The following is a 52,295-nucleotide window of genomic DNA, read 5'->3' as shown; positions in this document are numbered from 1 at the left end:
TCTGCGGCCTGCCTCCTCCGCGTTGCTGGACAGCCCGGCCGCCGCCGCGCTGGCCGCCGCCCATCGATCTCTGGCCGCGATTGGATTGGACTTTCGAGACCTTGCCGCGATCGACATTGCCCAGCCCGGAAGGCTTGTTTGGCCGGTTGCTGGCCTTGCCGCCGGCCTTCGGCTTGCCGGCAGGGCGATTGACGTTGGCCGGCCGCTTGGCGTCGGACCGAGCAGCATCGCGCCTGGCTCCATCAGGCCGCGCGGCCGGTCTCGGTAAATCGGAGCCGGCCCGTGCCCGGTCGCCCTGCGGCTTGTTCTTGAGGCCCTCGAGCGTCGACTTGCGGATGTCCTGGGCTTTTGCCGCGCGGGCCGGATTGTTGGTAGGCCTGTCACGCCGGATGTTGGCTGCCCGGTTGCCGATGTTGTTTCTGCCGTTCGCTTCGACCCGGTTCTTGATGTTGGTGCGGTCGAATTTGGCGAGCTGGTCCCGGTCGAAGTTGATCTTCGAGCGGTCGATGTTCTTCCAGTCGACGTCCTTAAGATTGAGCTTGCCGTCGAAGTCGATGTCGTTGAAACACTTGTTGCAGTCGATATCGATGTCGCCGCCGTCCCAGTTGCCGCCCCAAACCCCCCAGTCGTCCCAGTCGACCGCCGCCGCCCAGATCCCCCCGGTCACCGCCGCTGCGAAGAAGGTCGCGCCCGGATACCAGTAGCTCGGATAGGGTTCCGGATAGTAGGAGATCGGCTCGGGCGGATAGTCCTCCACATAAAGCATCTGCGGCTCGTAGCGCGGCACATAGACCTTCTCGGTGTTGACCGACTGGATGACGATGTTGTCGCCCTGCGTCTCGACCTTCATCTTGTCGTCGGTCTTGACGATGTCTTTCGCCACCGCTTCCTCGCGCAACTGCTGGATGGCGATCAGCACGTCCTTCTGCTGATAGGCAATGGCGTCGCCGAGCTGCTGCGTCCACTCCAGATCGTCGCTCATCATCTTGACGACCTCGGGATAGTTGAGCAGCGAGATCACGCTGCCGTCCCAGCTCTCCTTCGGCTTGAGGTTCTTGTCCTTGGCGTAGGCGTCGAGATAGCGCTGCGCCTCGATGATCTGCAGCGGGTAGAGCGACGCCGCGGTGATCACTGCGATCAGCTCGTCCGGATAGAGCGCAATGCGCGCCACCAGCACTTCAAGCTCGTCCGCGCTCAGCGGTTCGGGCGTCTCAGCCACAGGGGCGGAAGGGGCGGCCGCCGCCGTCTTTTGTTCCTGCGCGGCCGTCGGGTCGGCCGCAAATATCAGCAGGCCCATACACGCCGCAGCGCCGGCTGCCCTTAGAATGGCGTTGAAGGTCATGTTTCAACTCCCCTGTGTCTGTGCCGCAACCCCGGCCTAGTTTCGCTCGAAGCATTGGGGCAGGATGAAATCGTCGCAAACGCCCTCGATATCCTGGACCCTCATGTAGCCTTTCGATGTCAGGCACGCGGCAACAGCTTCGAAAGTGCGAGGATCACTTTCTGAAACGACGGCCCGGTTGACCGGGGCGCTGTTCGGATCGCCGGTCTCCGTCCGGCTGGCTTCGAGCTTGCACTGGTCGATATCCTGCCTGCTGGCATGCTCGCCGGCCGCTCCGGTGAGAACGAAAGCAGCCAAGCCCGCCACGACAATACGGGGTCTCATCAAACCGGCCCTCGTCGGTTCGAGCCATCGACTTCCATGCTTCGCGACACAACTTCCGATCAAAACGGGCAATTGCAAAACCTCGCATCCTGGGCCTCGCTGGTTCATGGGTGCCAGCTCATGCCCTGGAACTCCTTGCTGACCGGCGCTCCCTCCTCGCCACAAGAGGTTGCGCGGCGATTGTCTTTCGCTGAGAGGCCAGTTTCCTCCAATGCCAGGCAGTTGGCACAATCGAGCTCGGGCGTGCCAAGCCCGCCGAGCGCTACATTTCACCGGAGCAGGACCTATTGATAGGTCGCGGAGGGTTACTTACTAGGCTTTACGTGTGCCGATTTGCTCAGCACTCCCAACGGCATGAGACTGTCGGTCGGATATGGATCGACTGCTTGCTCAACTTAACGACGACCATGAAGACCATTGGCGTCAGTCGGCGCTTGCCCGAAGCACATGCTCGGAGGTCTGCCGTGGGCACGCTCGTTGAGTATATTACCGTATCTTCGGCCCAACTTCGGCGGCGAGCCGCAAAATTCCGCACATGTCGTGCTAACCTTTCAAATCGGCAACCTTTGACCGGACCCACCGACATGGCCGCAGACAAACCGACCGACCCGAAAGCGACGCCCATATCCGCCTCCGAGCTCCGCCAAAAGCTGCTCGAAAAGGAGATGGAGAAAATATCGCAATATCGAAAGGAACAAGACGCCAAGCAGAAGGAACTCACCAAATTCACGGACGAGTTCCTCGGCAAGCACGTGACCGAGGAAGAAATCGCAACGGTGCGACGCCTGGTCATGATCGCCGTCGAGGCCGGCAAGCTCGAGGCAATGGTCTACAGCTTCCCGTCGAACCTTTGCACCGATAGCGGCCGTGCCATCAACAGCAACGACCCGGACTGGCCGCAGACGCTGCAAGGCAAGGCCAAGGAGTTCTTCGAACGCTATCAGACGTTTGGGAAACCCCAAGGCTACAAGCTCAAGGCCATGATCATCAATTTCCCGGGCGGCATTCCGGGCGATGTCGGCTTCTTCCTGAGCTGGGCCCCCGAGGCAAAGTGAAAGGTCGAGCCCTCCTCGTGCGGGCTCCATCCCTTACATCATCACGTCGGGCACGAAATTGTGCGGGGAGGAATCCTCGACGTAGTCGTCCGGTCGTTTCTGCCGCTTGCCCAGCTTTGGTTCCTCGAATTTTGGCGGTTCGTAGGGCAGGGACTTCAAAAGGTGTGTGATGCAGTTGATCCGCGCCTTCTTCTTGTCGTTCGATTGCACGATCCACCACGGCGCTTGAGGCGTGTTGGTGAGGCGGAGCATTTCGTCGTAGGCCTTCGAATAGTCCCACCAGCGTCGATAGGATTCGAGGTCCATCGGGCTCAGCTTCCATTGCCGCAGCGGGTCTTCTATGCGGCGCCTGAAGCGCTTCTCCTGCTCTTCCTCACTGACGGTGAGAAAATACTTCAGCAGCGTGATGCCGGACTCGACGATCGCAGCTTCGAAAGCGGGGCATTGTTCCAGAAACCGGCGTGCCTGCTTGTCGGTGCAGAAGCCCATCACCCGTTCGACGCCGGGACGGTTGTACCAGCTGCGGTCGAAGATCACGACCTCGCCGGCGGCCGGCAGATGGCGGATATAGCGCTGCATGTAGATTTGCGATTTCTCGCGATCGGAGGGAGCGGGCAGCGCGACAATGCGGAAAACCCGCGGGCTGAGGCGCTCGGTTATGCGCCTTATAAGCCCGCCCTTGCCGGCGGCGTCTCGTCCTTCAAAGATGATCACCACGCGCGCGCCGGTCGACTTCACCCACGCCTGCAGGTGCGCAAGCTCGATCTGTAGCCGAGCGAGTTCCTTGGTGTATTTCCCGCCCTTGACTTCATCGGGAGGATTGGCGGCCTCGTCCGCCGCGGCTTGCAAGGTGTCCGCCTCGACAATCTCGGCAGCCGAAGTCTGGTCGGCCTTCTTATTTTTCTTCTTGCTCATGTTGTCCTCCCTTGGAATGAAGCCGCGTCAGGACGGCTCTTGCGTTTTCGGCTTGCTGTCGCCGCGGGCCTCGAAGGCGCGAAGAGCGTCTTCGAGATCATCGAAGACCATCGCGGGACCGATCGTCTCTAGGACACCGGCACGTTCGAGCAATGCGCGCGCGTCGGCGTGCAGTTCCGCCAGGCCAATGGCGATTCCTCGCTTGGCCAGGTCGTTGGCGAAATCGTCGAGCATGCCCGCGCCAGTGCTGTCGACCTGGGCGATCGCACTGGCATCGAGCACGAACCATTGCGTATCCGAGGGAAGCGTCTCGGCGATGGCGCGCAGCCGCGCCTCGACATAATCCGAATTGAAGAAGAGCAGGCTGCCCTGGACGATGGTGATGGCGAGTCCCGGAACGGCATGGGCGGAAGGCGTGCGATGCAGCTTATAGAAGCCGTCGCGTCCCGGTATCCGGCCGAGCATGGCTTCGCGCGGAAACATCATCTGGCGCAGCACGTAGAGCAGCGTGGCTCCGATTGCGATCACGACGCCGTAAAGGACGCCAAGACCGATCGGCCCGAACAGCGCGATCAGCGCGAACACGAATTCCATGGGACTGATGCGCCAGATCTGACGCAGGGCGTTTAGATCGATCAGGCTTATTGCGGCCGCGACCAGAATTGCCCCGAGCGCGGGTACCGGCAGGATCCTCAGCGCGTCGCTCAGGAAGAGCACCGTGGCGAGCAGGGTGGCGGCTGCGACGATGCTTGCGATTTGCGATCGCCCGCCGACACTCGTGTTGATCGCGGTCCGCGAGTCTGACGCCGTGACGGGAAAGGCGCCATAGAGACCGGCCGCGATGTTGGCGGCGCCGAAGCCGACCAGTTCGCGGTCGGCGTCGACATGATAGCCGCCGCGGGCGCCGAAGCTGCGCGCCGTGACGATGCCGGCACCGAAGCTGACCAGAAAGATCGCGGCAGACCCGGACAGAATGAGGTCGAACGGCAGGTTCGTGAACGCAGGCAGGTGCAGTCTGGGCAGCATGGTGGGAACATCGCCGACAACGGCGATGCCGTGCCCGCGAAAGTCGAACAACAGAGACAGCACCACCGAGATCACGACGACAAGTACAGGGCCGGGAATGGGAAGGCGCAGGGCTGTTGCCATCTGCAGAAGAGCAAACATGGCCAAGGCGAGGATCAGGGATGGCCAATGGATCAGGCCTGCTTTCCGGGCGAGCTCCAGCAAGGGAGAGATCAAACCGTCGGCGTCGATCGGCACGCCGGTCACTCTCTTGATCTGTCCGATCATGATCGATAGCGAGATGCCGGCGAAGAAGCCGATGAGGATCGGCCTCGACAGGAAGCTTGCTATGATGCCGAGGTGGAGCACCCGCGCCAGCAGGCAGAGCGTGCCCACGCACAGCGCCATCGCCGCCGCGATGGCGACGCGATCGGCCTCCGGGGCGGCTGCCAGCACAGCCGCCATGGCTGCCGCCAGCACCGTCATCGTGGCCGCGTCAGGCCCGACGATGAGTTGCCGGGACGGTCCAAACAAGGCGTAGGCAACCAGCGGCGTAATGCTGGCGTAGAGCCCTGTTTCCGGCGGCAAACCGGCGATCGCCGGGTATGCTATCGCGCTCGGCAAGCCGACGGCGGCGATCGCCAGCCCGGCCGAGATGTCATTGCGAAGCCAAGGCAGCCGATAACCCCGAAGCCCTTGGGCCAATGGCAAAGACTGGAGACTGAGTTTCATCTCCGGCACGCCGCTTGGTCAGTGACCGCTCAGAACGAGCGTCTGTATCGGGAGCAGAATGGCCTGCAGCCGCAACAGCAGGGCATGCACAAGCCCGACGGTGTCGATCAGATGCAGATAGAGCCAGCGTCCGGTGCTGATATCCGGCGATGCGAGCTCGTCGTGGTTGTTGGTATAGGCATTGGCAATGCAACTGCTGCCAAGCGGAATGTCGTCCACCAAACCGGGATAAAGAGGTTCGAGATAGACGGTAATTGTGCCTGGCCGGGCAATCTGCGCTATGTCGACCAGTTGATCGGTCGGCCGGACTTGCCCGGACGCGATCACGTGCTGGACTTCGGTTACGACCATCGGAATGATTGTAAATGGCTTGGCGGCGCAGGTCGCCTCCGCGATCATGCCAACCTTTATCACCTGTGCCTCGATCTGCAGAAAACCTCCGATGAAACCAATCCGCCTATCCGTGGTAGGCACCAGAATGCCGGCGGACCGGATCATCGGATTGACGACATCGCCGGCCCGCAGCGCGAACTGCTGGACCACGCCGGTTACGCCGGCGCGTACGACCGTCCTGTCCAGCTCCACCTGGGCTTGCGCCAGGGCCGCCTCGGCGCTTGCCTTCTGGGCCGGTAGCAGGCTTGATATCTGGGTCTGCAGAACCTCCTTGCTGGCCATTGCCTCTCTCACTGCACCTTCGCGCCCGTCGGCGGCAACCTTAAGCCGCTCCAACTCGCGCTTGGTGACGACGTCGGCGTTGCGCTTCATCAATTCGGTTTTGGTATTCAGCTCATCCTGCGCCTGCATATAGGCGGCTTCGGCCTGTGTGATCCTGCCGTCCGCGGCTGCGAGTTCCATCTTCGCGACCTGCAGTTGGGCGTCGATCTCCGCCGAGCGGCGGCGCGCCGTCTCCAGAGCGGCTTCCTCCTCACTGCTGTCGAGCCGGAACAATGGCGCGCCGGCCTTCACCTCTTCGTTGAGCTTGACGAAGACCTCGGCCACGCGCCCGTTCTTCTCTGGCAGGATTGTCACAGTACGGAAGGCGGCAATTACGTTGTTGCTCGCGGGATGGAAATAGAAGATGAGCGTGATCAGCGCGACGGTGAGGACAAGGCACGCGGTGATCCCGTACCGCAGTTCGTACCAGACCGTATAGATCGTGATCTCCCGACCGATCCTTTTGCCCTGCACGAACCGCCGAAACAGAAAATCAGGAAAGATCGTCAGCAGCGAGCATAGGAACAGTTCGACCATGCTTCACGCCTTTTCGTCGGAAACGCTTTGCGAGGTTTGCTGCGGTTGCGCAACAACCGGATTCTCTGGCGCCGCGGGGACGGCAGCTTGTTCCGGCGAGGGCGGCTGATCGTAACGGCTGGCGATGCGGCTGAGAGAGTCCGCGATCGAAACCGCCGGTGTCCTGAAGTCCGGGAACTGAACCATCGCCAGCAGCAGGCCGGCGATCCAGAACAGATGGTTGTGGGTAAAAAGCGAAATGAGGGCGAGCACGCCGATGATCTCGATCTGCGTCCGGTTCGCCCGGTGCGCCATGCGCTCGGGCAACGCGTGAAGCCGGAAATAGAAGGCGCCGAGAAGCAGGATCATTACGATCAGGACCACGACCATGACGTTGAAGAGGATGTCGGTCTGGCCTGGAGCCGTTATGAAGGGTGGGAGGTGATCGATCGCCACCGGGTGAATTTGATTGTCCATGCCACAACCGCCCGCAATCCAGGCTGGATTTGCCTGTTGAATATCCGGTCAAGGATAAAGGGAAGGCGACCCTGGAGGCGAGCGTCGCGGAGTAAGTTACAGTAAGCCTCGACCCGCTTTGGGGTTTTCGCTTCAAGGGCTGCGACGGCCGTCGCCGAAAGTCTTCGAGAGCGTCATTTTAGCCATGTCTCGGCCGGGTAATCCGGCTTTGCGCAAACCGTCGACGACCATCCTAGCGAGATCAGGATGCAAGCTCCGCTTTTCCATGTCGGCCACAACATGATCGCCGTAGCTGGGGTCGTGTGCCAAAATGTGCTTCACAGCTCGCGTCGCTTCCTCGGTTCGCCCAAGCTGAGCGGCTGCCATGGCCACTGCGACGGGACCATAGATTACGAGAGCACCCATTCTTCGCGCTTGCGTCAGCGCTTCTTCGTAGCGAGCGTGTGCATAGTGATAGAGGAAAAGACCTATTCGGTAGCTCCCTGGCTGGGCAGGATTGCGTGCATAGGATTCTTCCAGAAGCGGGACTGCCTTATCCCATCTGCCCAACATCGCGTATCTTTGGCCGAGGTCGGCCGTGATCGCTGTGTCATTGGGATTGAGCGCACGGGCGGCTTCCAGGGCCTCGATGCTGGATTCCAGATCATAGAGAAACCAATACGCCAAGGAGCGGGCGTAGTGGCTCCAGCTTGCGCCTGGAGCCAACTCGATCGCACGGTCAGCCAATGCAAGGGCGCGATCAAGCAAATCTGAATCCGGCGGAACGGTATCACCGTGAAAGCGGTAGATGTTGGAGTACAAGAGTGAGAGGCAGGCGAACGCATCGGCGTAGTCGGGCTCCCTTCTTATCGTGCGCTCCAGACAATTTCGAACCTCTGGCAAGAGCTTCGGGTCAAGCGTCCGCCAATACTGATGAAAATAGAGAACGCTGCCATAGCTGCTTAACTGATCGGGAGGTACTCCGTCTCTGTCCTTCGCGCGGTCGCTGCTGATTATCCCATAGGGCTGCGCCAGGGTCTGAACGATACGGTTCGCGACCTCATTGCGCAGTGAGAATATCTCGGTGGGGCTCATTGAGCGCTCAAAGCTATCCGCCCAGATCGTCCGGCCGGTATGGTTTTCGGCAAAGACGGTATCCACCCAGAACCGCTCACGAGCAATCGCCGCGCCGCCACGAAGCACATAGCCAGCCTTGATTGTCCTGGCCGCGTCGGTATGCGCCTCCGCTTCGGGGCCGTACACCCGCAAAGCGGTGAAGCGGCTAAGTCCGACCACCAACGATCGGGTCAGTCCTCTCGCGAAATGCGGGAAAACCGAATGATCACCTTCTTCCGTGAAGGCTTCAACGTATATCGAAGGTCTGCTTTCCGCGATCTGGTGGCCGCCATCCTGCGGAACTGCCGCTGCCGGCCGGTCCTCACTCAAATCGTCGAAGGTGGGGACGTAGGAGCCTTTCGGTATACGGATCTGCATGGTCTCGTCCCGACCGCTCGTCAGGTAGTAGTGTTGCAGCGAGCGGCGCAGCCGGCCGGCAACGATTCGCACAATGGAGTCGACACTCGGGTCGAAACTGTCGTCGCGTCCGAATACCGAAGTCGCGATATTGTAACCCTTGATGCGCGAATGCCGACCCTGCAGCGTCTCTTCGACGACATAGGTCAAGAAATTACGCAGCCGCTCGGTTGAGTCGAAATCCGCTGACGCCAACACCCTAGCCAAGGCCTCGCGCACTTCCTGCGGCGAAGGCCCGTGCTTTCGTTCCTCCGCAATGACCTCCCTCTCGGCCATGGTCGGCCCCGCACGCAAACCGGCGACGATATGATAGCGCCGCCATTCTTAAATATACCTGGTTATAATAGCAGAATATCTTCGAAATTGAAACGGCCGCGATAACCCAATTGAAACAGTGATTAACATCTGCAGCGGGCGATGGTGAGCTAATGTGTCGGGTCTGTAGAGGGAAACCGCAGAATGGCTGGCCCGAATGCGACGCGCCTGGAGGTTGCGCAGATCATCGCGCGCTTCCCCAAGGATGGGGTGCTGATCCGCCGTCTGCTGCTCAGAGACGAGACGTTTCGTGCGATCTGCGAGGAATATATGCTCGCCCGCACGAGCCTGTCATGGTTTGAAGCACTTCCCAACGGAAACGACAGGCAGGAGGTCGCGGACTTCCGCGCCCTTATCCCTGGCCTCGAGCTCGAGATAGAAGAATTCCTGCAAAAATCGCGACAATCGCCGTGACGGCAACAAGAGCCTGTCGGTTGACGCCCTGCCGGTTCCTCGCACGGCCGCTGATGGTGGTTGTCTCATCCACCCTGCTAACGTCGACCGCGATCGCTCGGACCTCGGACGGATTGGGCGAGGCCCATCTGCGACGCTTCACAGTCCTACTACCCAAAACATCGACTGACCGTTTTGGATTCAATCGTCGGCGGACGACGGCGGAAAGCCGACTGACACTGCCGTCCCCCCGAAGCTTCCAGTCTGGACGAGGACCGGCGATTCGCGCCGTAATTGGAGATTGTCCGCCACCGGATATTGTACGGATATTACACGGGTTGGCAGAGAGAGCTAAGTACTTGAAATCGTTGGTACGCCCAAGGGGAATCGAACCCCTGTTACCGCCGTGAAAGTGTTGGAAATTTTTGCTTTTTGTGTTCGCCGCTGTTCGCTGATATCCATAAATTACAATGTGTTATCGTTTTCGTGTTTGCCGTTGTCCACCTATGTACGTGGGTGTATAGTGGACAAATAGTGGACAGGTTTTCAGGGGGAAGGCAATGGCAAGGGTAGTCACCGAAACGCCGATCTCGACGCGCGCCGCTCGCAGTAGGCTGGCACCAAGGGCGAAACCATACCTGCATGGTTTAGATGCCGGGGTGCATCTCGGGTACGTCAAGGGAAAGCGTTCCGGCCGCTGGGTTGTGCGGTACGGGACCAACGGAAGCGACTATATCATTGCCACGCTTGGTCCCGCCGACGATGTCATAGACGTCGGCACGCTCGACTTTGAGGCCGCGAAACGGGCGGCACGTGAGCATGTGGCCCTTGCGCGCCGGCAAGCCGAAATCGAGGCCGCTGGCCCGGTTCTTACAGTCCGGGATGCATTGGAAACATATGTGGCCATCCGGGACGCCAGAGACGCCAAGCGCAAGGGCAGGGCGGTGCGATCGGATGCCAGCCAGCGCATGCACCGCTATTTGCTGGGGCAGGGCAAGCGCGGGAAATCCCCGGCGATCGAACCGGCGAAGATCGTGGCCGTTCCCCTTGCTGATCTCACCGAGGACGATCTGCTCGCATGGCGCGCCACGCTGCCGGCCGTGTTGAAGACGACGACGAAGCGCAGGACGATCAACGATTTCAAGGCATGTCTAAACGAAAGCTATGACAATAACCGGCGCCGGCTGCCGGCCACGCTGCCCGGCATCGTGAAATTCGGATTGCGCGCCCTGTCGACCGATGATCCCGACGAAGATCACAGCCTTGCCCGCGAAAACCAAATCCTCGCCGATGGCGATATCAGCCGATTGATCGGTGCCGCGCGCGAGGTCGACGCCGAATTCGATTGGGGTGGCGATCTTTTCCGGCTGATCCTGATCTTGGCCACCACCGGCAGCCGCTTCGCTCAGGTCAGCAAGCTCAGGGTGGCCGACGTTCAAATCAATGCCGCCCGCCTGATGATGCCGAAATCCAAAAAGGGCAGGGGAAAGACATCCGGTTCCGTCGCGATCCCGGTCGGTCGCGACATCATGCAGGAGCTTGTCCCGATCCGGGTTGACCGGAAGCCGGATGAAATCCTGCTACAGCGTTGGCGCAGCGAACAGCGCCCCGGTTCGATCGAATGGCACCGCGCCAGCCGTGGCGCATGGCAATCGAATTCTGAGTTCTCGCGGCCATGGCGCGAGATCGTCAAACGTGCCGGCTTGTTTGAAGTAATCCCCTATGCATTGCGGCATTCGTCTATAGTTCGAATGCTTCGGCAAAACGTGAACATAAGATTAGTTGCGGCCTTGCATGACACATCTGTACAAATGATTGAGAAACACTATTCCGCATATATTGCAGATGGGCTGGAAGATATTGCACGCGCCGCGATTGTCCCGCTTATGCCTGCCGAAGGCGGTGCGAAAGTCGTTCGCTTGCGGTAGATATTGTTTGTAGGCGCTTGACACCGCCGTGAGGTTTGAATAAGCCTTCCAACCGTAGCGACGTGATGTCGTCACGTATCCGCCGGGCAATTCCGCCCAACCTCGGAGCATAACACCGATGGTTGGGGGCGCGCGCTCAGCGAAAGGATTTTGCGCACACCCAAACCCTTCGGTTCTGAACCGGGGGGCTTTTTGTTTTGAGCCTCCCAGAGCGAAACGAATGTTTGGGAGTGCTTGGAAGTGGAAAATGGAGATACCGGGTTGGCTGAAGCGAAGCCGGCCGTTGAAATCAGAAAATTGAGCTATACGCTCGATGAACTGGAACAGGTTTCTGGGGTTGGTCGGTCTAGCATTTATCAATCGATAAGCGATCTGTCTCTCCCGGCGAAAAAGTGGAACGGCAGGACGATCGTCCTCGCCGCGGATGCCGAAAAATTCTTGCACAACTTGCCGCCCTTTGTGCCCGGCAAGCGCAAGGGGCAGCGCCGGGTGCGCAATCCGGCAGGGCGGGAGTAAGCGCCATGCCCAACACGAAAAGACCGGCAGCGCATGAGGGTGCGCCGCCGGCCACTGATCACCGATTTGCTGAAGGACTTCCGGAAGGACAATATTCCTCGCCGGCCGTGAAGGCAAGCCTTCTCGATGCCGCCGCGCATTGGCTTGTCGAGGCCGGGCAGGATGCGCCGCGGCCGATCATGGGGGAACTGCGGCGGCGGTTCGGGCTGAGCACGGGCGAGGCCGTAAGCGTCATCCGGCAGGCGAACCGGCTCCGGGCGGGTGGCGCTTCATGAGCTTCACCCGAGCGGCAGCCGAACCGGAACCGTGGCAAATCAATCCCGCAACGCTGGTTGAAATGCGCCGCTGTTACAATTTGGGTTTCAGCTTGGTCCCGTTGTCCGGCGATGCCGAGCGGGCGAAAAAGCCGACACTCAAATTTCGTGACCGCGCACTGCCGTTCGACGTCGTCGTTCGGCAGATGATCAAGGAACGGTCGAACGCGTTCGGCATCAGGCTCGCCGGTTTAATCGTCATCGACGACGACACCGGCACGCCGGAATCCGAGAAATTTATCCGCGATGCTTTCGGGCAGGTCAGCACCTATCAAGTCGCGACCAAGCGCGGGGTTCAACATTATTTTCGACGCGGCACCGATCCGCGCCCGAAAAACATCCGCCTGCCCGGTGTCGCGATCGATTTCAAAACCGGCGAAAACGAATTTGTCGTCGCCGCCGGTTCGATCCGTGCCGATGGTGTTGCATATCGCGCCGTCGTGGGCCGACTGGAGTCGGTCGACAAGCTGCCGGTGTTTATGGACTGGCGCACAGAAGCCGAGATGGCGAGTCATGTGGATGACGAGGAACGCCGCCGCCGGCCGTCTTCAGGCAAGATAGCCAATGGCGGGCGCAACGATTTCCTTTTCCGGCGGGGTCTTCAATACGCCCGGACCGTCGACACCGTCGACGATCTTATCGGTAATCTCCTAAAGGACCGCGACATTCATTGTGACGAACCGGCCGACGTCGAAGATGCAGAAGTCGAAAATACTGCCCGTTCGGTCTGGCGTTACAAGGAAGAAGGAATTCTCTTTTCCCGCGATAATTCTACCTACCGCATGCCGCGAGAGGCCACTAAACGGCTTCTGGAAATTCCCGGCGGCGAGGACGCATTGTCCTTGCTGAGCGTCCTGCAAATGCAGCACGGGCATCTCGCCGGCTACCTCTTCATGATCATCGCCGACAGCATGCAGGGCAGATGTCTGCCTTTCGGGCAGAAGCGAATCCGCCGCGCTATCGATGTTCTGATTTCCGAAAATTTGCTGGTCCGACACGACAGGACCGGAACCCACCGCGCGCATTGGTACAGCTTGCCTTACGGGGAAGATCACCCCCCGGCCCCCTCAAGGGGGAGACATCGTAATGACCCCCTGCGGGGGGGAGGGTGTTAGTTATATATAGTGTCCAAAATGGCCGTTTGCGGAATTCCGGGCTTTTCGACGGATCGTGTATCGCAAAAAACAGGACGGATGAAAGATGAAAACCCCGATAAATGAAGTTGTGACCGGCGGAAAAATCATTTCGATCGTCCCTATGATCGCGGCGAGGATCATGGCCGAACTGGATGCGCCGCCGAGATATTGGCCCGGCGAGGTTGTAAGCTTCAAAAACCCCGGAAATCCGCAAGCGGCCAAATTGGCCGGAAGCGGAAATGGTGGGTTTTGAGAAAATCGAAAAATCGAAAAATCAGAAAATGCCAGCGATCTGCCCTTGGGAAGGATCGGAGAGAAATCCGGAAAAAAGAAATTCGGGAATTCTGAGAAATGAAATCGCTTTTGGATAATTATCTCCCGCTCAAGGTCACTGCGCATTTAATCGGCTGGGGCGAGTCCACGTTGCGCCGGAAACTACGACTCGCCGCCTGTGGCAAGATACCGAAGGGCGATGTGCCGCCTTGGGTCAGATACAATGGCCAATATTTTTTCTCGCTCGAGGAGGTGCTTCGCTGGTTTCGTCGTAAGATTGAACAAGGCGTTTGATGGAGATGTGGCATGGACGAATTCGCAAGTGTCCTTCGGACACCTGTCGAATCGCAAGCTGTGTTGACCGTGGCTTGTCGAGAGCAGAATGCGTCTCGCTAAAGGCTTGACCGGAAATACCGCCAAGACAATACTGTAGGTATGTTTCAAAGGGTCTTCAAATTTGATTAAGACATCCCGGTCGCTGGCTCGCCATAAGGCTGGTGAGGAACAGCTTTCGAAATCTATGAAAATCATCGCGGAGGCTGGTGGGCCAATGGCGGTGTTGACACGTTACCTCGACGGACTCTCAAACGTTGATATCGCTCTAGCTGAAAACGGACTGGTACTAGATGCAGAAAAAGAATTTGACCGCGCCACTATACAGCTGGCGGCGGCGGCTGCGTTAAAGATTGATGTCGCAAAGCTAGAAAAACTGGGCACACGGAGTGCAGACCTTGAAGTAATAGCGCAGCGCGCTTTTGTGCTCGCGTCGACACGAGTTGATCGGGCTGATTTTGACCAGTCTGAGTTTCAGGAAGAGCTTCGACGTGCTTTCGAAAAAGTCTACCCCGATGCACTGGACGGATTTGATGGGCCAACCGTCACCCTCGCACGAGAACGTATGGCAGAAGCTCGCCGGTTGTGGAAGCAGACCGCAGGTTCGCCCGAGGATTTGGCAAGGTGGATTGCATTTAATGACAGGCACGCCCGGAAAAAGGGTGTCGACTTCGACGACGCGGAAGCCAAGAATAATTTTGTGTGGGGACTATTTGCCGTCTTGCTTGTTGCAATTGTGTTGGTGGCGGTTCTGGTGATTCTTTATTTCCTACTCTTTTAGCACCTTCCAAGACGAAGCTTGCTCTTTCGTTTCGGTGTGTCGCAGTTGATCGCGCTGCGCCGTTGCGCTCACCTTGTATTGATCACCGGATGAAATTCCTATCGACATAGAGCCATGTCGATCTGGACAAAAATCTTTGGCAATTCGCAGCCTGTCGAGGCGAAAGACATCGGGCTCGCTTCGCCCGAACTGTTGACGTTGTTCGGCGGGCTGCCGACGTCCAGCGGCATCGTGATCGGCGAGGCCAGCGCGGCGCGCGAGCCGACTGCCGGCAGCGCGATCAGGCTCTTGGCCGGGGTGCTGGCGACGACGAAGGTGCATCTCTACCAGCGCGGCGAGGATGGCGAGCGCGCCCGCGCCGACAGTCACCCGGCCGAAAAGCTTGTCGCCAATTTCAGCAATAGCTGGACGCCTGCACCCGATTTGCGGCGCGCCATGATGTGCGAGGCCGTCAACCATGGCGTCGCCTATGCGTTGGTTTCCAAGGTCAGGGGTTCGCCCCGTGAACTTATCCAGCTTCCCCGTAGCGCCGTCACCCGCACCACCGACGATGCCACCGGCGAGCCGTCCTTTTCGGTTTCGCTGAAGGGCGGCGGCACGCGCCGATATGCCTTCAGCGATATTTTGGAAATTCGGCCATGGGGCGGCCGTAGCCTCACCGGTGACGGCGCCGACGCCATCGCAAGAGCGCTCACGCTCGCCGATCATGCCGCCAAGCTCTTCCGGAACGGCGCGAAGCCAAGCGGCATTCTGAAAATCCCCGGCCGGCTCAATGAGCTTGCGGCGAAGCGTATCAGCGATGCGTGGACAAGCTCTTTCGGCGGCGAGAACAGCGGCCGCACCGCCGTTATCGAGGAAGGCGGCAGTTTCGAGCAAATAACGATGAGTGCCGTTGACGCCGAATATTCAGCGTCGATGACGGCCGCTCAGGAAGATGTTGCACGCTGCTATGGTGTGCCATTGACGTTGCTCAATCACCTTGAGCATGCGACTTGGAAAAACCCGGAACAGCTTGCGCTGCAATTCCTGCAATACAGCATGTTGCCCGTGTTCGAGAGTTGGCAAGGCGCCTTGGCTCGGTGCCTGCTCACCCCGGAAGAGCGGGAAAATTATTTCTTCGAATTCGATCTCAACGGCTTCGCCAAGGCCGATTTGGCGACGAGGGCGGCGGCATATTCGACGCTGATCACGGCGCGCGTGCTCAATCCGAACGAAGTCCGCGCCAAGGAAAATATGCCCGGCTATGGCCCGGCCGGCGATGAATACGCCAATCCCGCAATTTCGCCCGGCCCGGCCGGCTCAGCATCGGAGGCCGCCGACGATGGCGAGTAAGACCAGGGCGAATTTTGCCAACATGCCGGAGGCCATGCGGCCGCAGCCCGTGCCGAACGCGCCCGGTGTGACGTGCTGGGCGAGTTTCGCCGCGATGCGCCAGCTTTGCGAGGCCACCGGCATCGGCGCGCCCGGACAGGTCATGGCGGAACTTCTCCGGGCGAATCCCGCCACGATCGAAGAGGCCGTCGCGCGGTTGGTGCTGAATCCCGATGGCACGCGCTGGAGCGGCACGCCCGACGATCTGCCGGTGGCGCTGATGGAACTGGGCAGGCTGTTGGCTGACAGCGTGCACCGCCGGCTGTTCGGCTCGCCGTTGGTGCTGGAGGTGGAATGATGTCCGACACCGGCACCCATGTCTCGCTCGACATCAAGGCCGTCGACGATGACGGCACCTTCAGCGGCTACGCCAGCACCTACGCCGTAGATCAAGGCCGCGATGCCGTCGTGCCCGGCGCCTTCGCCAAGAGCTTGGCCACGCGCCCGGCCGGCAGGCTCAAAATGTTGAGGGACCATGATCCCCGGCAGCTTATCGGGACGTGGATCGACGCCAAGGAAGACGGCACCGGCCTATGGGTGAAGGGCAAGCTCCTTCTCGACGTCGCCGCAGCCCGCGAAGCCTACACGCTGCTGAAAGCCGGCGCGCTGGACGGGCTGAGCATCGGCTTCAGGTCGATCCGCGACCGCTGGGATTCCGCGAAGAAAGTCCGCTTTCTTGAGGAAATCGATTTGCGGGAGATCAGCCTGACGGGTTTTCCGATGAACGAATCCGCCACCGTGTCGGCGGTGAAAAATGAAGAATTCGCCCGGCGCATCGTCGGGGCGATCGAACGGGCCGACGCCCGCATACGCGCAGCCTAGGAGATCGAAGATGCGCCATTTCTCGAAAGCAGAACTGAAGGCGAGCACCTCGCTTCGCCTTGAAACCAAGGACGAAGGCGGCAACACCGCCGTCGAACAGGCCATCGCCGCCTTGACCGGCACGATGGAAACCAAGATCGGCGAGCTTCGCACCGAACTGAAGGCGGCAACCGATCGCGCCGACGATTTGGAAACCCGGATGCAGCGCCCGGCCGTGGCCGGCGAGGACAGGGCCGCAACACCGGAGCAGAAGGCGTTCACCGGCTATCTGAAGTCCGGCCGTGAGTCCCTGTCATCCGATGAGGTGAAGGCGCTGCGCGTCGCCGATGACACCGCAGGCGGTTACCTCGCGCCTGATCAGTTCATCGCGGAAGTGATCCGTGGCATCGTTGAGCGCTCGCCGATCCGGCAGGCCGCCCGCGTCGGTTCCACCAGCGCCGGCAATGTCATTTTGCCGAAGCGCACCGGCCGTCCTACGGCGCGCTGGGTCGGCGAGACCGAAACCCGCACCGGGACCGAATCGACCTATGGCCAAGTCGATATCGAGGTGTTCGAAATGGCCTGCTACGTCGATGTCAGCCAGCGCTTGCTGGAAGATGCCGCCGTCAATGTCGAGGGCGAGGTTTCGTCCGATCTCAGCGAGGAATTCGCCCGGCTGGAAGCGCTGGCGTTTTCGCAGGGCGATGGCGTCAAAAAGCCGATCGGCATCATGGAAGCCGCTGGCGTGCCCTACACCTTCAGCGGCAACGGCAGCACCTTGGGCTCCGCGCCCGCTGATCTTCTCATCGACGCCTTCTATGCACTGCCGGCCTTCTATCGTGGCCGCGCCACATGGCTGATGAACGGCAAGACGTTGGCCGCGATCAGAAAATTGAAGGACGGCAGCACGGGCGCCTATTTGTGGCAGCCCGGCCTGACGCTGGACACGCCGGATACGGTCTTGGGCCGGCCGGTGATCGAAGACCCGACGATGGACGACATCGGCGCCGCGGCCGAACCGATCATCTTCGGCGATATCAGCAGCGCTTACCGCATCTATGATCGCGTCGGGCTTTCGATCTTGCGTGATCCTTACAGCGTGGCGACCAGCGGCTTGGTCAGGTTCCACGCTCGCCGCCGCGTCGGCGCCGGCTTGGTGCTCGCTGAGGCACTGAGAAAGATTCGCTGCGCGACCAGCTAAGGCCGCGCCGCTCCGCCCCGAAACGCAACGCGCACCTGAAAAGGAATTCGAACATGCGCGATATCGTACACAATCTTGGCGTGGTGAACGCCCTTTCCGCCGCTGTCCAGTCCGCATCCGTCAAAACCAGCGCCGTCGATACGAAGGGCTATGGAAGCGTGATGCTGGTCATCAACAGCGGCGCCATCGCTTCCAGCGGCAACTTCACGGCCGTGCTGGAAGAGAGCGATACCACAGTTGATGGCGACTTCAGCGCCGCTGCCGCTGGCGTCACGCTGGGCAGCATCGCCAATCCGTTGACTGCCGATGGCATCTTCAAAATCGGCTATGCCGGCTTCAAGCGTTACGTCCGGCTCAATCTGACGAAGAACAGCGGCACGTCGGTGGCATTTGGCGTCACCGCCATCCTTGGCCGGCCGGCGAGCGCGCCAGTCTGACACGAGTAGTCGCGCGGGTTCCCTTTCCTTGCCCCGCGCTCCGCAGGCGGCGACTTGCGAGACCGTCGCCGCTTGCAGGTGGGCGGTGTTGCACTGGCGCCGCCCGCCAGTCACAACGTAGGAGGCAGCCGTGCCACGCGCCGCGCCATCGATCTGCCCGCACTGCAACCGCCTGAAGGCAAGCGGCACCCGTTGCCAGTGCCAGCCTGCCCGCGTCGATCATCGTCCCGGTGCGGACCGTCGCGGCTATGATCATGCCTATCAGGCTGCAACGCGCGGCTTCCTCGCCCAGCATCCGACATGCTCATGCGGTCGACCGGCAACGCTGGTGCGCCACAAGATCAGCATCCGGCTCCGGCCTGAACTGAGGCTTGATCCTTCGAACTGGGCGCCCGGCTGTCGGTCCTGCAACGCCAAGGATGCGGCACGCGACAAGGCGGGGGTAGGTCGAGGTTTGAGCCGATCGGCCCCTAACCGCGCCCCCCACTCTCCGCAAAACAGCGGGGATTTCAGTGGGTTCGGTTTTTTCGCTGTGGGGGTTGATTAAATGCTAACCCGAATTTCCGCGCCGCTGGTTGAGCCGATAACCTTGGCCGAAGTGAAGGCCGCGCTCGCCGTGATCGGCAGCGCCGATGACGACTTGCTTCAGCGGCTCATAACCGCCGCCGTGGCGAGCTTTGACGGTGCGGATGGCAAGCTGGCCCGGCCGCTCATCGAACAGCGCTGGCGCCTGTCTATGGACCGCTTTCCGGTTGGCGTGATCCGGCTGCCGCTGCCGCCTGTGATCTCGGTCGAGACGATCAGCTATGTCGACACATCCAGCGAGGATCAGGAAATCGATCCGTCCGAATATTCCGTCTCCGGGCTGGGCTCGACGGATCATGCAATTATCTCGCCGGTGAGCCGGTGGCCTACCGGGACGGCGGTGGCGATCGAATTCACGGCTGGTTTCGGCGACGATCCGGAGGACGTGCCGCAGGATGTCCGCGACGCGCTGATTGCGACGGTGGGCAGCCGTTTCGCATGGCGTGAGGCCAGCATTCTCGCCCAAGGCTCGCTTTCCGAAAATCCAGAAGTCGCCGACGCGGTCGACCGCTGGCGCGTGAGGGGCTTCGGATGACCGTCACCGGACTCGATCGCCTCAATGCCAAGCTGCGGCGGATGCCGATCGCCGCCAAGGCGGAGCTTGAAAAGGCCGTTGCCGAAGGCGCCCAGCGCGTCGCCGTGCTGGCGAAGGGCTTGGCGCCGGTCGAAAGCGGCGCGTTGCGGGATAGCATCCATGTCGAGCCCGGCCGGCACGAGCTTGCCCGGCGCATAGTCAGCGGCGGCGAGGCAACCACCGTAACCGCCCGCGCTGGCCATGGTTCCTACGATTACGCCAAGGGGCAGGAGTGGGGCACCGATGAAATGAGCCCGAATCCGAGCCTTTATCCGGCATTCCGCGCGCTGAAAAAGTCGATCACCGCCCGGATGAGCCGTGCCGCCCGCAAGGCCGCGAAAGGAGGCGGAAATGCTTCGTGATAGCGAAACCGCGCAACTGCTTGATGCCGCTTGCGATCTTGCGCTTGCGATTTGCACCGCGCCCGATCCTTGCGCGCTGGTCGAGCCGGAAATCGCGGAAGTCTATGCCCGGCAGCACGGGCTGAAGACGAATTTGGAAACGCAGGCCGTGCTGGCGCTGGCGCTGATCATGGTCGAACGGAAAGGGCCGTTGATCAAGCTTTTCCGGGAAGACTATGCGCTCGCCGCCAGCCGGCCTGAATCGGGAATCGTACAATGATTGCCGCCGGGCAGTTCGATAGACGGATCACGGTGCAGCGCGCCACAGAAAGCCGCGATCCGGGCACGAATGCCGTGCTGGAAAGCTGGGCCGATCATCTGGTCGACGTCCCGGCCAAGGTGACCCAGTCGGCAGGCCGTGAATTCTTGGATAGCGACAAGGTCACGTCCGAACGTCGCGCCGTCTTCACGGTGCGCGGTGTCCCGGCCACGGTGCTTGATCGTGTCATCTTCGAAGGCCAGACGTTCAATATTTCCGACGTCCGCCCGCTGTTCCGGAACAGATTCTCCGAACTCCAGTGCGAGGCTATCCAGTGACACGTGGTCCCGTTTCCCGGTTGAAGGTTGTTGCCGCGCCTGAGCCCGTCACGGTGCCGCGGCACGTCCCGGTTATCGTCCGCGACGTCTATGTCGCCGCTGCAAAGGTGCTCGCCGATCAGGGCCGTCTCGACGCCGGCAACACCATTTTGCTGGAAAACTATTGTGCGGAAATGGCCACCGCTCGCCGTGCCGAACGGGCGGTGCAGCGGCAGGGCTCATTTTTCCTGAAGAAAGGTCAAAGACCGCAAAGCCATCCCGGAATCCAAATCGCTCAGGAATCCCGCCGGCAATGCCGCATGCTGGCATCTAGGCTCGGGCTGATACCGGAAACCCGCGACGCCAGCCGGGCGGCATCCGGTGATTTCGTCGCCGCCGATGATGACGAGGACTTCGGCGATGTCTGACGTCCGCCCGGCTTGGATTTTCGACGATTCCCCGTTGCCCGATCCGCATGGGTTCGGCGAGCGTGCCGTCGCGTTCATCCGCAAGCTGAAGCACCCGAAATCCCGAAAGAACTTTTCGCTAGATCGGTGGCAGGAACGTATCGTGCGGCGCGTCTATGGCGACACCGACGAAAACGGCCGGCGCAAAATCCGAACCGTCTATCTCAGAGTTGGCCGCGGCAACCGGAAAACCAGTTTGGTCGCCGCGCTGAGCCTTCTGCATATGCTTGGCCCGGAAAGGACGCCCGGTGGACTGGGCATCGTCGCTGCTTCCGATCGTGAACAGGCAAGGCTGACATGGCAGGAAGCCGTTGGCCTGATTTCCATGTCGCCGACGCTCAGCAAGGCGACGAATAAATGGGAAGCACCGTCCTATCGGTTGAATCACCCGAAGTCCGGTTCTGAATTCGTCGCGATCTCTTCGGATGGTGACAGCAAGCACGGCAAAACGCCGTCGTTTGTCGTCTGCGACGAAGTGCATGCATGGCAGGGGCGCCGGCTGTGGGCAGCGCTCACCACCGGCTTGGTGAAGGTGCCCGGCACGCTTTTGCTGGTCACCACTACTGCCGGTGCTGGCACGGAATCGCTCGCCTTCCAAATCGAGAAATACGCCCGCTCCGTCGCGTCGGGCGCGATCGATGATCCGTCCTATTTGCCGGTCATTCTGGAAACGCCGGATGAATTCGATTGGCAGGACGAAAAGGGCTGGGCATGGGCTAATCCGGGCTTGCCGCATTATCCGGATATTGTTGGTTTGCGGTCTCTTGCCCGGCAGGCCCGGCACGTCCCGGCCGCGAAAGCCGAATTCCAGCAATTTCATCTAAATCAATGGCAATCGGCCGCGCTCAGCCCGTGGCTGGATATGGCCGTCTATGATGAGTCCGGCGAGCCGTTCGATATCGATGATTTGGAAGGGGAACAGTGCTGGGTTGGCGTCGACTACGGCGCCGTGCACGATCTCACGGCCGTCGTGGCGGTGTTCCCGCGTGATGATGAATTCTATGTCGCGGCATGGTGCATGCTGCCGGAAGACGGGTTGCTCCGGAAGAGCGAACAGGACGGCGCCCCATATCCCCTCTGGATCGAGGAAGGCCACGTTATCGCCACTGAGGGCAACGTGGTCGACCGCCGCGTGCTCGCCGACAAGCTCCGGGAGCTTTGCGAGACCTTCAGCGTGCAGGAAATTTCCTATGACCCTTACCGGATGCAGGACGTCGCCGCCGAACTGAGCGACGAAGGCTTGCCGATGGCCGAATTCCGGCAGGGCTGGATTTCCATGTCGCCGGCCGTCGAATCCGTCCAGGCATCGATCCTCGCCGGCAAATTCCGGCATGGCGGCAATCCGGTTTTGCGCTGGTGCTTCAATAACGTGGTGACCCGCACCGATCCGGCTGGGAATCAGAGCTTCCACAAGGGCAAGTCGCGCGGCCGCATTGACGCCGCCGTGGCCGCCACCATGGCGCTGCACCGAGCCAGCCGCGGCGAGACCGTCCTGAGCATCTATGCCACCGATGAGCGCGCCGGTGGACTTTTGTTTGTGTGACGCATGGCCGAAATCGATAATCACAAATTGGTCGTTTCGCTTGAGGCGAGAATAAAATCCTATGAGAATTCGCTTGCCCGTGCGCAGCGGCAGACCGACCAGCGCATGAAGGGCATCGAAAATGCCTTGAAGCGGCCGCAAGCCGAATTTCAGAAGACGGCGGACGTCGCCGCCCGGAGCTTGGCCAAGATCGAACGGCAGTCCGCGACCAGCGCCGCGGCGATCTCAGCAAGCTTCAAGGCCGTTGGCGCCGGGCTGGGTGCTGGCCTTGGTATCCAGCAATTCACCAAGTTTGCCGATGCCAGCACCCGCATCACCAACGGGCTCAAAGTCGCAGGCGTCGAGGGCAAGGCGCTCGCCGATACCTATCAGCGGCTGGGCAAGATCGCGCTGGACAATGGCGCCAGCTTCGAAGCAGTCGCCGGGCTTTATGGCAAGGTGACGAAGGCATCGAAAGAGCTTGGTATTTCGAGCCGCGACGTCGAGGAATTCACGCGCCGCGTCGCCGTTGGTCTCAAGGCGTCCGGCACCGATGCGCAGCAGGCCAGCGCCGGCATTATGCAATTGAATCAGGCGCTGGCATCCGGGGTGCTCCGAGGCGACGAATTCAACAGCGTGGCCGAAAACCTGCCCGTCGTGGCCGAAGCCATCGCCAAGGGCATGGGCGTCACCGTTGGCCGTTTGCGTGAGCTTGCCGCCGAAGGTGCGCTTGATGCCCGCACCGTTTTCCAAGCCTTCATGCGTGGCAGCGCCGATCTCGATGCTCAGGCGGCAAAAACCAGCACGACATTTTCGCAGGCGTTCCAGAATATCGGCACCGCGCTAACGATCGCAGCCGGCAAGTTCAACGAAACGACGGGCGCGAGCCAAGCCTTCGCCGATGCCGTCAATACTTTCGTTGTGCCGGCGATCACCTCTCTCGGCGAAGCGATCGCCACCACCAACGAACGGCATGCCGCCCTTGGCCGGCAGCTTCAGGACTTTGCACAGCGCTGGGGGATTGAGCAGGCGGTGCTTGATGCCGTTGCGGCGTTCAAGGACTTGGGCAACGTCACCGATCCTTTGTTGGTGGCATTCGAAGCCGCTCAGGCCAAGGTGCGCGCCGCAAGGGGCGCCCTGAAGCAGGACTTCGAAGGCGTCGCCGACGATTTCAGCGCCGCCATGGCCGAACTGAAAGCGGCCGGACAGGATGATGTTGCATCCGGGCTTGCCGTCGCCTTCGTCGATCTACAGGCCAAAATCGGAGCCGGCACGGCGGAAGCTCGCGACTTCGATTCCGTCATTGCCGGCTTGGTGAACACCGGCAACACCATGGCCGATCAGGTCGCCGGCAAACTGGAAATCATTTCCGGGAAATTCGCCAATGCCGGCGAGGCCGCGAAAAAGGCATTCGATGATGCCGGCAAGGCATTGGCCACCGCCTTGGGCGAGAACGCCTTGGCCGTAGTGGACGCGCTCGCCGGCCGGCTGGGCGACACCCTGCCGGCAGCCGTTGGCCGCTTCAGCACGGCTCTACGGCAGGCGTTGGACTTGCTGGGCAAGATGGACGCCAGCAGCGCCGCCGTGGTCGCTCAGCTTGAGGCATCGCCGGGATTCCAGCCCGGCGCCTTGAACACCGGCCCGGCAGGCGGCTTCCTGAATTTCGATGATGGCACCGCCACCCCGGACAATGATCCGTCGAAAATCCCGCTGCCGGATCAAGTCGACGTCACCCCGGAACGCCGTGTCGATCCTTTCCTCGGCGATGCCGGCGGCCGTGGCGCCGACAAACTGAAGCAGGAAGCGCAGAAGGCCGCCGACAAGCTGAATGATGCCATCGCCCGGCAAACCGGTGTTGCGGTCGACGCAGCCACAACGCTTATTGGCCAGTCGGAAAACGCCAACGCCAGCACGATCAACGCCTTCCTGAAGCGCGGCGGTGTCGATCTCAATGCCGCGACCACGGCATGGTGCGCAGCCTTCGTCAATTCGGCACTGGCGCAAGTCGGGGTGAAGGGCACCGGCAGTGATGTCGCAACCGACTTCCTGAACTGGGGACAGGCCGTCGATTTGGCCAATATCCAGCGCGGCGACGTGTTGGTTGATCCGAACGGGCGCCGCGCCGGGCAGACGGGCGGCCATGTCGGTTTTGCCACCGGGCAGCTTCGAATTACCGCCGAAGGAATCCAGCAAGTCGAGATGCTGAGCGGCAATGCTTCGGACAAGGTTTCAGCGGACTGGGTAAATGCCAGCGAGATCGTAGCGCGCCGCGCGACGGATGCCTTCCAAGTTCCGGCCGCTGCGCTGCAAAACCTGACGACACAGTCCGCCGAAGCCAAGGCCGCAACCGAGGCTCAGACGGCCGCCCTTGAGGCACAGAAGGCCGCCTATGATGAACTCGCCGGGATAGGCGTCAATGCGCTGGGCAACCTCGCAACAGCGCTGGCGGACGGCAAGCTTGAGGGCCGGGAGCTTGTGCAAATCCTGATCAGCATTGCCCAGCAATTGCTTTCGATGAAAAACATCGGCGCGTTGTTCGGCGGTGCGACGTCGGGCGGCGGCGGCGGTAGCATAATCGGCAATATCTTTTCGGCGATCTTCGGCGGCTTCGGCGGCACGGCTGATCCATGGCAAGGGCTGCGGTTGGCCGAAGGCGGCCGCGTATCCGGTCCCGGCGGGCCGACCGGCGACAAAATTCCGGCGATGCTCAGCGATGGCGAGCATGTCACCAACGCCCGATCGGCGAAGAAATACGGGCCGCTGCTCGCCGCCATCAACGCCGATAGGCTTCCGCACCTCGCCGCTGGCGGCGACGTCGGCACGATGATGTCAGCCGGCGAGCGCTACGCCAGCCGGCAGGCGGAACGGCATAGCGCGTCCGCCCGCTCCGGCTTGGTCGGAAGCGTCGCCCGCGATCGGCCACGGCAGGCGATCGACATCAACGTGAGCGGCGCGAGGGGCAACAAGGAAATCACCGACATGGTGAGGGAGGGAGTCGGCGCCGCGATCCGGGAAAATAATCAGAAGGCCGTGCCGCAAATCGCGGTTCGATCCGTCACCGAATATCAGCGGAGAAAATAGCCGATGTCCGCGCTACCGATCATCGAAGCCATCTTGAGCGCGACCCCGGCCGTCACCGCGATCGTGTTCGATCGGATTTTCTATTCGGTCGCACCGCAGGGCGCCGCGCTGCCCTATCTCGTGATGATCGGCACAAGCGAGGCCGATGAGACCTTGCTTCAGGGACAGGCACAGTTTCCGGAAGGGCTGGTCTCTGTCGCCTGCTATGCCGCCGACTTCCCGGCAGTCGAGAGCTTGGGCGATGCCGTGATCAGCGCCCTACAGGATGCGGCCGGCGAGTTTCGCGGCAAACAGGCCACCGTGACGCGCGACGGCGGCGGCAGCTTCGATTTCATGCCCAGTGACAGGGTACATCGCCGCGTCGAGAGCTTCGCGGTCCGCTATCGCTGAGCCTTGTGCATCGCGCCCGGAGGGGGATTCACGACACGGAATCAACGGGCTAGATTCCCGCCATGACGAAGCGCGCCGATACCCCGCAGCGAATGAATCGTGACCGTCGCGCCCATTTCGTAAGCGCAACGGCGGTGATCCTCGCCGAAGGCCAGCCGACATATTTTCGGAATGAGGCCGCTTGCCGTTACGGGCTGCGTGTCCGGTTCATTGGCGAAAGCTGGACATGGTCGGAGGCCGATGATCTCGCCGCCGATATCGTGGCCGTCGCGCTCAGGGCGATCGGCGCGAAGCGGCCATCATGGGCGGAAGGCCAGCCCGCATGGACGCAGGATGCCTTTGCGCCAGTCGAGCGGACACGCTGCCGCCGGTGCGCGAAGCAGCTCAGCGGGCCGGAATCGCACTGGGGATGGGCAAAGGAATTCTGTTCGACCCTTTGCGCCGATGCCGCCCGCAAGGCCGGCGAATGCCGCAACCGCGAAGAATTCCACGAAGCTGCCCGTTGCGCCGGTCTGGCCAAGAAAATGCGCCGCGAGCGGCCGTGCGAAGAATGTGGCACATGGTTTATCCCGCCCCGGCCGAAGGGACGCTTTTGCGGCAATGCTTGCGCCCGGCGCCATGTGATCAAGATGCAGGGGCGGCGGCTTCTGGACGACAAGAATTGCCAATCGTGCGGGGTGCGGTTTCACCCGCTAAAAGAATCCCAGAAAGCATGCAGCCAATCTTGCGGCGCCAAGCTTCGCAGCCACGGGCCGGAGCGCAGCCCGCAATTCCTTCAGGCGCCGGCATCGTCCTTCCGGTGCGAGGATGCCACCATGCTGGTGGCGGCGGAATAAAATCTGAGCAGCATCATACCGCCCGTTTTATGAGAAGGGTGATGATTTCCCAGACTGTCCCCGCGATCGGAATAAAAGTGAATGCGCCGCCGACCAAAATCATTATGGCGCAGGCAATTCGGGCGCCCGCTCTGGCGTGATTGGCTAGATGCCATTGCACATTCAGATAATGCGATATGAAGGCGGTTCCGTCGTGTGTGTCTCTTTCGGACGTTGAGTTTAGATTTTGCATTATTTCGCGATCGTTTTTTGCTTCTGAAATCCATGCAGCGGCTACCCAAAGCGACGTTGCTTCTCTGATCGCTCGTTGCTTTCTGCCCCACATCATCCAGTAATCGCGCTGCTCCATGTCGTAATCGAACGGAGTTGCATAGCGATCCACAATTTGGGGTACGCTCATACGATACGTGATAGACGCTCCAGCTAGCAGCAGCGTCCCAAAAAACAGGAATGCCAAACGGCTTGTGATTTCAGTCAGATCGATCTGCAACCAAGGAATCGCTGGCCCTAGCAAAGTCCGCAGCACAATCGCTAGCACGGGCAAATAGGCGAGAAGCCTGAGCGGCGACGAGCGGCCAAATGGTCGGAGGCGATCCCAAGTCGCCGTATCCGTCGCCAACTTCAGGAAACGTAGTTTCTTTCGCACATCAGTCCCAGCCGGCCGGCATCAAAGTGAATTGTGGTTCTTGAACTTTGGCCAACGGTTGTAGCCGATTGATGGATCGTTGGCGCGAAGCGTGACGATGTAGTGCTTCTCCATCGCGTTCACTTCCTGCCGTGTCGCAGTCGCCGACTCCCACAGGATGTCGCGGGTTATCGTGAAGCTCCGCCGCTCTTCCGGGGTGAAGTCCATGGCGATGTATTGGCTTCGCGGGCTTCCGAAATAACCGATGCTGTCGGTGACATCCTGCCCGACATAAATCTTCCCGTTTGGGTATGTGATTTTATACACAAGGCTCATCGCGACCCCCGTGGCGGACCATGCCACTGTCACCCCGATCTCGGCAAGATCATCACGTCGCTCAGGGCGCCGATCCCAGCCTCGCCCAGCACGCCCAGCCTTCGCCTGCTGCTCTGCACCCGCGGCCGGCCAAGGCGCGCCAGCGTGCCCCAGATCGACGCCATGGGCATGTCAGCCGGGCGCCGTCCGGCAGGCGCGAGGGCAGGGGATTCGCGCCAGAGTCCGCCGTTGTTCGCCCGTGCATAGTGGACAAATAGTGGACAGGTAGTCCGAAAAACCAGCTAAGTGCTTGATTTTGTTGGTACGCCCAAGGGGAATCGAACCCCTGTTACCGCCGTGAAAGGGCGGTGTCCTAACCGCTAGACGATGGGCGCAGCCGACGCGAGGGCTTATAGTCAGTTTGAAGCGCGTGGGCAACCCGGCTGCGCACACGAAATCACGCTTTTTTCAGCTACTTGCGGCGGCTGCAACGCCAGTTCCAGTCGCGCTCCGGTCCGACGTCGACATGCACCGAATTGGTGTGGCAATAGGTGCCGACGCCACCGCGTCCGGGCATGGCGCGCGCGAAATTCGCCAGTTCCCATTTGCCGACGCCCGGCACCTGGATGTCGGCGGCCGCGCAATACATGTGGAGCGAGTTCTTGGCGCCGCGGGCGCGGATGTTGCGCAGCCGGCTGCGGTAGCCGGAAGTGACGATCAGCTTCTTGCCGTAGCGCTGCTCGATCGTCTTCAGGACGCGCACAAGCGACGGCTTCAGGCAGGCGACGTCGACGCTCTCGGTCTGCTTGAGCAGGCCGTTGGGCGCCAGCCGCGCCATTCCGGCGGCGGAGGCGAGCCGAACCGGGCTTTCCTCGTCTTCCTCGTGCAGGTCGACGTCGCTGTCGTCATCGATGCCGGACTTGCGCTTGATCTCGAAAAGCGCGGTCGTTCTCCGCACCCCAGGCAGGCCGTTGTCGTCGCCGCCGTAGGAGGCCAATATCACGGGCTTGCGCGTTGGGGCTTCGTCGAGGTTGAGGACGGGCTTGGCGTCAGCCGCTTCCTCGATCACGCGCTTGGCGGGGCGGTTCTCGATGAAAGCCGTGGGCGTGGTGTTTTCGATTACCGCCTTGGCCGGCTGCTGCCGTTGCGACGCGGCCGCGGTGCTGCGGTCCTGCCGGATCATCGGCGATGGCGCGGCCGACGCCGAGCTGGCGCCGAACAGCGAACCGAAGAGCGACTTTTTCTTGGCCGGCTGCGCCTGCGGAAACTCGGCGGCGGTAGCGACGACTTCGCCCGCAGCGGCGGGAGTTGCGGCGGCGCTCTTGGCGGGCTCTTCGTCCTTCGAAGAGCCCGGCTTGGTTTCGGCCAGCGCCGCTGCTGTCTCGGCTGCGCCGGCTTTTGCGGCGTTTTCGGCATCCGCCGCTACCGCGGGTTTCGCCGCCTCGTCTGGTTTCGCGGCCTGGGCCTGTGCGGCTTCGGCGGCCTGCGCGGAAGGCGCCTGCGGCGTGGTCGGGAAAACGACGGCCGGATTTGCAGTGGGCAGATAGGCAACCTGGTCGGGAAGCTTCCCATCGCCATCCGGTTGCGCTGCGGAGGCCGTCACGGTCGCGGAGGAAGTTTGTTCGTCGGTCTGCGCGAAGCCTGCGCCGGTCTGGGCAGGAGAGGAAGCCGCCATCGTCGGGGCGTTGTAGCCTTGCATTCCGGCTTCGAAATCCGGCGTACCGGACGACGTGCAGGATGCAAGCAATACGGAGAAAAGCGCTCCGACAACGCCAATACCGACACTTGATGCGCTACGCGTTCCCCTAACTCGCAAACCGCTTCCTTCCCTCGCATTCCGGCAGCGTGAACTGCAGTTACAATATCAGTCTAGGCCCAGAAGCCACGCCCCCTGACACGCGAGAGACGAACGGGCGAATCTTAATCCCATGCCCAGTGTCGGGCTAGGGAGAAAATAAGGCAACATCAAGGTCGATCGCCATGATTTTGCCTGCTTTCTTACCGGCAGACTCCGGTTGGAGCCTCCGTCAGACTCGTACTTTCACATAGGTTCCGGGCGCTTCGCCGAGGATTTTTCCCTTGTCGCCGGGCTTGCGGGCCGCGACGCGTCTTGCGTCCTTGTCCTCGATCCATTTCTGCCAGTGCGGCCACCACGAGCCCGGATTTTCGGTCGCATGGGCGATCCAGTCCTCGAACGCGCCGACCGGCTTGCCGCCCGTCCAGTGCTGGTATTTCATCTGCGCCGGCGGATTGACGACACCGGCAATGTGGCCGGAACCGGCCATGACGAACTCTACCGGCCCGCCGAAGAAGCGGCAGCCTAGGAACACCGAGCGCGCCGGCGCGATATGGTCCTCCTTCGCCGACAGATTGTAGACGGGAATGGTTATGTCCGACAGCGACAGGCTGCGCCCGGCGATCTCCATCTTGCCCTTGGTAAGGTTGTTCTCAAGATAGCAGTTGCGCAGGTAGAAGGAATGGTTGGCCGCCGCCATGCGTGTCGAATCGGCGTTCCAGTAGAGCAGGTCGAAGGGCAGGGGGTCCTTGCCGCGCATGTAATTGTTGATGACGTAGGGCCAGATCAGGTCGCCGGAACGCAGCATGTTGAAGGCGGTCGCCATCTTGGTGCCTTCCAGATAGCCCTTCTCGCCCATGGCGCGCTCGACCGCCGAGACCTGATCCTCGTCGACGAACACTTTCAGGTCGCCGGCATAGGTGAAGTCGACCTGGGTGGTGAAGAAGGTCACCGAGGCAATGCGGTCATCGCCTTCCTGCGCCAGGAGGGCGAGAGCGGCGGCCAGCAGCGTGCCGCCGACACAATAGCCGATGGCGTTGACCTCGCGCTCGCCGGTGGTGGATTCGATCGTGTCGAGCGCATATTGCAATCCTTCACGGATATAGGCTTCCCAGCCCTTCATGCCGTGGCGTTCGTCCGGGTTGATCCAGGAGATGACGAAGACGGTGTGCCCTTGCTCGATCGCCCAGCGGATGAAGCTTTTCTGCGGGTTCAGGTCGAGGATGTAGAACTTGTTGATCCAGGGCGGGCAGATCAGCAGCGGCCGCTTCAGCACCTTGTCGGTCGTCGGCTCATATTGCAGGATCTCCGCGACGTCGCTGCGCCCGATCACCTTGCCTGGCGTGACGGCGATGTTCCTGCCGATCTCGAATGGCGTGTAGTCGGCTTGCCTGAGCTTGAGGTCGCCGCGCCCGGCGGCGATGTCCTCCGCCAGCATCTTCATGCCGCGCACCAGATTCTCGCCGTTGCTGGCGACCGTCTCGCGGAACAGTTCCGGATTGGTCAGGATGAAGTTGGAGGGCGAGATCGCATGCGAGATCTGCTTGACGTAGAACGACGCCTTGTGGCGCGTGTGGTCGTCGAGGCCGTCGGCATGCTCGACAAGGTCGCCCGCCCAGCGCGAGGTCACCAGATAGGCCTGCTTCAAAAAGTCGAAGAAGGCGTTGCGGCCCCATTCGGGATCCTGGAAACGCTTGTCGCCTTTTTCCGGGGCCACTGTGGTTTCGGGATTTTCGCCACCGGCCCGCTGCACGGCGTTCGCCCAGACGGTCATGTAGCCCGAGAACAGCCTTGTCTGCGCCTCCAGCGCCCGCTGCGGGTCGGAAAGCCAGTATTCGGTCAATTTCGAAAAGGTCTTCACCATGTCGACGACGGGTTCGGCGACGCTGTCGCGCACCTCGCCCTTCTCGCGCGGCTCGGCCCAGGCGGAGGCCGCCTTGCCGGCCTGCTCGACCATGCGCGCCATGTTGAGGGCGAAGCGCTCGGGATCCTTGACGATGTACTGCTCGACCGCGGACGGATCGGGGTTCGTCTTGTCCGAATCGGAAGCTTTCGTCATGCTCTTCGCGATCCTCCCAAGGCTTTTTGTTGACATCTTAGCATGACACGTTCGAAAGGGTCCAATACCGACGGATATCGCTCTAAAGGAGCCTTGGCGGAAAGAACATGACAATCCGACACAAATCCAGCCTGCCTGCTGTCGCACGTTGCGCTCTCGCCGCCGCATTCATGGCGGGACTGGCGGCCGTTGGCGGATGTGCGTCGAGTTCGTCGGACACGGCGATGCCCATCGTTTCCCAAGGCGGGGCGATCGACACCGGCACTTATCCGAATCTCAACGTGCCGCCGCAAGTCGCGGCCAAGCCGCTGAGCGAAGACGACAAGGCAAATCTGACCGGCCGTATCGCTTCCGCTCAGGCGCGGCAGACGGCCTCCGGACGCGGCGCCGGGACCAAGGGCGACCCGGCGCGGCTGAGGAGGCTTGCGGAGGAGCAGGGCGCCGATACGCTGGACGCGATCAAGGCTCAGTGACGGCCTCGACCTCGCCTTACATTGGGTATATACGCGCCGCCAATCTCGCCCCCTGCTTCGTGGATCGACAATGGAAGAGTTTCACAAGGTTCGCCGGCTTCCGCCCTACGTGTTCGAGCAGGTCAACCGGTTGAAGGCGTCAGCCCGTTCGAAGGGCGCCGACATCATCGATCTCGGCATGGGCAATCCCGACCTGCCGACACCGAAAGCCATCGTCGACAAACTCTGCGAAGTCGTTCGCGACCCGCGCACCCATCGCTATTCCTCGTCGCGCGGCATCCCCGGCTTGCGCCGCGCCCAGGCGAGCTACTACGCCCGCCGCTTCGGCGTGAAGCTCGATCCGGAAACCCAGATCGTCGCTACGCTTGGCTCCAAGGAAGGTTTCGCCAATATGGCGCAGGCGATCACCGCCCCAGGCGACGTGATCATGTGCCCGAACCCGACCTATCCGATCCATGCCTTCGGTTTCATCATGTCGGGCGGCGTCATCCGCTCGCTGCAGGTCGAGCCGGACGACGGCTTCATTCCGGCACTGGAGCGCGGCATCCGTCATTCGATCCCGAAGCCCCTGGCGCTGATCCTCAACTATCCGTCGAACCCGACCGCGTTGGTGGCGAGCCTCGACTTCTACAAGGACGTCGTCGCCTTCGCCAAGAAGAACGACATCATCATCCTGTCCGACCTTGCCTATTCGGAGATCTATTTCGACGGCAACCCGCCGCCTTCCGTGCTGCAGGTTCCGGGTGCGATCGATGTTACCGTCGAATTCACCTCGATGTCGAAGACGTTTTCCATGCCCGGCTGGCGCATGGGCTTTGCCGTCGGCAACGAGCGGCTGATCTCGGCGCTGACGCGGGTCAAATCCTATCTCGACTATGGCGCGTTCACGCCGATCCAGGTTGCCGCGGCCCATGCGCTCAACGGCGACGGCGCCGACATCGAGGAAGTGCGCGACGTCTACCACAAGCGCCGCGACGTGATGATCGACACCTTCGCCCGCTCGGGCTGGGCAATGCCGGCGCCGGCCGCATCGATGTTCGCCTGGGCGCCGATCCCCGAGCCGTTCCGGCATCTTGGTTCGCTGGAGTTTTCCAAGCTGCTGATCGAGCACGCGGACGTAGCGGTGGCGCCGGGCGTCGGATTCGGCGAGCACGGCGACGATTTTGTACGCATTGCGCTGGTCGAGAACGAGCACCGCATCCGCCAGGCAGCCCGCAACATCAAACGCTTCCTGATGTCGGCGGAAAAGCAGCCCAATAACGTCGTGCCGCTCGCCGCCCGGCGCTGACGGCACACGTCTTTCCTTTCAATCCAGTTTCAGGGCAGACCGGTCATGGCCGAAGCTTTGCGTGTTGGGATAGCCGGGCTCGGCACGGTTGGCGCGTCGGTGGCGCGCGTCATCGAGACCAAGCGCGCGGAACTGACCCGCCAGTGCGGCCGCGACGTCGTCGTGACCGCTGTATCGGCCCGCGATAAGACACGCGACCGCGGCTTCGATCTTTCCGGCGCCGCATGGTTCGACGATTCTGTCGAACTTGCCGCCAAGGCCGATGTCGACGTGTTCGTCGAACTGATCGGCGGCAATGATGGTCCAGCACTTGCCAGCGTCAAGGCCGCGCTCGAAGCCGGCCGCCATGTGGTGACCGCCAACAAGGCGCTGCTGGCAAAACATGGCGTGGCGCTGGCCGAGATCGCCGAGAAGAAGGGCGTTCTGCTCAACTACGAGGCGGCGGTGGCCGGCGGCATTCCGGTGATCAAGACGATGCGCGAGGCGCTGGCGGGCAACACCGTGTCACGCGTCTTCGGTATCCTCAACGGCACCTGCAACTACATCCTGACGCGCATGGAGGCCGAAGGCATCAATTTCGACGAGGTGCTGAAGGACGCGCAGCGGCTCGGCTATGCCGAGGCCGACCCAACCTTCGATATCGAAGGCCACGACACCGCGCACAAGCTGTCGATCCTCACCAGCCTCGCCTTCGGCACGAAGATCGCGGCCGATGACATCTATCTGGAGGGTATCTCCAACATCACCCAGGCCGATATCCGCGCGGCGGGTGAGCTCGGCTACCGGATAAAGCTGCTCGGCGTGGCGCAACGCACCGACAGCGGCATCGAGCAGCGCGTGCATCCGACCATGGTGCCGACCGCATCGGTCATCGCGCAGGTCCACGGTGTCACCAACGCGGTGGCGATCGAGACCGACATTTTGGGCGAGTTGCTGCTCTCAGGTCCCGGCGCCGGCGGTAACGCCACCGCCTCGGCGGTGGTCGGCGACATCGCCGACATCGCGAAAAGCCGGCCGGGTTTCCAGCACGGTCCGGTGTTCGGGCGGCCCGCCAAGGAACTGAAACCCTACAAGCAGGCCAAGATGCGCAGCCATGAGGGCGGCTATTTCATCCGCCTGACCGTGCACGACCGAGTCGGCGTTTTCGCCGCGGTTGCGAAGCGCATGGCCGACAACCAGATCTCGCTGGAATCGATCGTCCAGCGCGCCGTTGAATCCAATGGCGATGCGATCAAGACCGTCATCCTGGTCACCCACGAGACAACGGAAGCGGCGGTGCGGAAAGCCGTCGACGGCATCACCAAGGACGGCCATTTGACAGACAAGCCGCAGGTCATCCGCATCGAGCGGGCGGATTAGGACCGCGCTGGCCGCCAACCATTCAGGGTTGTGGTATTCAGTCGGCAATGCCCGGTCTTGCCCGGCATCAGCGACTTTGCGACAACAACCCAATCCGCACGGGAGGAGAAGAACGGATGGTCAAGGGTGCTGGCGGCCTCGACCGCATCCTAGCAATGGAGATCGTGCGCGTCACCGAACGCGCGGCGATCGCAGCGGCACGCTTTCGCGGCCGAGGCGACGAGAAGGCGGCGGACGAGGCCGCCGCGTCGGCCATGCGCATGGAACTGGACAAGCTGCCGATCAAGGGCACCGTGGTGATCGGCGAGGGCGAGCAGGACGAGACGCCGACGCTCTACATCGGCGAGACCCTCGGCAAGGGTGGCGGCCCGGATGTCGACATCGCGCTGGATTCGCTGGAGGGGACGACGGTCTGCGCAAAGAACCTGCCAAACGCGCTGTCGGTGATCGCAGTGGCGGCGAAAGGCAGCCTGCTGTTCGCGCCGAATGTCTACATGCAGAAAATCGCCATCGGCCCGGGCTTCGCGGCCGGCACGGTCGACATCGACGCCTCGCCGCGTGAAAACATCGAGAATCTCGCCAAGGCCAAGGGCGTCCCGGTCGGCGAGATCACCGCCTGCATTCTCGACCGTCCACGCCATGCGCGACTGATCGAAGCGGTGCGCGAGGCGGGCGCGGCGATCCGGCTGATCGGCGACGGCGACGTTGCAGGCGTCATCCATGCCACCGAACCGGGCGAGACCGGCGTCGACATCTACCTCGGCTCGGGCGGTGCGTCGGAAGGCGTGCTGGCGGCGGCAGCCCTGCGCTGCATCGGCGGCCAGATGCAGGGGCGGTTGATCCTCGACACGCCGGACAAGAAGGCGCGGGCCGCCAAGATGGGCATCACCGACTTCGACAAGGTCTATTCCGCCGAGGACATGGCGAAGGGCGACGTCATCTTCGCGGCGACCGGCGTCACCGACGGCAATCTGCTCGCCGGCGTGCGTTTCGGCCGCGATGTGATCACCACCGATACGATCGTGCTACGCTCCTCGTCCCGCACCGTGCGGGAAATCCGCGCCCGGCATCGGGATCTGGAACGGCTTTGAGCACCGCAAGGACGGCAACCTGGAGCCTGATGGCGACCGCTGCGCCGAAGCCATCAGCATGAGCGCCGAAAAACGCTTCTTCCTCGGCGTGCGCCGCTCCGCGACCGGCGTCGCCTGGGTGCATAGGCTGAACGACCGTCAGGAGATGTCCGCGCTTGCCATCGCGCAGGGACATGGCGTGCCCGACATCGTGGCGCGTGTACTTGCCGGACGCAATGTCGCCGCCGATACGGTCGAGCGCTTTCTCGATCCGACCATACGTGACTTGCTGCCCGACCCCGCGACTCTGACGGATATGGAGGCGGCCGCCGCCCGGCTCGCCGATGCCGTCACGCGCCGCGAGAAGGTGGCGATCTTCGGCGACTATGACGTTGACGGCGCGGCGTCCTCAGCGCTGCTGAAGCGGTTTCTCGCACATTTCGGCATCGAATCCGAAATCTACATTCCCGACCGCATCTTCGAGGGTTACGGACCGAATCCCGACGCCATGCGCGAACTGGTGGCGCGTGGCGCCAGTCTCATCGTCACTGTGGACTGCGGCACCAACAGTGCTGCCTCGATCGTGGCGGCGCGAGAGGCGGGTGCCGACGTCGTGGTGCTTGACCACCATCAGGTCGGCGGCGCGCTGCCCGAGGGCGTGCCGATCGTCAATCCCAACCGTGAGGACGACCTGTCGGGGCAGGGACATTTGTGCGCCGCTGGCGTCGTCTTCCTGGCGCTGGTGCAGACGGCACGTATCCTGCGCCGCCGCCCGGACCTGCCGCAGGCCGACCTCCTGTCGATGCTCGATCTCGTCGCGCTGGCGACGGTCTGCGATGTGGTGTCGCTGACCGGCGTCAATCGTGCCTTTGTCGTTAAGGGCCTGCTCGCCATCCGCCAGCAGCGCAATGCCGGACTGGCGGCGCTGGCGCGCGCGGCGCGCATCGGCGAACCGGTCAACGCCTTCCACCTCGCCTTCCTCATCGGCCCGCGCATCAATGCCGGCGGCCGTATCGGTGACGCGGCACTTGGCAGCCGGCTTCTGGCGACAGACGATCCGGTCGAGGCGGAGAAGATTGCCGCCGTGCTCGACCGGCTGAACCAGGAGCGCCAGGCGCTGGAACAGGTGATGCTCGAGCAGGCGCGTGCCGAGGCCGACGCCGAGCTTGCGGGCGGAACGGGTCCGGCGGTGCTGGTGACCGGCAGCGACGGCTGGCATCCAGGTATCGTCGGCCTGCTGGCGTCGCGGCTGAAGGATCATGCGCGGCGCCCAGCCTTCGCCATTGCATTCAATCCGAACGGCACCGGCACCGGTTCGGGACGCTCCGTGCCAGGCTTCGACCTCGGCCGGCTGGTGCGCGACGCTTTCGCGCTGGGCCTGATCGACAAGGGCGGCGGCCACGCCATGGCGGCCGGCATCACAGTACAGCGGGCAAAGCTCGGCGAATTGCGTGCTTTCTTCGAAGAAAGGGCGGCGACCGAGGTGACGCGGCTGCGCGACGAGGAAAGCCTGCTGATCGATGCCGCGCTTTCGGCGGAAGGCGCGACGCAAAAACTGCTCGACGCGCTGGAACAGGCGGGTCCGTTCGGCTCGGGTTATCCGCCGCCGATGTTCGTGCTGCCCCGGCACCAGTTGCGCGACGTGCGCCCGGTCGGCAGCACGCATCTGCGCCTCGACCTGCGCTCCGACGCGGGCGGCTCGATCCAGGCCATGGCCTTCCGCGCCGCCGGCAGCGATCTCGGCGAATTCCTGGGCAAGAACCGGGGAAACCGTGTCCACGTCGCCGGCCAGGTGCAGGCGAACTACTGGAACGGCGCGCGCAGCGTGCAGTTCAGGGTGGTCGACGCTGCGGCTAGCCCGGCCTGAGAACCGTCAGCGGGCGTCAAAATGTAGCCTCGGCTGATATTCGCACTACAAGGCTACGGCTGCGTCTCTTCGAGCACGCTCTGCAGCCGGAAGAGTTCGCCCAGCCGTTCCCTGGTCGTCTCGTAGCCGATGCGGATCGATTCGTCGGCGCGATGGAATTCCGACAGGCCGATGTGGCCAAGCTTCGGCTGCAACGACAGATCCGGCGGGTCGCCAGCAAGCCGGGCACGCGAGATGCGGTCCTGGATGATGTTGAACGCCTCGACCATGACCCCGCTGATGCCGAGGCGGGATTCCCGGTTGCCACGCGAATGGCCGTCGCTCTCGACCACCAGCTCGCCGGCGCTGTGCTTGATCACGGCGGCGCGGCCGAACAGGTCGTAGTGCAGGTTGACCGCCACCACCAGAGGCTGCTCATAGGCGCGGCAGACCGAGACCGGGACGGGATTGACCAGTGCGCCGTCGACCAGCACACGCTTGTTGGCGGTGACCGGCTCGAACACGCCGGGAAGCGCGTAGGAGGCGCGCATCGCGGTAATCAGCGCGCCGCTGGACAGCCAGATCTCGTGGCCGGTGCGGATTTCGGTCGCCACGCAGACGAAGGGTTTCGGCAGGTCCTCGAAACGCGTGCCGTTCAGATGCTCTTGCATGCGGGCGTCGAGCTTCATGCCGCCGAACAGGCCGTTGCCGCCGAAATGGAAATCGAGCAGGCCGAAGATGCGCCGCTTGGTCAGGCTGCGGGCGAACTCTTCGATCTGGTCGAGCTTGCCGGCCAGGTAACAGCCGCCGACCAGCGCGCCGATCGATGTGCCGGCGATCATGTTGATCTCGATGCTGGCCTCATCCAGTGCCCGCAGCACTCCGATATGCGCCCAGCCGCGGGCAGCGCCGCCGCCGAGCGCCAGCGCTATGCCGGATTTCTTTGGCAGCAGGGGCGCCTTTTCAGGCGCGTGTACAACCGTGCCGCCGGCCCCGCCCGTATCGAATGATCTGTTTCTGCGCGACGCCCATTCGAGCATCTTCTACTCCCACGTCTCCCCAACGCTTATACGGCCACGGCCGTATCCAAAGCATGAAGGGTCTGCTTCCGGAAGCGGAAAGAGATGTGCCAGCTAACCATGCGAATGCGGTGTGGCGCCTGACAGTATGGCGCTGCCGTCATCGCGGAGGCTTGGTTCCCCGTCCGTAAAATCCACAACCCTGTAAAAGCAGGAACGCCGGCCTGTGTGGCACGTCGCACCGTCCCCCGCCACTTTCACGCGCAACCAGATTGCGTCCTGATCGCAATCGGCTCGCATTTCCATGACATTCAGCAAGTTGCCCGACGTTTCTCCCTTTTTCCAGATCGACGCACGCGATCGTGACCAGAAATGGCCAATCCCGGTCCTGAGCGTCAGCGACAGCGCCTCGGCATTCATATGCGCGACCATCAGCAGCGTGCCGTCGTCGGCGTCGGTGACGACGGCCGTGACGAGACCCGCTGCGTCGAAGCGAGGCGAAAGAACGGTGCCGCTCTCCAGCAGGTGCTTGTCGGCGGAGGGTTTTGGAAAAAAATCCGGCATCACCGGCTCCTCTGAAGCCGGTGGGGCAGCGGGACTTAAGTCCCGTAGCCTCCCCGGACCATGGTCAAGAACCGGATCTGTTCCTCGGGATTGTCCTTGAACACACCGGTGAAGGTCGAAGTCAGAGTGGTAGACCCCTGCTTGCGGATGCCGCGCATCGCCATGCACATATGCTCGGCCTCGATCATCACCGCAACCCCGCGCGGGTTGAGCACTTCCTGGATTACGGCGGCGATCTGTGCGGTCAGCGCCTCTTGCGTCTGCAGGCGATGGGCAAAAATGTCGACGACGCGGGCGATCTTCGACAGGCCGACGACCTTGCCGTCCGGCAAGTAGCCGACATGCGCCTTGCCGATGATCGGCACCATGTGGTGCTCGCAATGCGAATGGAATTTTATGTCGCGCACAATCACCAGGTCGTCGTAGCCGGCCACTTCCTCGAAGGTGCGGCCAAGCTCGTCGGCCGGGCACATGTCGTAGCCGTTGAACATTTCTAGGTAGGCCTTCGCCACGCGCTTCGGCGTGTCCTTGAGCCCCTCGCGGTCCGGATTGTCGCCGGTCCAGCGCAGCAGGGTGAGCACGGCGGCTTCGACCTCGGCTTCGGTAGGGCGATGCGTCTCCGGCTTGTCCATGAAGTCGGAGCGCGGCATGATCTTCTTGACGACGGCGTCCATGAAAGGAGTCTCCCGTAGTCGCCCGCTTGCGGGGCGACGAGTTGAACGGACCACTGCCTTTCGCGGGCACCTGACCCTGCGGTGTCCGAAAAGCGGCGTGACGGCTGCCCGGTTCCTCGGCAGCCTGGCCGCCTCGATCCGGACGCTTCACTATATATGGTCGGCACGGGCGAATGAAAGACGCTCCCTTGGTACACATCGTTCGTCAACTGACATCAAAGCGCAAAAACGTATCCGGACTCCGCCGGGTAGACGGGAATATGCAACCGTTGCGTTGCGGACCGAAACGCAACGGATGCAGTGCGCCTCCGGCAGCGGCCGGAGGCCGATACATCGAAGTGGGCGGGTGACCGCGTGTTGAGCGCGCCCGCGGCGGTGCGGGTTCGATGCCCTTCGGAAATTCCATGTGCAGGTGGCGCGGCAAGCACCTATATTGGTTCGGGAAGAAGCTGCGGCACGCGGCGACATGCGGGCGAAGACCAATGATCGACGACGTCTACAACGCAAAAATCCTGGGCTTTGCCGGCAATATCGGCCGGATCGGCCGCCTGCCGCATCCCGACGCTTCGGCCCGCGCGCATTCGAAACTCTGCGGCTCGACGGTCACCGTTGACCTGACGATGCGGGACGGTGTGGTCACCGATTTTGCCCATGACGTGAAAGCCTGCGCGCTCGGGCAGGCGTCCTCGGCGATCATGGCCGAGCATATCGTGGGTGCCTCGGCTGAGGAATTGCGCGCCGTACGCGAGACGATGCTGAAGATGCTGAAGGAAAACGGCGCGCCGCCCGAAGGCCGCTTCGCCGACCTGAAATATTTGGAGCCGGTGCGCGACTACAAGGCGCGGCATGCCTCGACCATGCTGACCTTCGACGCGGTGGTTGACGCCATAGGCCAGATCGAGCGCAAGCAGGCGGAACAGGCCGCCTAGCTACCGGTGGCCCAATCCGGCTGGCTCAGGCCGTCGCCGTTTTCTGTTGCGCCGCCTCCACCACCGCCAGCGCCGTCATGTTGACGATGCCGCGCGAGGTCACCGACGGCGTCAAAATATGCGCCGGCCGGTCGGTGCCGAGCAGGATTGGCCCGACATGCAGCGCGTCCATCATCTGCTTGACCGTGGTCAGCGCGATGTTGGCGGCGTCGAGGTTCGGGAAGACCAGCAGGTTGGCCTCGCCCTTCAGCCGCGAATGCGGGTAGATGCGCTGGCGTAGTTCTTCCGACAGCGCCGAATCGCCATGCATCTCGCCGTCGCATTCGAGGTCCGGCGCCTGTTCCCGCAGGATTTCGGCGGCGCGGCGCATCTTGAGCGACGTCGCCGCGTCGCGCGACCCGAAATTCGAGAAGGACAGCAGGGCGGCCTTCGGCTCGATGCCGAAACGCCGGATTTCCTCCGCCGCCAACAGGGTCATTTCGGCGATCTCCTCGGCGGTGGGGTCGATCGTCACGTAGGTGTCGGTGAGAAATATCACGCCGCGCGTCGAGATCAGCATGGAGAGCGCCGACAGGTCGCGGTCGCGCACTTCCGGCCGGGCGCCGATAATCAGCGAGACATGGCGCAGGTGCCGCTCGAAACGGCCTTCCAGGCCGCAGATCATGGCGTCGGCATCGTGGCGGCGCAGCGCCAGGGCGGCGATAACCGTGGTCTCGGTGCGCACCATGGTGCGCGCCGCTTCTTGCGTTACGCCACGCCGGCCGGCGAGTTCGATCAACAGGTCGACATAGGTGCGGTAGCGCGGATCGTCCTCGGGATTGATGAGTTCGAAATCGGTTCCCGGGCGGATGCGCAGCCCGTAGCGCCTCAAGCGCACGTCCACCACCGCCGGGCGCCCGATCAGGATCGGTTGAGCGATGCCCTCGTCGATGACCACCTGCGCGGCGCGCAGCACGCGCTCGTCCTCGCCATCGGCATAGATGACGCGTTTCGCTGTCGAGTTCTTGGCCGCCGAGAACACCGGCTTCATCACCAGCCCCGAGCGGAAGACGAAGCGATTCAGCCGGTCGACATAGGCCGGAAAATCGGTGATCGGTCGCGATGCGACGCCCGTCTCGCAGGCGGCCCTGGCAACCGCCGGCGCGATGCGCAGGATGAGACGGGGATCGAAGGGCGAGGGGATCAAGAAGTCCGGCCCGAAGATCGGCGTCTCGCCGGAATAAGCGCGCGCCGCCACGTCCGACGGTTCTTCGCGGGCCAGCGCGGCAATGGCGCGCACCGCCGCCATCTTCATCTCCTCGTTGATGGCGCGCGCACCGCAATCCAGCGCGCCGCGAAAAATGTAAGGAAAACACAGTACGTTGTTGACCTGGTTGGGAAAATCCGAACGACCGGTGCAGATCATGGCGTCGGGCCGGGCGGCGCGCGCCACTTCCGGCATGATCTCCGGCGTCGGGTTGGCCAGCGCCAGGACCAGCGGCTTCGGCGCCATGCCCGCTAGCAGTTCCGGTTTCAGCACGCCGGCCGCCGACAGGCCGAGAAACACATCCGCGCCCGGGATCACTTCGGCCAACGTGCGCGCCTCCGTGTCCTTGACGTAAGGGTCCTTCCAGCGGTCCATCTCCTCGACGCGGCCCTTGTGGGCGACGCCGAAACGGTCGGTGACCCAGATGTTCTCGACCTTCGCGCCAAGCGAAACCAGGAGGTTGAGGCAGGCGAGCGCCGCCGCGCCCGCGCCCGAGGTGACGATCTTTACGTCCGCGATATTCTTGCCTGCGAACTCCAGTCCGTTCAGCACGGCGGCACCGACGATGATCGCGGTGCCATGCTGGTCGTCATGGAACACCGGAATGCCCATGCGGGCCTTCAGCCGCTCCTCGACCTCGAAACATTCGGGCGCTTTGATGTCCTCCAGATTGATGCCGCCGAAGGTCGGTTCCAGAGCGGCGACCGTCTCGACCATTCGTTCGATTTCCGGCGCGTCGATCTCGATGTCGAACACGTCTATCCCAGCGAATTTCTTGAACAAAACGGCCTTGCCTTCCATCACCGGCTTGGAAGCGAGGGGGCCTATATTGCCAAGTCCTAATACGGCGCTGCCGTTGGAGACCACGCCGACCAGATTGGCGCGGCCGGTATAGTCGGCGGCGGTCGCCGGGTCGTCGCGGATAGCGAGGCAGGGCGCGGCCACGCCCGGCGAATAGGCAAGTGCCAGGTCGCGCTGGTTTCCCAACGGTTTTGTCGCCTGGATCTCCAGCTTTCCGGGCGTCGGGTATTTGTGGAAGAACAGGGCGGCCTCGTCGAGGTCCGATTTCGCCGTATGGGTGCTTTCGTCGCTCATGCCCGTGACCGCTGTTCCCTAGAGTTTCGTCCAGCCGTTGCGGCGGCTTCCGACATGCGCATATCAGAAAGCGCTTACATAGGCGCCACCGTCGACCGGAATGTTCTGTCCTGTCAGGTATCCGGCGTGGACGGAACACAGGAAGGCGCAGATCTGACCAAATTCTTCCAATGTTCCCAATCGTTTGGCAGGAATATCTGAAGCAAGTCTCTCCTTGCGCTGGCGCGCCGCCTCCGGGTCTTCCGGCACGCCCGGCTCGTGCGGGCCACGTAGCCGGTCAGTATCAAGCTTTCCAGGCAACATATTGTTAATCGTGACATTTTTGTCGATAACGCCGCGCGCGATGCCGGACAGGAAGGAGGTCAGCCCGGCCCGAGCAGCCGAAGACAAGTCGAGGCCCTGGATCGGCATATAGACCGACAGCGAGGTGATGTTGACGATCCGGCCGAAGCCGCGCGACGCCATGCCGTCGACGGTGGCTTTGATTAGTTCGAACGGGGTGACCATGTTGTTGGTGACGCCCTTGAGGATCGCCGCGCGGTCGAGCTCGCGGAAATCGCGAAATGGCGGGCCGGCATTGTTGTTGACCAGGATGTCCGGGTCCGGGCAGGCCGACAGCAGCGACTCCTGAATGGCTGGATCGGCGACGTCTCCGGCGATTTCAATGATTTCCACGCCGAACCTGTCGCGAATCTCGGCGGCCGTGTGGGCAAGGGTCGCAGCGTCGCGGCCGTTGACGACGAGGTTTACGCCGTTCTCCGCCAGCGCCAGGGCGCAGCCCTTGCCAAGGCCCTTGCTCGACGCGCAGACGATCGCCTTGCGACCCCGAATGCCTAGATCCATTCCGCTGTTCCTCCATTCTGAGAGGCGCGCACCCTATAGCGCGGGACGCCACGACCGCAACCGTCATACGCATGTTGCATGAATCTGGGCATTGGCGCACATGCAGCAACAGGATCAGGCTGTTATGTCCGAAACAGCACCCCACAAATACAAGACACTTTTCATCTCCGACCTGCATCTCGGCTCGAAGGCGGCCAAGGCCGACTTTCTCATAGACTTCCTTCGGTACCATGAGGCGGAGACGATTTATCTGGTCGGCGATATTGTCGACGGCTGGCGTCTGCGCCGCTCATGGCACTGGCCGCAGGCGCATAACGACGTCGTCCAGAAGCTGCTGAGACAGGCGCGCAAGGGTATGAATATCTTCTATATCGCTGGAAATCATGACGAATTCCTGCGGCAGTTCCAGGGTACACATTTCGGCGGCATCGTCGTCAGTGACCGGGCGATCCATGAAACGGCGGACGGCAAACGCTTTTTGGTGATCCATGGCGATCAGTTCGACACCATCGTGCACAACGTTCGCTGGCTGGCCTATCTTGGTGATCGGGCTTATGATTTTGCCATTTCGGTCAACCGGGTGGTGTTCCGCATCCGGAGAGTGCTTGGCCTGCCATACTGGTCGTTCTCGTCCTGGGCGAAGGTCAAAGTGAAGAAAGCGGTGAATTTCATCGGCGCTTTCCAGAAAGTCCTCAGCGAGGAAGCCCGCCGTTCGGAAGTTGATGGCGTGATCTGCGGCCATATTCACCACGCCGTGATCGAACAGTTCGACGGAATTACCTATGTGAATACAGGCGACTGGGTGGAAAGCTGCACGGCAGTGGTCGAGAATTTCGACGGGTCGCTGGAGATACTGCGCTGGCCGCATGTGTTCGAAGCCCTGCCCAAGGAGACGGGTTTCAAGCCGCGCCTGATCGAGGGCGGCTCCGTGGTCGAGGCCGCCTGATCGTAAGTCCTTGAAATCAAAGGGCCGCAGGTGTCGATTGCAGCCAAGGTCATGCTTCTAAAATCGAGCGATTTCAATTGGTTGCCGGAGAAGCGACCGCCGGAATCACGAATAGGCATGACATTGACCTGTCGCAAGCCGGACATGATGGTGCTTTCGACCAGCTTCGAACGGACTGCGAAGTGCTTTCCCTGCCAATCCGCATGACGCCGATGCGCAAGGTGCTTGACGGGTTGGAGGCGTGACCATTTGGCCACATCCGGCGACGAGATAGGGTGTGTTCTCGATCGTAGGTTAGGCGGCTTCCGGCCGGCATGGTATGTGCCGAGAAATCGGAGCGGCCGTTCGGTCAGAATCTCCGACCGGACCGATGATGCCCCTGCCTTCGCTTTCGCCCGAACAGCTTATCAAGCCAAAAAACTTCGAGTTTCGGATATCGCTGATCTTCGCGGCGATCTTCGTGCCGCAGGCGGTGCATCTGCCGTATTTCCCGCTGTGGCTCGAAGGCAACGGTTTCGGCGCCGAGGAGATCGCGGTCATCCTTTCGGCCCCAATGTTCTTGCGGGTGGTGACGACGCCCTTCATCACCGCCATGGCCGACCAGGCGAGCGACCGGGCGAATGTGCTGATCCTGCTGGTCGCGGCGGCGCTGCTGGTCTCGCTCGGCTTCTTTCTCAAGCCGACCTATCTGGTGGTGCTGGTGGTCTCGCTGGCGCTGGCGGTGGCCTGGACACCGCATTCACCGCTCTCCGATTCGCTGGCGCTTTCGGGCGTCCGGCGCTTCGGATCGAACTATACACGCATGCGGATCTGGGGTTCGATCGCCTTTCTGTGCGCCAATCTCGGCGGCGGCATCATCCTGTCGCTGACCAGCGAGAAATCGGTCCCCGCCATCATCAGTTGCTCGCTGGTGGTGGCGCTGCTGGTTTCGTTCATGGCGCCTAGGCTCGGCCGTCCGCGCAAGGCGTCGCCGCTGTCCGCCGCGGAAATACAGGATGCCGGGCCAAAACTGCTCAACCATTATTTCGTGCTGGTCGTCGGCAGCGCGGGCGTTATCAACGGCAGCCACGCTTTCCTCTACAGCTTCGTTTCCATCTATTGGAAATCGATCGGCATCGGCGACACGACCGTCGGCCTGCTGTGGGCCTGGGCGGTGGTCGCCGAAGCCTTCATGTTCCTGTTCTTCACGCGGTTGTTCTCGCGGCACTCGGCGACGGCGGTGATGGCGCTGGCCGGCGTGGGGGCGGTCGTGCGCTGGCTGGCGTTTCCGCTGATCTGGCCGTCTGGCATCGGCGTTATCGGCTTCTTCGCCATCCAGTCGCTGCACTCATTCTCGACCGCACTGATCCTGATCGGTGTGCAGAAACTGATCGTCGAAACCGTGCCCGAGGAACGCACGGGCGCGGCGCAAGGCATAGCTTTCTTCGCCACCGGTTTTTCGATGGCGGCTTTCACGCTGCTTTCAGGTCCGCTCTATGCGGCCTTCGGGGTGTTCGGTTTCTGGGCGATGATCGCCGTGGCGGTTGTGGGCCTGGTGTTGGTCTGGATGGCTCGGCCCTTGAGAAGCTCCTAAGGGATGGATGCCGGGTTGCGAGCGTTAGCCCTTCGCTTTCGCTCCGGGCGTTCGTCGCTGAATAAGCCAAATCATTGGCTTTTTCTCGGCCTTTGGCCGATCGCTCCTCACCCCCAAAGCTCCGGCCGGGGCGGTGAGACAAGCGAGCCGGAATAGGTGAGCGCCGGCTCGCGGTCTTCCGCCAGCAGCAGCGGGCCGTCGAGATCGACGAAGTCGGCGCCCTGCGCCAAAAGCACCGCAGGCGCCATGCCCAGCGAGGTGCCGACCATGCAGCCAACCATGATCGAAAAGCCGAGTTCCTTTGCCCGGTCGCGCAGCACCAGCGCGGCAGTGAGGCCGCCGGTCTTGTCCAGCTTGATGTTGACCGCGTCGTAGAGGCCGGCAAGGTTTTCGAGATCGTCGGCGGTGTGCAGGCTCTCGTCGGCGCAGACCGGTACCGGACGCCGGACATGGCGAAGGGCGGCATCCTTGCCGGCGGGCAGCGGCTGCTCGACCAGGGCGATGCCGAGGCGGGCGGCGGCATGCAGGTTCTCGGCGAGGTTGGCTTGCGTCCATCCTTCATTGGCGTCGAGGATGATCCGGCTTTTCGGGGCAGCCGCAACAACGGCCGCAATGCGGTCGAGGTCACCGTCGCCGCCGATCTTGACCTTCAGCAGCGGCCGCTGGGCGTTGGCGCGCGCTTGCGCGGCCATCTTCTCCGGCGTGTCCAGCGACACCGTGTAGGCGGTGGTCAGCGGCTGTGGAGCGGGGAGGCCGAGCCTTGCAGCGACAGGCTGGCCGTCTGCCTTTGCCTCCAGATCCCACAGAGCGCAGTCGAGCGCGTTGCGCGCCGCGCCCGGCGGCACGAGGTCGAGCAGCGTCTGGCGATTTGCGCCTGCCTCGATCTCACGGCGGACCGATTCGATTGCCGCAACCACACCTTCGATTGTTTCGCCGTAGCGGCGATACGGTACGCATTCGCCGCGCCCCCGATTCGAGCCGTCGACGATCGTGCAGCAGATCACTTCCGCTTCCGTCTTGGAGCCGCGCGAAATGGTGAAGGCGCCGGCGATGTGGAAGCGCTCGGCCTCGACCAAAAGGACACGCGCCATGTTTTTCTGCTCCACATGCCGGCCACGATGATCCCCTCAAAGTGACAGGCTTCGATTCCGCCGCTAAGACTTGGGCAATGTTGATCAATCGCTCCAGGGAAACAAGCCGCCCCGCCGACGGCCGCCCGTCGGTCGAGCAGGCCGAAGAGGATGGCCGGCTTAAGCTCCGGCTCGCCGGACGATGGACGACCCGCAACATCGCCCATGTCGACGAGGAGATGGCCGACATCAGCGGCAAGGCCGGCAACCGGCAGGTGGCGCTCGATCTGTCGAAAATCGAGCGCATGGATACGGCGGGCGCCTGGCTGATCGACCGGTTTGTTCAACAGGCGAAGGAGAACGGCGCCGAGGTCGCGGTTGAAGGGCAGACGCAGCCGATGGATGTGCTGCTGGCGGCGATTCGCGATGCGGCGGCCACGCAACGGCCGGAGACGCCGGCCCGGCCCAATATCGTTTTGCGCTTCCTCGAGGGGATCGGCCGCGCCGTCTTTGCGGCCGGCCACGATTTCCTGGCGGCCATGAACATCCTCGGCGCAACCATCCGCGGCGGCCAGATGAAGATCGGCCGCGGCCACGGGGTCAACCTCGCTGCCATCTTCAACCAGATAGACCGGATGGGCGTCGGCGCTATTCCCGTAATCCTGCTGATGTCGACGATCGTCGGCGCCATCGTCGCCCAGCAGGGCGCCTATCAGCTCCGCTATTTCGGCGCCGACATTTTTGTCGTCGACCTGGTCGGCATCCTGGTGCTGCGCGAACTCGGCGTGCTGATGACCGCGATCATGATCGCCGGCCGCTCCGGCAGCGCCATCACCGCCGAGATAGGCTCGATGAAGATGCGCGAGGAGATCGACGCGCTGACGGTCATCGGCCTCAACCCGATAGGCGTGCTGGTGTTTCCGCGGCTCGTCGCGCTGGTGATCGCGCTTCCTTGCCTCACCATCCTTGCCAATTTCGCGGCGATCGGCGGCGCCATCGGCATCACCTGGACCTATTCCGACATCGCGCCCGCCGCCTTCATCGACCGGCTGCGCTCGGCAATCGACGTCGGCACCTTTGCCGCCGGCCTGATCAAGGCGCCGTTCATGGCGATGATCATCGGCATCATCGCCTCGGTGGAGGGCATGAAGGTGGGCGGCAGCGCCGAATCGCTCGGCCTGCATGTCACGGCGTCGGTCGTGAAATCCATCTTCGTCGTCGTCATCCTCGACGGCATGTTTGCCATCTTCTTCGCCCAGATCGGCTTTTGAGATGCACGGCGAAACGTCCCAGGATGCCGAAGACGAGGACCCGCCGAGCGGGCAGAAGGGCGAGATCATCCTCTCGGCGCGCGGCATCACGGTCGGCTTCGGCGACAAGATCGTGCTGGACAAGCTCGACCTCGACATCAGGCGGGGTGAGATCCTCGGTTTCGTCGGGGCGTCCGGCGCCGGCAAGTCGGTGCTGCTGCGGACAGTGCTTGGCCTGAACAAGAAGCAGGCGGGCACGATCAAGCTGTTCGGGCTGGACGTCGACAAGGCGAGCGAAGAGGAACGCCTGAGGATCGACATGCGGCTCGGCGTCCTGTTCCAGCAGGGCGCGCTGTTTTCCTCGCTGACGGTGCTGGAGAACATCCAGGTGCCGATGCGCGAATATCTCGACCTGCCGCAGTCGCTGATGGACGAACTCGCCTATCTGAAGATCGAGCTGGTCGGATTGCCACCCGACGCGGCGCCGAAATTTCCTTCCGAGCTTTCGGGCGGCATGATCAAGCGCGCGGCGCTCGCCAGGGCGCTGGCGCTCGATCCCAACCTCGTGTTCCTGGACGAGCCGACCTCGGGCCTCGACCCGATCGGCGCGGCGGAGTTCGACGAACTAGTCGCCAAGCTGCGCGATACGATGGGGCTGACCGTCTACATGGTGACGCACGACCTCGACAGCCTGTTCTCCGTCTGCGACCGTGTCGCCGTGCTCGGCAAGAAGAAAGTGCTCGTCGAAGGCACGATCAAGGACATGCTCGCCAGCGAGGAGCCCTGGGTGAAATCCTATTTTCGCGGAAAACGTGCACGGCAACTTGATCTTGCCGCACGGAAATAGAATTACGGAAATTAATGGAAACCAGAGCCAACTACGTCGTCGTCGGCATTTTCACCCTGGTGGCGATTCTCGCCGCCTTCGCCTTCGTCTACTGGAGCGCGGAGATCGGCAATCGCGGCGAGACCGCGTTGCTGCGTGTGCGCATCCCCGGATCGGCATCGGGCCTGACGCCAGGCAGCGGGGTGTTTTTCAACGGCGTGAAGGTTGGCGACGTGCAGCGCGTCTATATCGACGTGACCAACCCCGCCGTTGCCATTGCCGATACGCGGATCGACCGGCTGATCCCGATCACCCGTTCGACCAAGGCGGTCATCGGCATTGCCGGCCTTACCGGGCAAGCCACGCTTGAGATCAAGGGTTCGGACTCGGATGAGCCAAACCTGCTCGACGAGGCGGAGGCCAACGGCACGGTTGCCGAGATCACCGCCGATCCCTCCGCCGTCACCAATCTGCTGGAGAAGGCGCAGGACATCTTCGGCCGCGCCGACAATGTGCTTAGCGATCTGGAGGGCTTTACAAAGGAAGCCAAGGGACCGCTGATCCAGACGGTCCAGAACGTGGAGAAATTCTCCGGCGCGCTGGCGCGCAATTCCGACGGGGTCGACAAGTTTCTGGACAGCGTCTCGAAGCTGTCGGGCGAACTCGCCGGCGTTTCGGGAAAACTGGACGGCACGTTGAAGGCCGCCGAGGATATCCTGAAGGCCGTCGATCCAAAAAAGGTGCAGACGGTGGTCGAGAATGTCGACAAGTTCACCGCCGACTTGGCCAAGACCAGCTCGCAGTTCGACGACACGGTGCGCGAGGTCCGCGAGACGGTCGCCTCGATCAATGAGTTCGCCAAACGCACGCAGGTCACCCTCGGCAAGGTCGATGGCGTGCTGGACGGTGTCGATCCGGCCAAGGTGCGCAGTGCGATCTCGAACATTGAGCAGGCGAGCCGCTCGGCGAACGCGGCGGCGGCCGATGTCGCCAAGGTCACCGAGAAATTCTCCAACAAGGCCGAGCAGATCGACCAGATGATCAGCGACGCGTCGGAACTGATGCGTCGGCTGAACCAGGCATCGGTGCGGGTCGACGGCGTGCTTGCCAAGGTCGACGGCCTGCTCGGCTCGGACAATGCCGAAAACCTGATCACCAATGCCAACGACACGTTGAAGGGTTTCAGGCAGGTGGCCGAGACGTTGAATTCGAGGCTGGGTACCATCATGGAAAACCTGTCGCGGTTTTCGGGGCAGGGGCTGAGCGGCGCCGAGGCGTTGATCCAGGACGGGCGGCGTTCGATCAACCGCATCGAGCGGGCGATCACCGATCTCGAGCGCAACCCGCAGCGCATCATTACCGGTGGAGATGGCACCGTTCGCCAGTATGACGGCCGCGCCCGGCGTTGACTTCGCCGGCTGTGCACCGCAAACAGGTTGAGGACGAATGGGGATCGTCGATCGGGGATTCGTGTGAGCGGGTTGCATTGTTCGTGAAGCGCCTCAGCCTTACATCCGTTTTGCTGCCGGCCGCTCTCTCGCTGGGCGGCTGCGCCGTGCTTGGCGGCGGTACGCCCGCGCTCGACACCTATGACCTTTCCGCGCCCGACGCGCCTGCCGCGCGCGGCCGCCATCACGGCCAGATCCTGATCGCCGAGCCGGGGGCGCTGAAGGCGCTGGACGGCCAGAACATCGTCATCAGGACTGGGGGACCGGGCTCGATCCAGTTCCTCAAGGGCGCGCAGTGGGCCGACCGGCTTCCGCTGGTGGTGCAGGCCAAGCTGGCGCAGGCGTTCCAGTCGGCCGGCGGCTTCAACGGCGTCGGCACGCCGGGCGAGGGGCTGGCCATCGACTATCAGGTGGTGGCCGAACTCCGCGCCTTCGAGGTCAGGGTTGGTGGCGGGACGCATGCCGAGGTCGAGATCTATGTGCGCCTGCTCAACGACCGCAACGGCACCGTGAAGGCTTCGAAAGTGTTCCGGGCATCGGCTCCAGTGTCGGGCGAAGGCAACGACGCCTATGTGCGCGGTCTCGACGCTGCCTTCGGCGCGGCGGGCGCCGAGATCGTCGAATGGGTCGACGGGCAGGTTTGAAGACTATTTCAAACCAGTCGAACGACTGTATGACCGCGATGCCGGCCCTGTCGATTGGATGACGCGGATTGATCGAACGGTCTTCATAAGCTGTTTATCAATTCAAATAATAATTTCAGCCCGATATTGTATCGGGGCGGACATGGCGCAGCCTGGTGAAGAGACAATCGTCCGGACGAACTGGGTCGCCTGGACGTTCAATTTTTGCTATCCGCTGATCGTTACCTTCCTCGGCGTCTTCATCATCTCGCAGTATTTCGGACTGCCGATTGCCGGTGACATAGGCAAGGAATTCGCCGCACTGATCCACAACGGCGTGAACGCGCTAACCATCTGGATACAGAAGCTTTTCTGAGTTTTGGCCGGAAAGACCCGCAAACCATCGCCGCGGGCGATGGTTGCGATTGGCCTCATCTCGATCCGCGGAGTTCGCGGGAGCCGGCCTAGCTGTCATTGCTATGGAGGTTGTCCGTCCGAGGCTTGGATGCGAGGTTGCGGTTACCACACACGCGACCGCCAGCCAGGAGCCTCGGATGGACGTTCATGACAATGCCAGAACAACACCGCGCAGTCGA

53 protein-coding genes and 1 tRNA gene are annotated in these 52,295 nt (G+C 62.3%); 36 read left to right on the top strand and 18 right to left on the bottom strand.

The annotated features are described in order from the left end of the window. Both ACH196_RS28285 and ACH196_RS28280 read right to left on the bottom strand, forming a co-directional pair. On the bottom strand, positions 1-1,342 hold a 1,342-nt coding region (locus ACH196_RS28285), incomplete at its 3' end, for a DUF3300 domain-containing protein (protein WP_396650185.1). 36 nt (positions 1,343-1,378) lie between these two features. Beyond that, positions 1,379-1,648 carry a hypothetical protein gene (locus ACH196_RS28280; RefSeq protein WP_396650184.1) on the bottom strand — a complete coding sequence of 90 codons (270 nt, stop codon included), beginning with the start codon at positions 1,646-1,648 and terminating at the stop codon, positions 1,379-1,381. Positions 1,649-2,250: 602 nt separating this feature from the next. Between ACH196_RS28280 and ACH196_RS28275 the strand changes: the two genes are divergently transcribed. Further along, positions 2,251-2,721, top strand: coding sequence for a histidine kinase (locus tag ACH196_RS28275; RefSeq protein ID WP_396650186.1), 471 nt, complete (start codon positions 2,251-2,253; stop codon positions 2,719-2,721). A 33-nt stretch (positions 2,722-2,754) separates the two neighbouring features. Here the strand turns inward: ACH196_RS28275 and ppk2 are convergent, their stop codons facing one another. The 5 genes from ppk2 to ACH196_RS28250 all read right to left on the bottom strand — a co-directional run bounded on the left by ppk2 (position 2,755) and on the right by ACH196_RS28250 (position 8,868). Further along, positions 2,755-3,636 carry a polyphosphate kinase 2 gene (gene ppk2 / locus ACH196_RS28270; RefSeq protein ID WP_396650183.1) on the bottom strand — a complete coding sequence of 294 codons (882 nt, stop codon included), beginning with the start codon at positions 3,634-3,636 and terminating at the stop codon, positions 2,755-2,757. Between the two features lie 27 nt (positions 3,637-3,663). Continuing rightward, on the bottom strand, positions 3,664-5,373 hold the full coding sequence (locus tag ACH196_RS28265; protein WP_396650182.1) for a SulP family inorganic anion transporter: 1,710 nt from the start codon (positions 5,371-5,373) through the stop codon (positions 3,664-3,666). Between the two features lie 18 nt (positions 5,374-5,391). Further along, positions 5,392-6,624: an HlyD family secretion protein gene (locus ACH196_RS28260; protein ID WP_396650181.1), complete on the bottom strand. Its 1,233-nt coding sequence runs from the start codon at positions 6,622-6,624 to the stop codon at positions 5,392-5,394. 3 nt (positions 6,625-6,627) lie between these two features. Further along, positions 6,628-7,080, bottom strand: a complete 453-nt coding sequence (locus ACH196_RS28255; RefSeq protein ID WP_396650180.1) for a hypothetical protein — start codon at positions 7,078-7,080, stop codon at positions 6,628-6,630. A gap of 132 nt (positions 7,081-7,212) precedes the next feature. Beyond that, positions 7,213-8,868 carry a hypothetical protein gene (locus tag ACH196_RS28250; protein ID WP_396650179.1) on the bottom strand — a complete coding sequence of 552 codons (1,656 nt, stop codon included), beginning with the start codon at positions 8,866-8,868 and terminating at the stop codon, positions 7,213-7,215. A 183-nt stretch (positions 8,869-9,051) separates the two neighbouring features. Between ACH196_RS28250 and ACH196_RS28245 the strand changes: the two genes are divergently transcribed. The 22 genes from ACH196_RS28245 (at position 9,052) to ACH196_RS28140 (ending at position 26,763) form a co-directional block, all read left to right on the top strand. Beyond that, positions 9,052-9,321 (top strand): hypothetical protein, encoded by a 270-nt coding sequence (locus ACH196_RS28245; protein ID WP_396650178.1) that lies wholly within the window; start codon positions 9,052-9,054, stop codon positions 9,319-9,321. A 539-nt stretch (positions 9,322-9,860) separates the two neighbouring features. After that, entirely contained in the window at positions 9,861-11,228 is a 1,368-nt protein-coding gene (locus ACH196_RS28240) for a tyrosine-type recombinase/integrase (protein ID WP_396650177.1), read from the top strand. A 261-nt stretch (positions 11,229-11,489) separates the two neighbouring features. Next, positions 11,490-11,744 (top strand): hypothetical protein, encoded by a 255-nt coding sequence (locus ACH196_RS28235; RefSeq protein ID WP_396650176.1) that lies wholly within the window; start codon positions 11,490-11,492, stop codon positions 11,742-11,744. 5 nt (positions 11,745-11,749) lie between these two features. After that, entirely contained in the window at positions 11,750-12,019 is a 270-nt protein-coding gene (locus tag ACH196_RS28230) for a hypothetical protein (protein WP_396650175.1), read from the top strand. Next, entirely contained in the window at positions 12,016-13,173 is a 1,158-nt protein-coding gene (locus ACH196_RS28225; RefSeq protein ID WP_396650174.1) for a bifunctional DNA primase/polymerase, read from the top strand. Before ACH196_RS28230 ends, ACH196_RS28225 begins: the two co-directional genes overlap by 4 nt. 85 nt (positions 13,174-13,258) lie before the next feature. Further along, positions 13,259-13,447 (top strand): hypothetical protein, encoded by a 189-nt coding sequence (locus ACH196_RS28220; RefSeq protein WP_396650173.1) that lies wholly within the window; start codon positions 13,259-13,261, stop codon positions 13,445-13,447. A gap of 98 nt (positions 13,448-13,545) precedes the next feature. Continuing rightward, positions 13,546-13,761, top strand: coding sequence for a hypothetical protein (locus ACH196_RS28215; RefSeq protein ID WP_396650172.1), 216 nt, complete (start codon positions 13,546-13,548; stop codon positions 13,759-13,761). Between the two features lie 226 nt (positions 13,762-13,987). Next, the gene (locus ACH196_RS28210; protein ID WP_396650171.1) at positions 13,988-14,581 is read left to right on the top strand and encodes a hypothetical protein; all 594 of its coding nucleotides are present in this window, start codon (positions 13,988-13,990) and stop codon (positions 14,579-14,581) included. A gap of 114 nt (positions 14,582-14,695) precedes the next feature. After that, positions 14,696-15,913, top strand: coding sequence for a phage portal protein (locus tag ACH196_RS28205; protein ID WP_396650170.1), 1,218 nt, complete (start codon positions 14,696-14,698; stop codon positions 15,911-15,913). Next, positions 15,903-16,250 (top strand): hypothetical protein, encoded by a 348-nt coding sequence (locus ACH196_RS28200; RefSeq protein WP_396650169.1) that lies wholly within the window; start codon positions 15,903-15,905, stop codon positions 16,248-16,250. Before ACH196_RS28205 ends, ACH196_RS28200 begins: the two co-directional genes overlap by 11 nt. Continuing rightward, entirely contained in the window at positions 16,247-16,774 is a 528-nt protein-coding gene (locus ACH196_RS28195; protein WP_396650168.1) for an HK97 family phage prohead protease, read from the top strand. Before ACH196_RS28200 ends, ACH196_RS28195 begins: the two co-directional genes overlap by 4 nt. A 10-nt stretch (positions 16,775-16,784) precedes the next feature. Beyond that, on the top strand, positions 16,785-17,954 hold the full coding sequence (locus ACH196_RS28190; RefSeq protein WP_396650167.1) for a phage major capsid protein: 1,170 nt from the start codon (positions 16,785-16,787) through the stop codon (positions 17,952-17,954). A 53-nt stretch (positions 17,955-18,007) separates the two neighbouring features. Next, the gene (locus tag ACH196_RS28185) at positions 18,008-18,391 is read left to right on the top strand and encodes a hypothetical protein (protein WP_396650166.1); all 384 of its coding nucleotides are present in this window, start codon (positions 18,008-18,010) and stop codon (positions 18,389-18,391) included. 547 nt (positions 18,392-18,938) lie between these two features. Continuing rightward, positions 18,939-19,511 (top strand): hypothetical protein, encoded by a 573-nt coding sequence (locus ACH196_RS28180; protein ID WP_396650165.1) that lies wholly within the window; start codon positions 18,939-18,941, stop codon positions 19,509-19,511. After that, complete coding sequence (locus ACH196_RS28175) at positions 19,508-19,912, top strand: HK97-gp10 family putative phage morphogenesis protein (RefSeq protein WP_396650164.1); 405 nt, start codon at positions 19,508-19,510, stop codon at positions 19,910-19,912. Before ACH196_RS28180 ends, ACH196_RS28175 begins: the two co-directional genes overlap by 4 nt. After that, positions 19,902-20,171, top strand: coding sequence for a hypothetical protein (locus ACH196_RS28170; RefSeq protein ID WP_396650163.1), 270 nt, complete (start codon positions 19,902-19,904; stop codon positions 20,169-20,171). The genes ACH196_RS28175 and ACH196_RS28170 overlap by 11 nt, the downstream gene beginning before the upstream one ends. Next, positions 20,168-20,488 (top strand): head-tail adaptor protein, encoded by a 321-nt coding sequence (locus ACH196_RS28165; RefSeq protein WP_396650162.1) that lies wholly within the window; start codon positions 20,168-20,170, stop codon positions 20,486-20,488. The genes ACH196_RS28170 and ACH196_RS28165 overlap by 4 nt, the downstream gene beginning before the upstream one ends. Next, complete coding sequence (locus ACH196_RS28160) at positions 20,470-20,895, top strand: P27 family phage terminase small subunit (protein WP_396650161.1); 426 nt, start codon at positions 20,470-20,472, stop codon at positions 20,893-20,895. Before ACH196_RS28165 ends, ACH196_RS28160 begins: the two co-directional genes overlap by 19 nt. Then, the gene (locus tag ACH196_RS28155; protein ID WP_396650160.1) at positions 20,888-22,477 is read left to right on the top strand and encodes a terminase large subunit; all 1,590 of its coding nucleotides are present in this window, start codon (positions 20,888-20,890) and stop codon (positions 22,475-22,477) included. Before ACH196_RS28160 ends, ACH196_RS28155 begins: the two co-directional genes overlap by 8 nt. 27 nt (positions 22,478-22,504) lie before the next feature. Then, positions 22,505-25,537: a tape measure protein gene (locus ACH196_RS28150; protein WP_396650159.1), complete on the top strand. Its 3,033-nt coding sequence runs from the start codon at positions 22,505-22,507 to the stop codon at positions 25,535-25,537. A gap of 3 nt (positions 25,538-25,540) precedes the next feature. Beyond that, positions 25,541-25,927, top strand: a complete 387-nt coding sequence (locus ACH196_RS28145; protein ID WP_396650158.1) for a DUF3168 domain-containing protein — start codon at positions 25,541-25,543, stop codon at positions 25,925-25,927. Positions 25,928-25,989: 62 nt separating this feature from the next. After that, positions 25,990-26,763 carry a hypothetical protein gene (locus tag ACH196_RS28140; protein WP_396650157.1) on the top strand — a complete coding sequence of 258 codons (774 nt, stop codon included), beginning with the start codon at positions 25,990-25,992 and terminating at the stop codon, positions 26,761-26,763. Between the two features lie 13 nt (positions 26,764-26,776). On the opposite strand, the gene ACH196_RS28135 is transcribed toward ACH196_RS28140, so the two are convergent. The 5 genes from ACH196_RS28135 to phaC all read right to left on the bottom strand — a co-directional run bounded on the left by ACH196_RS28135 (position 26,777) and on the right by phaC (position 31,557). Then, positions 26,777-27,253: a hypothetical protein gene (locus ACH196_RS28135; protein ID WP_396650156.1), complete on the bottom strand. Its 477-nt coding sequence runs from the start codon at positions 27,251-27,253 to the stop codon at positions 26,777-26,779. Between the two features lie 177 nt (positions 27,254-27,430). Next, complete coding sequence (locus ACH196_RS28130) at positions 27,431-27,724, bottom strand: GIY-YIG nuclease family protein (protein WP_396650155.1); 294 nt, start codon at positions 27,722-27,724, stop codon at positions 27,431-27,433. Between the two features lie 299 nt (positions 27,725-28,023). Next, positions 28,024-28,098: transfer RNA gene (locus ACH196_RS28125), tRNA-Glu, on the bottom strand. 77 nt (positions 28,099-28,175) lie between these two features. After that, positions 28,176-29,402, bottom strand: a complete 1,227-nt coding sequence (locus tag ACH196_RS28120) for a YcbK family protein (RefSeq protein ID WP_396650154.1) — start codon at positions 29,400-29,402, stop codon at positions 28,176-28,178. Positions 29,403-29,730: 328 nt separating this feature from the next. Beyond that, positions 29,731-31,557: a class I poly(R)-hydroxyalkanoic acid synthase gene (gene phaC, locus ACH196_RS28115; protein ID WP_396650153.1), complete on the bottom strand. Its 1,827-nt coding sequence runs from the start codon at positions 31,555-31,557 to the stop codon at positions 29,731-29,733. A gap of 224 nt (positions 31,558-31,781) precedes the next feature. On the opposite strand from phaC, the gene ACH196_RS28110 reads away from it, so the two are divergent. The 5 genes from ACH196_RS28110 to recJ all read left to right on the top strand — a co-directional run bounded on the left by ACH196_RS28110 (position 31,782) and on the right by recJ (position 37,614). Further along, entirely contained in the window at positions 31,782-32,030 is a 249-nt protein-coding gene (locus ACH196_RS28110) for a hypothetical protein (RefSeq protein ID WP_396650152.1), read from the top strand. A 70-nt stretch (positions 32,031-32,100) separates the two neighbouring features. After that, positions 32,101-33,318 carry an LL-diaminopimelate aminotransferase gene (locus tag ACH196_RS28105; RefSeq protein ID WP_396650151.1) on the top strand — a complete coding sequence of 406 codons (1,218 nt, stop codon included), beginning with the start codon at positions 32,101-32,103 and terminating at the stop codon, positions 33,316-33,318. Positions 33,319-33,363: 45 nt separating this feature from the next. Then, entirely contained in the window at positions 33,364-34,677 is a 1,314-nt protein-coding gene (locus ACH196_RS28100) for a homoserine dehydrogenase (RefSeq protein ID WP_396650150.1), read from the top strand. A 116-nt stretch (positions 34,678-34,793) separates the two neighbouring features. After that, a complete protein-coding gene (glpX, locus tag ACH196_RS28095; protein ID WP_396650149.1) occupies positions 34,794-35,768 on the top strand; it encodes a class II fructose-bisphosphatase in 975 nt (324 codons plus the stop codon). Between the two features lie 58 nt (positions 35,769-35,826). Beyond that, complete coding sequence (gene recJ / locus ACH196_RS28090; protein ID WP_396650148.1) at positions 35,827-37,614, top strand: single-stranded-DNA-specific exonuclease RecJ; 1,788 nt, start codon at positions 35,827-35,829, stop codon at positions 37,612-37,614. Positions 37,615-37,667: 53 nt separating this feature from the next. Here the strand turns inward: recJ and ACH196_RS28085 are convergent, their stop codons facing one another. From ACH196_RS28085 to folE, 3 genes are all read right to left on the bottom strand, one after another. Then, entirely contained in the window at positions 37,668-38,633 is a 966-nt protein-coding gene (locus ACH196_RS28085) for a patatin family protein (protein WP_396650147.1), read from the bottom strand. Between the two features lie 93 nt (positions 38,634-38,726). Next, a complete protein-coding gene (gene hisI, locus ACH196_RS28080) occupies positions 38,727-39,176 on the bottom strand; it encodes a phosphoribosyl-AMP cyclohydrolase (RefSeq protein WP_396650146.1) in 450 nt (149 codons plus the stop codon). Positions 39,177-39,211: 35 nt separating this feature from the next. Then, entirely contained in the window at positions 39,212-39,850 is a 639-nt protein-coding gene (folE, locus tag ACH196_RS28075; RefSeq protein ID WP_396650145.1) for a GTP cyclohydrolase I FolE, read from the bottom strand. A 482-nt stretch (positions 39,851-40,332) separates the two neighbouring features. On the opposite strand from folE, the gene ACH196_RS28070 reads away from it, so the two are divergent. Then, complete coding sequence (locus tag ACH196_RS28070) at positions 40,333-40,779, top strand: iron-sulfur cluster assembly scaffold protein (RefSeq protein ID WP_396650144.1); 447 nt, start codon at positions 40,333-40,335, stop codon at positions 40,777-40,779. Positions 40,780-40,804: 25 nt separating this feature from the next. On the opposite strand, the gene ACH196_RS28065 is transcribed toward ACH196_RS28070, so the two are convergent. Together ACH196_RS28065 and ACH196_RS28060 are read right to left on the bottom strand one after the other, a co-directional pair. Beyond that, positions 40,805-43,120, bottom strand: coding sequence for an NADP-dependent malic enzyme (locus ACH196_RS28065; protein ID WP_396650143.1), 2,316 nt, complete (start codon positions 43,118-43,120; stop codon positions 40,805-40,807). Positions 43,121-43,183: 63 nt separating this feature from the next. Further along, positions 43,184-43,963, bottom strand: coding sequence for an SDR family oxidoreductase (locus ACH196_RS28060; RefSeq protein ID WP_396650142.1), 780 nt, complete (start codon positions 43,961-43,963; stop codon positions 43,184-43,186). 124 nt (positions 43,964-44,087) lie between these two features. Between ACH196_RS28060 and ACH196_RS28055 the strand changes: the two genes are divergently transcribed. Further along, on the top strand, positions 44,088-44,909 hold the full coding sequence (locus ACH196_RS28055) for a UDP-2,3-diacylglucosamine diphosphatase (RefSeq protein WP_396650141.1): 822 nt from the start codon (positions 44,088-44,090) through the stop codon (positions 44,907-44,909). A gap of 373 nt (positions 44,910-45,282) precedes the next feature. Further along, the gene (locus tag ACH196_RS28050) at positions 45,283-46,482 is read left to right on the top strand and encodes an MFS transporter (RefSeq protein WP_396650140.1); all 1,200 of its coding nucleotides are present in this window, start codon (positions 45,283-45,285) and stop codon (positions 46,480-46,482) included. Positions 46,483-46,589: 107 nt separating this feature from the next. Here ACH196_RS28050 and dgcA read toward each other — a convergent pair whose 3' ends face one another. Further along, positions 46,590-47,573: an N-acetyl-D-Glu racemase DgcA gene (gene dgcA, locus ACH196_RS28045; RefSeq protein WP_396650139.1), complete on the bottom strand. Its 984-nt coding sequence runs from the start codon at positions 47,571-47,573 to the stop codon at positions 46,590-46,592. Between the two features lie 77 nt (positions 47,574-47,650). Here dgcA and ACH196_RS28040 point away from each other — a divergent pair, with 77 nt between their 5' ends. The 5 genes from ACH196_RS28040 (at position 47,651) to ACH196_RS28020 (ending at position 52,075) form a co-directional block, all read left to right on the top strand. Then, positions 47,651-48,823, top strand: coding sequence for an ABC transporter permease (locus ACH196_RS28040; protein ID WP_396650138.1), 1,173 nt, complete (start codon positions 47,651-47,653; stop codon positions 48,821-48,823). Between the two features lies 1 nt (position 48,824). Further along, entirely contained in the window at positions 48,825-49,649 is an 825-nt protein-coding gene (locus ACH196_RS28035; RefSeq protein WP_396650137.1) for an ABC transporter ATP-binding protein, read from the top strand. A 14-nt stretch (positions 49,650-49,663) separates the two neighbouring features. Further along, a complete protein-coding gene (locus ACH196_RS28030) occupies positions 49,664-51,037 on the top strand; it encodes an MlaD family protein (protein ID WP_396650136.1) in 1,374 nt (457 codons plus the stop codon). 83 nt (positions 51,038-51,120) lie between these two features. Continuing rightward, complete coding sequence (locus ACH196_RS28025; RefSeq protein ID WP_396650135.1) at positions 51,121-51,720, top strand: ABC-type transport auxiliary lipoprotein family protein; 600 nt, start codon at positions 51,121-51,123, stop codon at positions 51,718-51,720. 142 nt (positions 51,721-51,862) lie between these two features. Then, a complete protein-coding gene (locus ACH196_RS28020; protein ID WP_396650134.1) occupies positions 51,863-52,075 on the top strand; it encodes a hypothetical protein in 213 nt (70 codons plus the stop codon). The last annotated feature ends 220 nt before the right edge of the window (positions 52,076-52,295 follow it).

The organism is Mesorhizobium sp. IMUNJ 23232 (assembly GCF_044326205.1).
Lineage (GTDB): Bacteria > Pseudomonadota > Alphaproteobacteria > Rhizobiales > Rhizobiaceae > Kumtagia.
Note: the sequence above shows the minus strand (reverse complement) of the source record. Positions and strands in the feature narration are given on the sequence as shown.

Coding starts and splice junctions, on each gene's coding strand:
- ACH196_RS28275 (WP_396650186.1), top strand. CDS start 2,251: ATGGCCGCAGACAAACCGACCGACCCGAAAGCGACGCCCATATCCGCC.
- ppk2 (WP_396650183.1), bottom strand. CDS start 3,636: ATGAGCAAGAAGAAAAATAAGAAGGCCGACCAGACTTCGGCTGCCGAG.
- ACH196_RS28265 (WP_396650182.1), bottom strand. CDS start 5,373: ATGAAACTCAGTCTCCAGTCTTTGCCATTGGCCCAAGGGCTTCGGGGT.
- ACH196_RS28260 (WP_396650181.1), bottom strand. CDS start 6,624: ATGGTCGAACTGTTCCTATGCTCGCTGCTGACGATCTTTCCTGATTTT.
- ACH196_RS28255 (WP_396650180.1), bottom strand. CDS start 7,080: ATGGACAATCAAATTCACCCGGTGGCGATCGATCACCTCCCACCCTTC.
- ACH196_RS28250 (WP_396650179.1), bottom strand. CDS start 8,868: ATGGCCGAGAGGGAGGTCATTGCGGAGGAACGAAAGCACGGGCCTTCG.
- ACH196_RS28245 (WP_396650178.1), top strand. CDS start 9,052: ATGGCTGGCCCGAATGCGACGCGCCTGGAGGTTGCGCAGATCATCGCG.
- ACH196_RS28240 (WP_396650177.1), top strand. CDS start 9,861: ATGGCAAGGGTAGTCACCGAAACGCCGATCTCGACGCGCGCCGCTCGC.
- ACH196_RS28230 (WP_396650175.1), top strand. CDS start 11,750: ATGCCCAACACGAAAAGACCGGCAGCGCATGAGGGTGCGCCGCCGGCC.
- ACH196_RS28225 (WP_396650174.1), top strand. CDS start 12,016: ATGAGCTTCACCCGAGCGGCAGCCGAACCGGAACCGTGGCAAATCAAT.
- ACH196_RS28220 (WP_396650173.1), top strand. CDS start 13,259: ATGAAAACCCCGATAAATGAAGTTGTGACCGGCGGAAAAATCATTTCG.
- ACH196_RS28215 (WP_396650172.1), top strand. CDS start 13,546: ATGAAATCGCTTTTGGATAATTATCTCCCGCTCAAGGTCACTGCGCAT.
- ACH196_RS28210 (WP_396650171.1), top strand. CDS start 13,988: ATGAAAATCATCGCGGAGGCTGGTGGGCCAATGGCGGTGTTGACACGT.
- ACH196_RS28205 (WP_396650170.1), top strand. CDS start 14,696: ATGTCGATCTGGACAAAAATCTTTGGCAATTCGCAGCCTGTCGAGGCG.
- ACH196_RS28200 (WP_396650169.1), top strand. CDS start 15,903: ATGGCGAGTAAGACCAGGGCGAATTTTGCCAACATGCCGGAGGCCATG.
- ACH196_RS28195 (WP_396650168.1), top strand. CDS start 16,247: ATGATGTCCGACACCGGCACCCATGTCTCGCTCGACATCAAGGCCGTC.
- ACH196_RS28190 (WP_396650167.1), top strand. CDS start 16,785: ATGCGCCATTTCTCGAAAGCAGAACTGAAGGCGAGCACCTCGCTTCGC.
- ACH196_RS28185 (WP_396650166.1), top strand. CDS start 18,008: ATGCGCGATATCGTACACAATCTTGGCGTGGTGAACGCCCTTTCCGCC.
- ACH196_RS28180 (WP_396650165.1), top strand. CDS start 18,939: ATGCTAACCCGAATTTCCGCGCCGCTGGTTGAGCCGATAACCTTGGCC.
- ACH196_RS28175 (WP_396650164.1), top strand. CDS start 19,508: ATGACCGTCACCGGACTCGATCGCCTCAATGCCAAGCTGCGGCGGATG.
- ACH196_RS28170 (WP_396650163.1), top strand. CDS start 19,902: ATGCTTCGTGATAGCGAAACCGCGCAACTGCTTGATGCCGCTTGCGAT.
- ACH196_RS28165 (WP_396650162.1), top strand. CDS start 20,168: ATGATTGCCGCCGGGCAGTTCGATAGACGGATCACGGTGCAGCGCGCC.
- ACH196_RS28155 (WP_396650160.1), top strand. CDS start 20,888: ATGTCTGACGTCCGCCCGGCTTGGATTTTCGACGATTCCCCGTTGCCC.
- ACH196_RS28145 (WP_396650158.1), top strand. CDS start 25,541: ATGTCCGCGCTACCGATCATCGAAGCCATCTTGAGCGCGACCCCGGCC.
- ACH196_RS28140 (WP_396650157.1), top strand. CDS start 25,990: ATGACGAAGCGCGCCGATACCCCGCAGCGAATGAATCGTGACCGTCGC.
- ACH196_RS28130 (WP_396650155.1), bottom strand. CDS start 27,724: ATGAGCCTTGTGTATAAAATCACATACCCAAACGGGAAGATTTATGTC.
- ACH196_RS28120 (WP_396650154.1), bottom strand. CDS start 29,402: ATGCAAGGCTACAACGCCCCGACGATGGCGGCTTCCTCTCCTGCCCAG.
- phaC (WP_396650153.1), bottom strand. CDS start 31,557: ATGACGAAAGCTTCCGATTCGGACAAGACGAACCCCGATCCGTCCGCG.
- ACH196_RS28110 (WP_396650152.1), top strand. CDS start 31,782: ATGCCCATCGTTTCCCAAGGCGGGGCGATCGACACCGGCACTTATCCG.
- ACH196_RS28105 (WP_396650151.1), top strand. CDS start 32,101: ATGGAAGAGTTTCACAAGGTTCGCCGGCTTCCGCCCTACGTGTTCGAG.
- ACH196_RS28100 (WP_396650150.1), top strand. CDS start 33,364: ATGGCCGAAGCTTTGCGTGTTGGGATAGCCGGGCTCGGCACGGTTGGC.
- glpX (WP_396650149.1), top strand. CDS start 34,794: ATGGTCAAGGGTGCTGGCGGCCTCGACCGCATCCTAGCAATGGAGATC.
- recJ (WP_396650148.1), top strand. CDS start 35,827: ATGAGCGCCGAAAAACGCTTCTTCCTCGGCGTGCGCCGCTCCGCGACC.
- ACH196_RS28085 (WP_396650147.1), bottom strand. CDS start 38,633: ATGCTCGAATGGGCGTCGCGCAGAAACAGATCATTCGATACGGGCGGG.
- hisI (WP_396650146.1), bottom strand. CDS start 39,176: ATGCCGGATTTTTTTCCAAAACCCTCCGCCGACAAGCACCTGCTGGAG.
- folE (WP_396650145.1), bottom strand. CDS start 39,850: ATGGACGCCGTCGTCAAGAAGATCATGCCGCGCTCCGACTTCATGGAC.
- ACH196_RS28070 (WP_396650144.1), top strand. CDS start 40,333: ATGATCGACGACGTCTACAACGCAAAAATCCTGGGCTTTGCCGGCAAT.
- ACH196_RS28065 (WP_396650143.1), bottom strand. CDS start 43,120: ATGAGCGACGAAAGCACCCATACGGCGAAATCGGACCTCGACGAGGCC.
- ACH196_RS28060 (WP_396650142.1), bottom strand. CDS start 43,963: ATGGATCTAGGCATTCGGGGTCGCAAGGCGATCGTCTGCGCGTCGAGC.
- ACH196_RS28055 (WP_396650141.1), top strand. CDS start 44,088: ATGTCCGAAACAGCACCCCACAAATACAAGACACTTTTCATCTCCGAC.
- ACH196_RS28050 (WP_396650140.1), top strand. CDS start 45,283: ATGCCCCTGCCTTCGCTTTCGCCCGAACAGCTTATCAAGCCAAAAAAC.
- dgcA (WP_396650139.1), bottom strand. CDS start 47,573: ATGGCGCGTGTCCTTTTGGTCGAGGCCGAGCGCTTCCACATCGCCGGC.
- ACH196_RS28040 (WP_396650138.1), top strand. CDS start 47,651: ATGTTGATCAATCGCTCCAGGGAAACAAGCCGCCCCGCCGACGGCCGC.
- ACH196_RS28035 (WP_396650137.1), top strand. CDS start 48,825: ATGCACGGCGAAACGTCCCAGGATGCCGAAGACGAGGACCCGCCGAGC.
- ACH196_RS28030 (WP_396650136.1), top strand. CDS start 49,664: ATGGAAACCAGAGCCAACTACGTCGTCGTCGGCATTTTCACCCTGGTG.
- ACH196_RS28020 (WP_396650134.1), top strand. CDS start 51,863: ATGGCGCAGCCTGGTGAAGAGACAATCGTCCGGACGAACTGGGTCGCC.